Below are 45,565 nucleotides of genomic sequence, written 5' to 3'. Positions count from 1 at the left end.
TCAATAACTTGCCACTGGGTGTCTGTAAGCTCATTAAATTGAGTAACCATACCTTCATTGTGTTGCAACATAAAGGTAGGCAGACACCCACTTTTTTCAGCTAGTTATAAAATCCCCAACAACTTCTAAGTCCACTTGCAGAAGCAATCTTGCTCGAAAAGCTCGGATATAACCTTTCGTGCCTTAATTGACGGCCAATTTTGTCTGTAATAGCGCAACGATAATCTTATACCCACCATTCATGGTAACCACGAATGCCCGTTTATCCGCACGGGCGGCAAGTAGTTTATAGCGTACTAAAGGCAGTAAGGCCACAAGTAGTGGAGATTTTGACCAGTTTTCGACGTTATGTACACCCTTGAAATAGCCTGACCCGAATGCGGTCAACTAGTTGAGGAAGATCCTCATTTTTGAACCGGCATGTCGACCCAAAATAACCACTTTGTTTACCTTAACAATGAGTAAAGTGAGAAAGCTATAGCTTCATGACCCGATCATTTTCTAACGCAGGCCAAGAGCATTTTACAGATTAATATGTCCGTTCAAAAATGAATTGAAGTACAGATTTCTGTAAGGCTATTTTAGGGTAATTCAGTCAGTGAATTACTGAAAAGACCTAACTTCTTACTGGTACCAGATTATCATTCGTCCTATTTCTAACCAGAGTCGTTGAGAAAAATTGCTTTCCTGTTGGAGAATTCAATTGGATAGAGCTCATAAAAACGATGGTAGACGGCAGGGTTTAGCCCATCCACCATCGTTTGTTTGCATTATAGGTACTTGGCCAGATTCAGCTCAACATCACCATGGGTCTGTAAACCTTTCTCCAGTAAGGCCTTGATCCTTGTTCTGGCTTCGGGTTCGGTAAGAGAGACAAAGAAAGCCGTTTGAGTTTCCATGAGGTGCTCATTTTTAGGAATGGCCACCCGAGCATTGATCGTTGCCTTTATTTTTTTTATGATTTTCAGATCAAACGAAGCAATGCGGTGGGCCAGAGTTTCGACAAAGGCATCCAGCTCATTATCAGCAAAAGCGCGGTTGATCCAACCATACGCAGCGGCTGTTTCGGCATCGTAATCAGACCCGCTCAAAATAATTTCCAACGCTCTTGCTTTGCCCGTCAGCAGAGGTAATCTTTCCAGTCCGCCACCGCCCGGAAATGAACCGATACCAATTTCAGGCTGCGCAAAAATCGCTTTTTCTTTACTGGCAAACCGCATATCGAATACTTGAACAAACTCGCTGCCTAAGCCTCTGGCCCGCCCCCGAATGGAAGCAATGCTGACAAAAGGTGCTTGTTCCAGCCGTTTGGCAATATCCGGCCAGGACTTGGAAAGGCCGGTTTTCCCCTCTCCTTTGGGGTAGTCGGAACTATTCACCAGTTCGGCATGGGCAATATAAAAGTCAGGATTGGCGCTCTCAAAAACCACTACTTTCAGGTTTTCGTTGGCTTCCAATTCGTCCATCAAGGTTCGCAGCTGGACCGAAAATTCGGGGTCAAATATATTTACAGGCGGATGATTAATACTTATCTTCCAGTAGGCTTCGTTTACTTTGTTCGTTGTGAAAATCATGGCGAGTGTCGGTTAAAAATCAGAAAAATTCGTATCCATTAAACGTGCTACGTTCTAAGAGCACAAAATTGAATGACGTCTTCTTCTGACCACTAACACAAAGCCCGGAAAGGCTTATACATTTCCCTGATTCCTGATTTTGCTGGGCGAGATTCCTTTCCTTTTTTTGAACAGCTTTGAAAAATACGGAACGTTATCAAAGCCTAGCTGGTAAGCTACATCACTCACATTCAGATCAGTTTGCAGCAGCAGGATTTCCGCTTGTTCGGTTATGTAGTCATGAATTAGATGGATGGTACTTTCCCCGGTTTCGTCGCGCACCAGATCGGTAAGATAATTTGGCGATAAATGCAGTTCCTGAGCAATTGAGGTAACCGTTGGCAGGCTTTGCACGGGCTTTGATAGATCATGATAATGACGCTGTAACGCCATTTTCACTTTTGAGGAGACCGAAACCGAAGGCTTTTCGGTCTCGCTGAACTGCCGCTTATAATACAGGTCAGCATACGTGAGAATGACGTTTAATAACGACAGAATAATATCTACGTTCGCCTTGTCTCTGTTGTCGACTAGTTCGTAATGAATTTTTGTGAACAGCCAGGTAATGGTCTGTTCTTCGTCGGGGGTCATGAACAGCGCGTCGTTGATTTCATAGCTGAAATAGGGATACTGGGTGATTTTGCTGGCTACCGGATGTTTTTTAATCAGATCCGGATGAAAAACAAAGGCGTACCCGTCCCAGAAGGTAAGCGCATCCCAGGATACGACCTGCCCCGGTTCACTTAACAACATCAACCCATTGTCGGTATTGTAGTTGGTCTTCCCGTATTTAATGGCGCCGGGAAAATTCTTCTTTAATGAGACTTTGTACAGATTGACCTGTATCTCGTTGCTGGATTTGGGGAAGTTCGGAATAGCCTGTTTGCAAACCCGGCTGTCCATCAGCGGATGAAGCGGGGCAGCAAGGTTCAGGTATGTATTATACTCGGTCAATTCGTTAAATACTCTCATGGGTCAGATTAGCAGGCAGTTGATGAAATGCTGAACTTGTAGCCATCAAATAAATATCAGTTCATCACAATGGCGTAAGCTACGATTTAGAGTTGACAATTATTAAAAATCCTTCAATAGTAGCGCTATCCCTGCCCTGCTCGAAGCCGTTTATGAAAAACTGCGATTCCAATCGTGAACGCGCCTTACAAAAGGAGAATAGCTGTCCACTATAATCAGTAAGTATACTCCTGCATTTTCGTGCAATAAGAGCGGAATTAATCGTACTTATTAGCTATCTAATTTGCCATCGGTGAGACTGCTCGCTGAACTGTGTCACAGGTGAATAGAAGGAAGAAAACCTCTAACTTTCACCGCTATGACCAACGAGTTCGATTTTGAGGCCTTCAAACAGGCCGCCATCAAAGGCCTTTACGAAGGCAAACCACTAACCGGCGAAAATGGCCTATTCGCGCCCTTGCTCAAACACTTTTTAGAGTCTGCTCTAGAGGGTGAAATGGATGGGCATCTAAACCAAACCCGGCTCACCGAGCAGAACCGTCGAAACGGCAAAACCACCAAGCAAGTCAAGAGCAGCGCAGGCCCCTTAGAGTTACAGACGCCCCGTGATCGTACGGGCAGCTATCAGCCTCAGATCGTGCCCAAGCGACAAGTTGTACTGACACCCCAACTTGAACAGAAGGTGCTTTCCCTTTACAGCGTAGGCAACAGCTACGCTGACATTAGCCAGCATCTGTTAGAGATGTATGGTTATTCGCTGTCTGACAGTGAGTTAACGGCAATCACAGACAAGGTTATTCCGGCTATGCGGGAGTGGCAGAACCGGCCGTTGGAAAGTCTGTACACGCTGGTTTGGTTGGATGGTATCTACTACAAAGTGCGTCATGATGGCAAAGTAGTTACTCGTGTACTCTACAGCGTGATCGGGCTAAGCCTTGCAGGCAAAAAGCAAGTACTTGGCATCTACACGGCTGAAAGTGAATCCGCTAAGTTTTGGCTATCAGTTCTAACAGATCTGAAACAACGGGGAGTAGAAGACTTGCTAATCACTTGTGTGGATGGTCTGAAAGGCTTTGATACAGCCATTGCCAGCGTTTTTCCGGCCACCACCGTCCAGCTCTGTATTGTTCACCAACTTCGTAGTTCATTCCGTTTCGTGCCCGACAAGTTATTGAAAGAATTAGCCAACGATTTAAAGACCGTTTATCAGGCTCCCAACCGGGAACAAGGCTTAGAAAATCTGTTGGTCGTCCAGGAAAAGTGGGGGGCAGCTTATCCCAAAGCCGTCCAGCCCTGGGTAGAAAAATGGGAGTTGTTATCGCCGTTTTTCGACTACCCGCCTGCTATCCGCAAGTTGATGTATACTACCAACACAGTCGAAGGCTATCACCGCCAGTTACGCAAAGTGACGAAGACGAAAGGAGCCTTTTCGTCGGATATAGCTTTACAGAAGTTGGTCTACCTGACGATCCAGAATTTGCAGATCAAATGGGAAACGACAACTTACAATTGGAAAGAAGTAATTAATCAGTTCAGTATTATCTTTGAGGAGCGCATTAAATCACATCGCTTCGACTAAAATCCTGCTGACACAGTTCAGCGAGCACTCCCCCATCGGTGAATAATTTGTGATCGCTGCAAGCACAAACGAAAATCGTTCAGGAAACCCTCCGGTTCCTCTGAGGTAAAGTAAGATGTGCATGGGTTATAAACTGATTTTCAAGACAACTGTACCGAAACAATCACTTTGTCCGAAAGCCGCACCAGTCAAACCTGTAGGCCGCTTTTAAGTTTCAATTATTGTACCGAAGAAATTACTACTATTACGAGCGATTTTCGAGACACTATGTTTTTAATTTCTCTCTTCCTCAGTCGCATACAGTTGCCGAAATAATCGTATCCATATTCGTCGTAGCTGACCTACATCTAGTCCTTCAACGTATTAATGGTCCAACCGCTAAATGGTTTCACCGTGGCATAAGCCGGGCGTCCGTCTTTTGACGACCCCGGCACTTGTGTTTCCAGCACTAATTCCGAAGAGGTGATGACTTTTTCAATTGTTTCCCAGCTAATTCCTAGAAGCGGTACTTTCAATCGCCCTCCCCAGATCGATTCCGCCTGCCCGGCGTAGGTACCGATATCAATATAAATAAATTTTTCTGGCGCAGAACCTTGGACAAAAGGTCCGAAAAAAACCGGTTTTGCATCATTCTGCCTGTCGCCTTTGACGGTGACGGGGAATTCAAAAAGGAGATCCTGGACAGAGGCCTGCTGAACCTGTAGTGTTTCATAGTGATGGCCACTGCCCTTCTGGAGCCCGAAAGCTACCCCAACCGGCGGCTTTAGCAGGATAATCCGAAGGATAACCTCTTGCTTCATACAAATTAAGGTATCGGGTTAAGTAGGGTTAGAAGTACGAAACGAATAGCATTTACTTACCTGCTGGCTAAGTCAACTCCTCCCAGGTATATTTATTTGTTTACCCTAGTTTAAGGCGGTCTCTAAGCGTGTCGTACTGTTAGATGGAACAGCGTTGAGAAAGTTGTTCTGTTCGTGGCTTTTATAAAATGCCAAATGGATGAACCTTGAAATCTCTATTGTCTCATGGGGAGGGGTTATTTAGACGGCCAACTGACAACTTCTAATCGGTTTCCCTTGCCATGGACGTTCAAGGATGGTACTTTTACAAAGTATGCGTTTAACGGCTTGTATATAGTTACTATCCACGTTACTTGGCTAAACTATTGATTCCATTTTATTGAGAGAAGACCGGTGAAGCTTAAACCGTGGACTAACCCTACCATCGCAGCAGGTCGTCGTCATAGTGTAGGGCTTAAATGTGACGGAACGACGGTAGCGGTGGGCGATAATAACTATGGCCAATGTTCGCTAAGCGGTTGGCGGGATATGGTGGCCGTTGCGGCTGGGAATGTTCATATGGCAACCAATACGGGGAATGCGCATACGGTCGGTCTTCAAGCGGATGGCACGGTGAAGGCGGTGGGTATGTTCCATACAGAATACGGTGTTCTTTGGATGCCAATGCGGTAATTTTTCTAGGTGTTGAAGGGCTATTTTAACGCCGTCAACCGTATTCGAAGTCTGAGTCCGCAGCTGAATACCTGATAGCGTTTATACCGCCCAGTCGAGAGTCGATTTGGCGATATCAATACCGATGTAATAGCGAATGTCCATAAAAGGATTTAGTTTAGTGATCAGTCAACCGACTTGCTACTGCTCAAACCGCCACGGGGCGCCCCGCTTGCTAATGGTGGGACCGCCATGCGGCCGCGAACCCTACTTTCTATCGCTACGGCGCACCGTTCGAGCCTGGCAAGTCGAACAGAGTGGGCTCCTAAATCGGAGCATAGCCGGGCCGCCGTTGCGGTCTGACTCCTCGGCGACCCGTTAGGTTGGCCCCACTCTGGTTGACTGATGGCAAGCTACCGCAACGGCGGCCCGGCAATTCTTGGTTTCTTACCATGCTCAAACCTAAAGGGCGGCCCGGCGGCTTGGTTTTACTGCCGTTGCGACGGTTGGGTCGGTTCTGCTCCACATGCGCTTGCCTTTCTCCGGACAGGGCGGCATCCAGTAAGGTTTTCAGTAATGGAGCCAGAAGGCCATCTTTACCGGTCAGTTCTTTGTCACCGGCCAGCATCCGTTGAATAGCCTGCTGACGAAAGACTGTGTAATCGAAGTTCTCTTCCCCTTTTGTATTTTCCATTTGCTTGTCAAGTTAGTTCAATTCAACTTGACACACTTTCATGAACACTCTCTATTCTTTATTTTTCAACCCTTTTAAATTGCTAACCTTCCCATTTAATTTCCGCTGTGCGGATACAATTAAGAAGGTATAAAAAGAGGATTTATTCCTAATGTCTGGGGTCATTTGTTTCTTTTGATTGCCTTTTAAGCCATTTTTAACACGCATTAATCTTTGCTTAATTATGTTATTTAATCCATAAGTTTGAACAATGGTTCTCTATCTTTATATCACTTTATATAGTAAAATTTAGCCTATCTACCGCTTGCTTTACAAAAGCCGTCGGTTTTAACCTCTTTTTAACCGACAACCTAATGCTGCTGCTTTTTTCCGTACGACAAACAGATGGCGATATCCGCTCTTTAGTATTTTATTCCCAGAATTTTGAAGATGGATGGGATGTGCTGAACCGCTTAATGAAGTCGGGTTATACCGTTTTGTCAGCGGTGATTCGGGAACCCGGTGGTAAGCAAACGAGCTTACCAGTGGAATTGCTGGATGGGGAACCGATAGCGAAATACCTACGCTTACTCCAGTACGAGTGGGAACAAATCCTGGAAAACTGATGAATTGCTTACCGAATTCGTCGCGTCATACTGATCAGTGGGACAATGACATGGCAACGTGGGGACTGGCTGGTTTAAAACCCAAGCCGGGTTAAACTCTTTTTGCCTAAACTATAGAAGTGGGCAGGATAAATCAGGTATCCTGCCCCTGTCCATTAATTTACCTTCGCAAGTGTTGAACATAACCCGTCGATTAAAGCGAATCAGGAGTAATTTAGCCAGACTTAACTCCAACTTGTTGGGCAAACAGTCCCCAAGGCAGCCTCCCATTACTGGCCAGTTTCAACCTTTACATCCCGGAACATATACAAATTATCGCTGACTCTCAGCGCCTTTCCACTGGCAGTCGTTATATTTCTGAGCGAGACCTCTTTCGTGATCACATACGGGAATTTCTCCCGGTAGGAAGTATCCTTCATTTCCGGATTAAAATTGGCGAAAATAGCCGGCCCCTGGTAATTTTCCGGATGCCGGGAGTCGTCGATACGGAGGTTTTCAATGGTAATCCGTTCCGGCATGTAGCATACGTAACCAAAATCGTGCATACCTGAATACGATCCACTGAGCAGGGCGGCACTAATTGGTTTGCCGTCTGCCGGTACAAAAACGCAATTGCGAATCACGAGCTCTCCCTGCCAGGTACTACCGTAGTCGGATCGTAAGTTGACAATGCTCCGGCCGCGGATGGTCGAATTCTCTATTAATAAAAGCCCGCTGCCAATGGCGTTGATCCCCATGTGTCCCAGAGTCGAGTTACGGATGGTGGCATTGGCCACCCCCTGGTGGGCATCAAACCTAGAGAGGGTACAACGCTCATAAAGAAGGTTTTTGCAGAAGTTAGACCCTAGAATCCCCCAGTAAGTATTGTCATTGATGTCATTGGTTTGGCTGCAATTGATGAAAGAAACGTTAAGCGCACGGTTGACAGAAAGGTCGTAAGTACCCATGGATACGGGCTTACCGGCTGCGCCAATGGTACTATAAGTCCGGTGCCCGGTCAATACGGCGTTTTTTACCGTGACGTTGGCACAATCCCCGATGTTCAGAAAACCGCCATAGGGTGCACCGTGCTCTTCTTCGCCCCTGATGCGATGTTCTAGGCCTTCCACCAACACATTCGACCGCCGGATGGCGATGTTTCGGTTATAGTAGGTATACTTCGATTCGGCTTGATTGGCCAGGGTGGTAAAACGTCCCCCCGTAATCTTCAACGGTTTTTCATCGATGGGAAGGACGTTGAGGTCGGTTATCTGGTCGAAAGTCCAGATGATTGGGGCCTTCATATCGACATTACCCTCTTTGTCAACAAGAAAGATATCGGTCTGCGAAGATCCATTATTCTGGTTGAGCCCAAACCGGATGTACTGCTTTACGTTTGAATTCGTGACCGTGATCAGACAAGGGGCTGGCAGAGACACCTCAATTTTTTTCTGGTTTCTCTGCAGGGAATGAATCGTTTCCAGCTCAAACGGTTTGAGACTTGAACTAACCGTAAAAACAGCCGCATTGCGATTCTGCACGTTCGTGTCATCAATTAGGAAGGCTGCCGTGCCAAAATCCGTGTCGGTCCGGATATGGGCTATGCGCTCCTTGCCGCCGATATAATAGGTCACACCCTCATCGGCTTTCACCAAAAGACCATGCAGGTTGGCAACGGCATGGGTCGCAGCGATCGCGTCGATATCATCCGCTTTGCCATCACCTTTTGCCCCGAAATCACGGTAGCGAACCAGGCCAGCAGCCTTAAAGGTAGCGAGATCTTTTGGGTTGACATTTACCCGCAACTCACCCTTTTCGTTGGTGTCTACCTGGGTTTTCTTTTTTTGGGATGTAATCACCACCTGTTCTGATGAGCTCATGGTCTGTCCCAGCGTTACGAATGCACAGCTGGCAAAAAGAAACATCAGGAGCACATACTTCATCCTACGAGTTAGCTTGCTGGTCATTCGCTTCCGAAAAGTTCGTGAAATTACGTTGTCTTTACCCCTCCCCTCCCAGCTAGCACCAGGCTAGCTGGAGGATCGGTCGGTCATTCCTTGATTACTGGAAATTAAACTTCTGATAAAGTGATTATTGGCAACTATTTACTCACGGCAGTGGATGTCACCCAACCGTTTACAGCTTACCCCAAGCCGAGCGATAAAAGCAGTTTAACGCAGTGGATAACCACCGGTTTCAGTTGAACTAGAGAACGGGTATACCTTCAGTTGCCTGATGGTCAAAATCACGTTCAATCTTCTACTTTGCCCCTTACCTTCTACGGTACGATTTCTATCCGGTCCGTCTACCGGCTGCACAAAAAGGGCACACATCTTCTTCCTTCTTTCAATGAATACGGCCATTCACCATTATTTTACCCAATATTGGTCGGCCATTAGTCCAGTTGGGCGCTAAAACCGTACTCTGTTAAATAAAGTCTTGAACCCTTGCCTCCTAACGCATGTATTTTCAATCCAAAAGCCTAACCCTACCCTTGATCGGTACGCTATTGGCCTTCGCCGTCCAGGCCCAACCCAAGGTAACTGACCAACCAACAACCGCATCAACGGTTCCGCATCCGGTAACCAACCCGAGTGCATCATTGATGCTGGCCGGCGACTGGGTGCCCGATAATCCGCACCGGATCAATTTTGAAAATCTTCCGAAAGTGCCCAGCCAGCACGTCGTCATCAGCGATGTTCGCGCTGAAAAAGGCGTCAACCAGCATAATTACCTGATTCATCATAACGGGAAATTCTGGATCATGTGGAGCGACGGTCCCGGCATTGAGGATCGCGTCGGACAGCGGGTCAAATACGCCACCAGTCTGGACGGTCTTACCTGGACCAAACCGATGTTTCTGACACCCGAGCCACCGAATTCGGGAAAAGACTCCCCCCTATTCGGCACCCGGACGGATAAAGGATTCCGGCACATTGCCCGGGGTTTCTGGCAGCGGAATGGTGAATTGCTGGCGCTGTATTCGTTGGACGAGGCCGGTGATTTTTTTGGACCAAGCCTTGAGCTCCGTGCCTTTCGGTTAAATAAAAAGAAGGAAATCTGGGAAGATGCCGGTATAATCTTCGACAATGCCATTAACAACTTCCCGCCGAAGAAGCTACCGACGGGGGAATGGATGATGACCCGGCGTACCCATGATTACGCCAAAACGGGGGTTCATTTTTTAATTGGTGGCCACCCTAAAATCGATCAATGGCAATCCGTTCCCGTTACAGGCTCCAACGACGGTTTGACCGCCGAAGAACCGAACTGGTGGGTTTTACCGGATAATAACCTGATGGCTTTGTTCCGTGATAACCGCAGAAGTGGCTATTTATTCCGTTCGTTTTCCACCGACAACGGCCGAACCTGGAGCAAGCCCGTTCGTACGAATTATCCGGATGCCCAATCTAAATTCAGCGGGGTCCGGCTCAAAGATGGCCGGTATGTGCTGGTGTCTAACCCCAAGCCCAACAAGCGGGACCCGCTGGCCATTTCCATTAGTGAGGATGGCCAGATATTTACCAAAATGTTTTATTTGGTGGGTGGCCGGCACGTCGATTACCCCCATGTCATCGAACATGATGGGCACCTGCTCATTGCCTTCGCCGGCCACAAGCAAACCGTTGAAGTACTCAAAGTGCGTTTGGCGGATTTAAACGCCATGAAACCCGTTTCGCAGCGCGATTGAGGAATACACAGGCAACTTTTTAGCACGATAGCCGACAGACATCCATCGTTTTCTTTTTATTTACGCTTCTTTTGAAGAACCGGGTTGGGTTTTTACCACCCTTAAAGCACGCTTGTATTCATGAAACCGATGGGCAAAGAGAGGACTGGAATGCCGGAGTCGATCTACCAGTGGGCGCTCACACTGTGGAACTATCACCACCTTAACCACGAACTGGTCAAATCGGACGCCATTCTGGTCCTTTGCAGCCATGACCTCCGCGTGGCCCAACGAGGGGCCGCGCTTTTTTTGGAGGGATGGGCCCCGTTGCTCATCTTCTCCGGCGGGCTGGGTGTTATTACAAAACACATGTGGTCAGAACCAGAAGCGGACCAGTTTGCCCGCATTGCGCTCGATATGGGCGTGCCAGCTCAGCAAATCCTCATTGAAAATCAATCCAGCAATACGGGCGAAAATGTATTATTTACCCGGCAACTGCTCGAACAGCGCAAACTGGAGCTAGAGCGGTTCATTGTGGTCCAGAAACCCTACATGGAACGTCGTAGCTTTGCTACCTTCAAAAAGGTATGGCCGCAGAAAGAAGTAATCGTCACCTCCCCCCAGGATACCTTTGAGGAGTATCTAAGTCAGTACAACCGCCCTGACCTGACCCCAGATGACATGATCAGCATTATGGTAGGCGACCTGCAACGCATTCAGTTGTATCCCCAAAAGGGTTTTCAAATCCCCCAGGCCATCCCCACAGAGGTTTGGGCGGCTTATGAAGCCCTGGTCCAGGCAGGCTACGACCGTCATTTAGCCTCCAGCTAGGGAAGCTTTAACCGGAAAACCTACCTAAGCTAACCGTCGTTCTCAACCAGCTCAGGTTCAGCACGTACTTCTATCGGGGTACCATCTATGCGCTCAAAAAATTAGTTAGGCAAGCCTCCTATTTTCTTAAACCACTCTTCCAATCCTACTTCCAAGAGCAGCTGGCGCTCAAAAGGGTCATTCTTGAGCAGTGAAAATTGCTTGGAAAAAGGCGTCAGAGGTTTATTGTTCAGCCAATGTCTCAGGGTCTTTAAAAAAAGTTGCTCAACCCGGAACCAGGTTTTCTGTCTTTTTAACTTTACCTCAATGGATTTAACCTCGTAATAGATATAATCCCGGTTATCTAACCCGACATGAATCATCAGGTTCATCAGCCGGCAGCTCACGTACAACATTCGGCTCAGCGACCGGGTAGGTTGATTCAGAATTTGATTGATAATCCGCAGCGCTTCGCGGTAATTCCCCAAATGATAATAAACGCGGGCCATGCTTAATTTTAGTTGCACTTGAATATGCAAAGGCAGCTTACTAGCCTCTTTTTCAATAAAGTCAGCATTGTCACGAATGAGTTGACTCGCCTGCTGGTAATTCCCCGTGCTAATGGCCACGTGCAACCGGTTGTCAATCACCTGAAAACCGGCGGTAAGCTTTAGAATTTCTGAAGACGTCGACAGGGATAGTAATTGCCCCAAAAAATACTCCATCTTCTCGTATTGCTGGGTGACACGCATGGTCTGGAGGGCATTGTTGATCACGTGCAGGTAATACACGGGTTTATCCGCCCACAAATGGCTGTGCCGTTGGAACAAGGTGTCCAATTCATACAGCATCTGTAAGCTATCCTGGGGATTATCCGTCATCAGGAAATAGGCCGATTGAAACTGGAGATGGAGTTGCTTGGCTTCAAACGACTCAATCGTTTGGGAACTCAACACCTGGTGTTCTTCCAACAGTAAGTCATTTAGGTGCAGGGTTTCCTGCCGGCTTCGGACGATGCCGGTTTTCCAGTACCGCATGGACAAAATCTCATACAGGGATGCGTGGTGCTGGATCGCTAGTTCATGGCGCAATAGTTCGGCGATTTTCTCCTGTTTTTCCACCAGCTTTGCTTCATCCCAGCCAACAAATTGCTGGGACACGATGTAGTGGATCTCCTGCCGGGCAGCGACGATGTAATAGATGAATTTTTCATACTTTAATGCGATTGTCTTCGCCTTGTCAAGTTGTTCAAGGCTGGCGTCGATCAGGCCACGGTCGAACAAGATCCGGCTGTCGCCAATCAAGGCCATGAGCTGCTCTTCAATCACCTGCTCCGCGCTAAACTGGCGAAGGCTCTTCATCAGACTTTTGTATAAATACTTACGCGAGGTTTCTAAGGAAGCGGGGGTAAAATTCGCATTCAGTTCCCGGCTTACGTCTTCGGTAAATTGGCTATTTCGTTCAAGGCAATCGAACAATTTCAGGTAGCTTTTTTCACCTCCCTGAATGGTGGTGCTAAGCCTGAAATACCGTTTCTCTGATTTGGTCAGGGAATGAATGAGGACGTGAAGCGTGGGAATGGAAAGCATAGGATTACCTAAAATGACCTAAAGAAAATAGCATTATTTGGACATATTTCTGGGATATAAGCATAATTTCTGGCATTCTTACTGATTTCCTACCGCATAGCTTTCGCTGTATCATGAAAAAAGGAAGCAAGGACTATGAATTATTCCAGATATTTTTGACCAATTAATTCATCGCTTTCTATGCATCATTCTCCTTTAATTTGTGTTGTTGGCAGTTCCAACACCGACATGGTCGTTAAAGCCGACAAATTGCCGACACCGGGCGAAACGGTAATCGGGGGCCAGTTTTTAATGACTCCGGGCGGAAAGGGAGCCAACCAGGCGGTGGCTGCGGCCCGGCTCGGCGGTCAAGTGGCTCTGGCGGTAAAAGTGGGTAATGATATTTTTGGGAAACAGGCTATTCAACAGTTTCAGCGCGAAAAGATCAACCTTAAATATACCTCCACCGATCCGGAGCACCCGTCGGGTGTTGCGCTGATCAATGTCGACGCGAAAGGGGAAAACTGTATTACTGTGGCGCCAGGTGCCAATAGTTATTTGATGCCCAAAGATGTTGAAGCGGTTATTGACGATTTGCACGCACACGATATCGTACTGCTTCAATTGGAGATTCCGTTGCAAACCGTCAGTTATGTCATTCGTCGCTGTGCCGAAAAAAAGATTCTCGTTATCTTAAATCCCGCCCCAGCCCAGCTGCTGCCCGACGATCTGTTTGCGTGCCTGGACTGGATCACCCCCAATGAAACCGAAGTAGAGCTGTTGACGGGCATTCGGGTGACCAACTTACCATCCGCCCAGAAAGCGGCCCAGGCCTTGCGAAATAAAGGCGTATCCAATGTCATCATTACGTTAGGCCACAAAGGCGCGTACCTGCAAACGGAACAGATCGGAAAATTAATTCCTGCGCCCCCCGTTACCGCGATCGATACGACTGCTGCGGGCGATTGTTTTAATGGCGCGCTCGCAGTAGCCCTGGCCTCGAAACAGCCACTGGAGCAGGCGGTTGCTTTTGCCTGTAAGGTTGCATCCATCTGTGTAACCCGAATGGGGGCTCAGGCTTCCCTCCCCTACTGGCGCGAAGTCAATAGTTTACCTTTGCTGATTGATACGTCAGAATTACCGTAACCTTCTCCCTTCCCGTCTATGTTTATCATTCCGAACTACGCAATCGCGGTTGTCTTTTGCTTCATTACCATGCTGTGCTGGGGTTCCTGGGCAAATACGCAAAAACTAGCTGCTGGTCAGTGGCGTTTTGAGCTATTCTATTGGGACTATGTGCTCGGTATTGTTCTTTTTTCGTTGCTTTCAGCGATGACGTTAGGAAGTATGGGAACGGGCGGTCGCCCGTTTCTGGCCGACCTGGCGCAGGCTGATTCTGACAATCTGTTTTCGGCCTTGCTGGGGGGCGTCATCTTCAATGCATCCAATATTCTGCTCTCCGCGGCCATTTCCATCTCCGGGATGGCGGTTGCTTTTCCGGTTGGCGTTGGCCTGGCCCTGGTGATCGGCGTCATCATCAATTACCTGGACGCGCCGGTTGGCAACGCGGGCATCCTGTTGGGAGGTGTCCTTTTGATTGTTGTAGCCATTCTCCTCAACGCGCGGGCCTACCGATCAAACCCTGATTCATCCGTAAGCACTTCAAAGAAAGGACTCTGGTTGGCCATTATTAGTGGTGGCTTAATGGGCCTTTTTTACAAGTACGTCGCGCAATCGATGTTCCCTGATTTTCAGCAACCACTACCTGGAAAACTCAGCCCGTATTCTGCCGTTGTGTTTTTCGCTGTTGGGGTGTTAGCCAGTAATTTTTTATTCAATACGCTGCTGATGTGGAAACCCTTTGTGGGTAAACCTCTTCGCTATGCGGACTATTTTCGGGGGGGAAGTCGGAACCACGTCATGGGCGTGCTGGGCGGTATCATCTGGTGTATCGGCTTGTTGTTCAGCATCATCGCATCGGACAAGGCCGGGCCGGCCATCTCCTATGGCCTTGGCCAGGGGGCAACCGTCATTGCCGCCCTCTGGGGCATTTATGTATGGCGAGAATTCCGCCAGGCTCCCCCCGCCACCCACCGGCTCCTGAATATTATGTTGCTTTGTTACGTAGCGGGCCTGAGTTTACTCATCATTGCCCGCGAGGCTTAACCCAATTCATTGTCACGGCCTTTTGAACGGAACGGTAACACTACTTGAACCGATCATCGCCACGCCCGAAAGGCACGAATCCTACTATTTAAGCGTACCCTAACCCCAAGCGGTAACCCTTTAACTACAAATCCAGCATGAAAAAAATAGCTTCCTGGTCAATGCTTCTACTTGCTTTCGTTGGCTTCATACCTCCCAAACCACCGCCAACCTCCGTAAGCATGTCTAAAACAGCCCTACACGATAAAATCAAAGGCGGCTGGGCGGGCCAGGTGATTGGCTGCACCTTCGGAGGCCCAACGGAATTTCAATTCAACGGTACGATGATTAATGACTATCAAAAAATACCGTGGTATGATGGGTACATTAAACACATGATGATGATCAGTCCAAGTCTGTACGATGATTTGTACATGGATCTCACCTTTGTCGACGTTTTTGAAAAACAGGGATTAGATGCCCCCGTCGAAGCCCATGCGAAAGCCTACGCCAATTCTGAATACCGGCTCTGGCACGCCAATCAGGTAGGCCGTTACAACATTCTCAACGGACTGAAAGCGCCGGAATCAGGGCATTGGCTTAACAATCCCCACGCGGACGATATTGATTTTCAGATTGAGGCTGACTTTTCCGGCTTAATGGCACCCGGTATGCCCAATACGGCGGCAAAAATTGGCGACGGCATTGGTCACATCATGAACTATGCCGATGGATGGTACGGGGGGGTCTATGTGGGTGCCATGTATTCCCTGGCTTTTGTCTCGAAAGACATCAACTATGTTGTCAAGGAGGCTCTGAAAACAATCCCTGCGCAGAGTACCTTTTATCAGTGTATCAACGATGTGATTGGCTGGCATGCGAAATACCCCAATGACTGGAAAAAGACCTGGTTTGAAGTGCAACGAAAATGGGCAGACGAAGCAGGCTGCCCCATGGGGGTCTTCTCCGCCTACGACATCGATGCCAAGATCAATGCGGCTTACATTGTCATTGGCCTTTTGTACGGAAAGGGGGATTTTACCAAAACCATGGAAATAAGTACCCGGTGCGGTCAGGATTCGGATTGCAACCCTTCGTCAGCCGGCGGTATCCTGGGAACGATGGTCGGGTATGATCAAATTCCGGCTTACTGGAAATTGGGCTTAAATGAAGCCGAAGATGTTGATTTCCGGTATACAACTATGTCGTTGAATGATGTCTATGCGATTGGTCTGAAGCATGCGTTGCAGGTCATTGAGCGAAACGGCGGTAAAGTAACGGATAATGAAGTCACGCTGGCCGTTCAAAAACCCCAGGCCGTTCGCCTGGAGCAAGGCTTTACCGGGCATTATCCCGTTAGCGTGAAACCGATTCAAAAGGAGCTTTCCACGGAATATTCGTTTGACATCGAAGGCATTGGTTTTGTACTTCGGGGAACTGCCGAACCCGTAAAAGTAGACATTGCCAATGACAAAGCGAATGTGCACGTATTTGAGGCCGAGTTATACATTGATGGCAAATTTGTTGAGAAGGCTAAGCTGCCAACCAGTTTCCGGCTACGCCGGCATGAACTCTTCTGGAAATACCAACTTCCCAAAGGCAAACATTCTCTTCGCGTCAAATTACTAAATCCGGACCCAGCGTATGTGGTGCGGATGACGAGCCTGCTCACGTACGACGACAAACCGCACGCTCACCCTCAATAGGCGGAATGAAATTTCTTCATTGAAGGACATAACCAAAACGTATATTACTCATCGTCAAAAAGTAAAATCACCGGACAGCCGGGACCGTCCCCGGCTGTCCGGCGCTTTGAGTCGGTCCGGTGGGGCTTTCGGTCACCCCAAGGAGCCGGCGTACAGCGATTGCGTATGCTTTTCGTCACCCTAAGGACGGTCAGCGGTACGATGCTGGAACCGATCTGGGACAGGTGATGGGCATGAATTGTCCCGGCGGTGTTGCGTTGAAACCGCTGATTTCACCGACGTTCAGGTTCATCAACCCGATCAGAAAATGCCCAACAACAAGTCCCTGAACGGATAAAACGCTTGTCCTACGCGTCTTCGTAGGCCTTCGTGGTTAACCGATCTTTAAAAGCGTTTATTGCCCGATCCACGTAACGAAATGGGTCCGTTCCCCATTTCGTGGAGAACTCCCTTTACCCTTCGCCCAAAACCACTAAACGTATGCCCAATTCATGTATTCATCCAGGCTGGAAATTGACTCGATTTGCGGTTTTCCAGCTCTGCCTTTTAAGCCTTCCTGCGGGTTTATCCCTCGCCAAGGCTAGCAGCGGGACTGATTGTACCCATCGCCCGATGCGTCTGATCGCTACCGCCCCCCCGGCCGGATCGGTCCTTCGGGTTCCTGAAAAAGGCCCCGCTCCGGTTTCATCCGTTCATCAGCAGGCTGTGCTCCATTTATCCCCTCCCCCATCAAGCGAGCTGAACGGTATCGGAACGGAAGCAGCGGATCGAACGGTAACGGGCTCCGTGACGGACGACAAAGGCGAATCGTTACCGGGTGTTAGCATTGTGATCAAAGGGACTCAACGCGGCACCACCACGGATAGTCAGGGCCAATTCAGTCTGGTTCTACCCGATGGCCCAGCCACCCTGGTGTTCAGTTTTGTCGGCTATGCCGCCAAAGAGGTCAGCGTCGAAAACCAGAGTCGGCTAACGGTTTCACTGCTCGTGGATGATAAAACCTTGAATGAAGTGGTGGTGGTTGGCTACGGTACCCAGTCGCGTCGGAATGTGACGGGCTCGGTGTCCAAAGTGGATCTAAAGCAGACCGAGAATGTGCCAAACACCAACATTGGGCAGGCATTACGGGGCCGGGTGGCCGGTGTACAATTTACCGATAACGGGCGGCCGGGCCAGGGCGGTACAATCCTGGTGCGGGGGCAACGATCCATTTCTGCCAGTAACAACCCGTTGATCATTCTGGATGGAATCTTTTTTGAAGGAAATCTGAGTGACATCAATCCGGGCGATGTCGAATCCATGGAGGTATTGAAAGATGCATCGGCTACCGCTATTTACGGAGCACGGGCCGCCAACGGTGTCATTCTCGTTACGTCGAAAAAAGGGACTTCTGAAACGCCTACCATCCGCCTGAATACCTATTACGGTAGTTCGAGCTGGAGCCACACGCCGACCCTGCTGACGCCGGAACGCTACATCGAAAAAACCTTGGATTGGCGTAAACAAAGTGGCCTGGATGCCGACCCCGCAAAAATTGACGGTTACTTAACCGCTACGGAAGCGAGAAATTATGCCGCAGGGAATCGGATTGACCCCTTCAAAATAGCCTCCCAACAGGCCGGAATCTACAATTTGGATTTGAGTGTAGCCGGCCGATCCGCCCGAACGAACTACTACGTGTCGGGTAACTATAACAACGAAAAAGGGCTTGTTTACAACGACAACGCCCGTCGGACCAGCGTTCGTGTCAATCTGGATAATCAAATAACGGACTGGCTAAAAGTTGGGATCAATGCCCAGTATACGGAACGGGATTTATCGGGCAACTCGGCGGATATGGGCGTCGCCTTCTGGACATCGCCCTTTAACGATGTATGGGTCGACGGCAACCAGCATGATCCTAAACCGCTGGGCAATGAAGATGGTCTGGTCGGCAGCATTCTTTACAACGCCCTGATTTATAAAAACCAGGAACTTCAGCGCAACCTGTTCGCCAACTTTTACGGTATTCTGAACATTCCAGGAATCGAAGGCTTGTCGTACCGGATCAATTATTCGCCCAACTACCGTTGGTTCAATTTGAATGATTTTCAGCCAATCTATCAACGCAATGGGATCAATAATACGGGGTTTGCCAGTCGCCGAACCGATTTCAACAAAAATTGGGTGCTGGAAAATATTTTAACCTACAGCCGCCAGATTGGTGACAACCACGGTTTCGACCTGACCCTGCTGTACGGTCGAAACCAAGCCTATGCCGAGTCCATCATTGCTTCCGGAACCGATTTTACCGGTTCCAGTGATGCAAACAACTGGAATAACATTACGCTGGCCAGAATTCAAACGGTGACCTATCCGGGGGGGACACTGGGGGCGTCACAGGTCGATGCCATTTCCTCCATGGCACGGCTCAATTACCGCTTCCGGGACCGCTACTTATTCACGTTCACCACCCGTCGGGATGGGAACTCGGTCTTTGGCTCCAACTACAAATTTGGCTTGTTTCCGTCCGCTGCCCTGGCCTGGATCGCTTCGGATGAACCCTTTATGAAATCCCTGCCGGCGGTTAACCTGCTGAAACTGCGGGCTTCTTATGGCTCCGTCGGCAATCAGGCCATCTCCGCCTACCAATCGCTGACCAAACTGGGGCAGGTTCAATACGTATACGGCGATGGTGGCACGACCTCGACGGGCTTATTTCCCCTGAACATTGCCAGTCCTGATTTGCGGTGGGAAACGACGACCACCACCAACATTGCCGCTGATTTTGAGCTATTCAAAGGGCGCCTGGGGGGAACCGTTGAGTATTACAACATGGCCACGAAAGACCTGTTGCTGACGCGTCAATTACCCGGCCCTACCGGCTTTACATCCATTCTGACAAATATCGGGGCTACCAACAACAGTGGGGTCGAAGTCACCCTGAATTCCGTCAATCTAAAGCCAGGTCCGCTGGAATGGACCAGCACGCTCGTCTTTTCCGCCAACAAAAACCGTATTGTCCACATTTACCAAAGTGACGCCAATGGCGATGGGGTCGAAGACAATGACATTAACAACCGGTGGTTCGTTGGACAGCCCATTTCCGTGGCCTATGATTACCGCCTGGACGGGGTCTATCAGGAAGGGGATCAGCTTCCAACTGGACAAAAAGCTGGGTTTTTCCGGATGCAGGATGCCAATGGCGATGGAAAAATCACCCCTGATGATCGGCAGGTGCTGGGCACGCTCCAACCCAAATACCGCTGGAACCTCGTCAATACCGTTCGGTACCGAAACTTCGGTCTGATGGTCAACATCAACGCCTTACAAGGCTGGTTAGGAGTTAACAACCTGTTGGCCCTGGATCCGTCAGCGGGTGGATTCGGGAACGGAAACAACCCCGGCCGAGCGGCCAATTTCCTGGATGCGGGTTGGTGGACACCCGAGAACAAATCCAATACCCGCTCCTCGCTGGTTTATACCAATCCGTACGGTCATCAATATTTCCAGAGCCGGGACTTTACCCGCATCCAGGAAGTAGCCTTATCGTACGATGTACCGAAGGATGTAGCCAGTCGTTTACGGATGACGAGTCTACGGCTCTTCCTCAGTGGCCGAAATCTGCACACGTTCACCAAATGGCAGGGTATGGATCCTGAAACGGGGGATGGCGCTCGGAATGCCTTCCCCGTCCCCCGCACGGTTTCGGCCGGTGCATCGATCAGTTTTTAACCACTTTTTAGCCTCCTATCATGCATACTAAATTGCTTTCTCATTTAAAAACAGGATTGGTGGCCCTCCTGCTGCTGGCTGGTCAATCCTGCAAAGAGTCCGTTCTGGACGAAAAACCAATCAGTTTCCTGGGGTCCGACAATGTACTGGTCAATAACGCAGGGTTCCAAAGCGCCATCACCTCGCTTCACCAGGGGCTGCGGGAGATGATTAATCTGAATAGTGCGGATGGCTGGTGGGCGTTGTCCCTGGGAACGGATATCGGTTCCATTGGCGTACGCGACGTTTTATTACGGGATTACCAGGCTCAGCTCACCCCTACGTACGGGGTCGTAAATTATTTCTGGGATTGGGCGTATACCACAGAGCTACCCCGCGCCAACCTCATCATCGAATATGCTCAGCGGCCCACGGCAGTCTGGAGCAGCGAGGCCCAGAAAAATGCCGTCATCGCTGAAGCCCGTTTTTTTCGGGCCTACACGTTGAATCTACTCACCAACCTGTATGGAGATGTGGTCATTGCGGACAAATTGGCGACGGAGCCCCGGGTTGATTACCAACGGAGCTCCCGTAAAGATGTGCTGGAATTTGCCAAAGCAGACCTGGAATTTGCCGCCCAGTGGCTTCCGGTCACCGAACCCCAGTCCGGTCGGATCACGAAAGATGCCGCCGATCATTTGCTCTCGGAGGTCAACATCAGTCTGGGCAATTATGAGGCAGCCATCACGGCCGCGTCATCGGTCATTGGCTCGGGCCGAAACAAGCTGATGACGGAGCGTTATGGAACCCAGAAAGCGCAACCCGGGGATGTTTTTTCGGATCTCTGGAAGGACGGCAACCAAAACCGAAGCAGTGGCAACCAGGAAAATTTATGGGTGGTTCAATTTGAATTTCAGACGGCAGGTGGGACCTCGGGTGGGGCCAGTGCCAATGGAAAAACCTGGTTACGGGCCTGGGGAGCGCGTTATTTTGACGCGAAAGATCCCAACAATAGCTCGGGGATGCTGCTGACCGATAGCTTAGGACGGGGCGTCAGTTGGATTCGTCCCAGTAATCACGTCCTGTACGGGATTTGGAATGATCCGGCTGATATCCGCAATTCAGGGTACAACATTCGCCGAAAGTGGTACTACAACAATCCAGCGTCAAAGTATTACGGTCAGGAAGTGAAGTACCATTCGTACCTGGATACGCTGTACCATCTTTATCCTGCCTTTCGGAAAATTGAAGGCTTATCCCTGGCCGGAGCCGCAAAAGGGACCACTTTTAATGACTGGCCCATGATGCGGTTGGCCGAAACGTACCTACTCCGGGCCGAGGCCTATCTGCGGAAAGGAGACCGGCAAAAAGCGGCTGATGATATCAACGTAGTCCGTAGCCGGGCGAAGGCCAAACCCGTATTGGCCGCTCAGGTCGATTTGGACTATATTCTGGATGAGCGGTTGCGCGAATTGGTCGTAGAAGAACCGCGTCGATTAACCCTTTGTCGAATGGGCAAACTGGTTGAGCGGGTTAAAAAATACAATGGTTTCCCAACAACCGTCAATACGATTCAGGATAAAAACGGCCTTTTCCCGATTCCTCAAAAGTTCATTGATGCAAACTTCGGCCAAAAAATTACCCAGAATCCTGGTTATTAGCATTCACGGCCTCGGTGGTAAGGCGTCCAAAGCCATAAACAGGTAGGTGCCCCCCCCTACAGCCTGGACAAGTTGACTGGCAACTGTCTCAGGCATACAAGTGCGGGGTGTTTTCCGAGGTTTGGATCAAGTTCGTTTACTTGATCCAAACCTCGGAAAACACCCCGTTTAAGGAGAACCATTCTCTGGCAATTATCCCATAGCGCATCGCACACCGCTGGCGCTAAAAACCGTCTCATTTCTCTCCAATTGCGACGGGTTCAGCCGTTGCTTCGCTTTTCAGGGCCGTTTTCCAAAAGTTTTTCATCACATTTTTACCTTAGTTGGTTACCTCCATAGTTCAGTTTATAATGTATAAACTGGTCAGCCGGATAAGTGGTAGCGATACCCAATAGAATCGGAGGTACTTTTGATCAATGTGTGTCAGGACGAGAGGACTATAAATAATGATTCATTCCCTACGAACGGCTAAGCTACTTCCGCTTAACTTCCATAACAAACTCGAGGCATTTCTATTCTTTGTCTTACGGATTTTCATAGTAACGGGCTGGCTATTGCTGGTTTTAATTCCCTTAGTACCCTTTGCATTGGGCAGTCTTTTGGCACCCAACCACAAGATCAAACGGTAGCATTGGGTTGTTTTGTGGCTGTTACAAGCTTACTCCGGCTGCCGTAAGCGTCGGATAGCATTCTGAGGCCCGGAAGACATGCTCTGCTTCCAACGAGATTCTACCGGCCCAACTTCGACCCGTCCGCTTCGCTCGTACCTTTGCTACGGTATTGGCCGATGAAGGCAGAAATTCAGGTGTCAACAGCCTACGTTTCTGCATCCTCTAATCTCATTAAAACGACATGCAAATGTAGCTACTCATAGCTGAGGTTGTTATCCGTGGGTTAAGAGCGTTAAATGCTGTTCTGGCAAAGCATCATTGACTTACTCTGTCGGTGACCTTGCCCATCTAATTGGACTAAAGTGCCTCCCATTACGGGTCGAACATGGCATTCCCAAGGAATGCCATCAAAGCCCAAACATTGTCGGCCTGGCTGTTTTTTGGCCCTGATGATATGAAGAGTTCATTTAAATCCATTGAAAACGTAACCGGTCGAGAACTCCTCACTCAACGTATAGGGCCGTTCGATCACTGGGTGATCTTCGATGAAGCTTTAAAGTCCAATCTTTTGTTGTATACATTTCCGCTAAACGTCTTTCCTCATGCTACTTCACATTACATTTGATGATCTAAAGACATTTAGTTATCAAACACCCGACCTAGAAAAGCATTTTGACTTTCTAAGCGGACTTATTGCCAACGGTCTGACTGTAAAGTCTGCCTTACTGATTAGTTCTAACGGCAGCCGGGTTGAATTGCCGTTGGAAGCTTTCGATGGGAAGCCAATCGGCAATCCAATCAAGGCATTACAGCTGGAGTATAAGAAGATTTTACACCTTGCGGGTATCAAACATGAATCCAGGCGAGTGAATGAAGTCCAGAAAGACGTCGAATACGCTATTGAAAAAATAGGACACCTCAAAAAAAGCAGGTCGGAATTACGCCAAAAAGCTTTTGCTCTCTTCGAGCGGCTCGATGATATCGCTGGTCGAATTCAGGCCTTAAAGTGATTCCCCGGCAAGGCGAGTCGGTTAGCTAACCCTTTTACCAAACTCGCTTTAGAACTCACCGACCTGGTTGGGATGTATTGTCAATTTCTTTCTGATTTTCTCTTGCATCCAATGCTTTTACGGTTCTTCCTGGATAGTATCGCCAATTAAATTGTAGTACCATTCTTCGGACTGGATCACTGCTGAATATAGCTATCCTCCTCGTTTCCCCCGAATAAAATGCAAGGGACGATGACCGCAAATTTCCAGGAAATTATTGCTAAACGTAGCCAGACTCTCATACCCCACATCCAGGGCTAACTGCGACACGTTTTCGCTCCCCATTTCAATGAGTTCTATGGCTTTCATGATTCGGGCTATCTTGCAATAATTCATAAAGGAAATCCCCAAGTGCTGCGTAAAAAGCCGGGAAAGCGTGCGCCCGGATAGGCCAAACTCGCGGGCGATCCATTGAAAATTTAGCGGCTCGGACAGATGACTTTGGATATAAATAAGAATTGGCACTAGTCTTGGATAGGTAGTCGAAGGGAAATAAACCGGGATCGCTTTCTCGACCTCGCCCGGCAGCAAATCGTGGATCGCTCGCAAAAATGTTGTAGCCTGTGCATTATCCTGGTCACTCTGACTCCATTTTTCAGTATACCGGATCATTTCACGGAGCAAAACCGTTACAGGAAACACGGCTATCGACGGGGTCACCGGCGCACTGCTAGGCGTTAAGGGGAAGCATAGAGACCGCATGTGCAACTGCGGACTGTCCGACCAGATTTCGTGTTCCGTATTCGCTGGAATCCAAACCCCAAACCCCCTGGGGATAAGAATGACTTTCCCCTGACCATTTAAATGGATACAGCCTTGCTCAGCATAGATCAGTTGCTCCCATTCGTGCTGGTGCCAATCGGAATGAAAACAACCTAAGTGTTGATGATAAAGAATGAACGAGGTAGTGGTCTGATCAATGAGGGAGGCACAGTTTACGTGTCGTTTATCCATGGCCGATACGAACAAAAATTAGTCCTTTGTGCATAATTTTCCCAAGATAGTGTCCCGTAGCTTTGTCGCTCTGTTTAGCACACTACTTTATTTCCCATGAGCACTCATCCCAATTTGGAACTGGTTCACCGTTTTTTTCAAGCGTATGCGGCAAACGATCAATCGGCCATTGAAACGCTTCTTTCTCCCACGATTCAATGGCATATTCCTGGCGATCATCCCTTAAGCGGGGTAAAAACCGGAATACCTGAAGTGATGACGTATTTCACGCAATTAGGAAAGGCCGCTTTTCAAGCCAGCCCAATTGTCATGGGTGTCAATGAACACTACGTGATTGACTGTCATCATAACTGGAGCTCACTGGATGGTGTTGTGAATCTGAATACCATGTCCTGTCTCCTTTGGAAAATTGAGGATGGTAAAATTACGGCCGTTTACAACTTCCCAGAAGATCAGCAAAAGGTGGATGCATTTTTTCGAGTCGTTTATGGAGCGGAAAGCCAGAGTTAAACTAAAAATAGCTTTGTGTTCAATACCACGACCATGTCCCCTATTAAAGCTTGTACACCAAAACCGTTTTCTATAATTAATCTTTTTGATCGTTGCCTGCTTATTTTCTAGGACAGTTTGCTCAAATTTCATCGATTAAAGGAGCAATTAAATAGACTGAGGGTTATGCCCTTCAAAAGACTCACAAGTTATTCTAAAATTCCCCTATTGAAAAAGTGGATACATCGGATTGCATACCAATCAGGATGGCCACCTGCTGCGGAGGGCCGCTCGGCAGGCTACTCAAAACACAGCAAATGACGAGTAGGATAGCCCGAAGGAGAACCCAACAAAGAATGTTGGTTCTCCTACCCCCTATTATGGGTTGTACATAGTTGGGTTAGACCTACACCCGTCAAGACCACAAGGAGGGCGATCCATTGCTGTTCAGCAATGGATCGCCAGCCATGAGCCAGCCAATGAGCACAGAGACAACGGGGTTGACGTAGGTATGAGTACTGACCAGCGCGGGCGGCTGGACGGTAACCAGCCAAGCAAAGGCAAGATAAGCAATCAGGGAACCAAATAGAATTAGAAAAGCTAAGCCACCCCAAGCGGGCCAGATCACGGCTAGCGGAGCGAAACCTTTCCACTCACCATTGACCAAGGCGATCAAGCCAGCAAAAAAGCCGGCCGCCATTAACTGAATGGTAGGATGCCAAAGCGTATAGCTCCCCGGCTTTATTCTCCGCGCCGTAAATAAAGTTCCAATTACCCACAGGATGGTCCCGACCAGGATAATGGCTGTCCCCAAAAGCAAGTTTGTTGATGGAATGTTATCCAGGGTGCGCACCGGTGCAAAGTGAATGAACAGAACGATACCCAAAAAGCCAAGGAGTAAACCAGCAAGTACTTTTTTATCGCTAAAATACAGTTTCCAACGGGAGGAATCCAGCAAAACAAACCAAAGAGGTTCAGTCGCGACAATCACCGCAGCAGCGCCCGACGTGATATACTGCTCGGCTACCACAACCAATCCTGACCCGCCGACCAGCATCAGGATACCACTGATGGCCAAGTCACGAACCATGCCTCCACGCGGAAACACCTGCCTTTTACCAGCAGCAAGGGTAGCTAGTAACAAGCCGGCTACCAAATAGCGAAGGGAGGATATGATAAAGGGGGGGATGGCTTTTAACGCATACAGATTAGCCAGGTAGGTAGTCCCCCACACAAAGTAGATGGCGACGTACGCTAACACAAGCCACACCCTTGAGACCATTACTGCGCCCATTTTATTACCTTTAAAATGACTTTTAACAGTATGAATATAGGGATGCAACAATAAACCGTCTAACTTTGTTTTACCCGTAAAATTTTAGTTACGCAAAGGCAATGCCGAAAGTCAGTACAATCGCCGAAATGGATCTAGCCGGAGGGGCTGTTTGTTTGGATTTTGTCAACACAGCCCTGGACCTCGATGAGTCCGTGGAACGCTTGCACCGGTACGCGGATCTGCTGATCCTGGCCCGTCGTTTATCGCTGCTGGATGCTGATACCCTAGCGGCTTTAGAGCAACTAGCCGACGATAATCCCGAGCACGCTGAGCGTGTCTTGCTCAAAGCCCGGCAGGTTAGGCAATCTATGCTGACCGTATTCAGTGCATTGGTAAACGGGGGATTGGGGAAGGTTACGGCTTCAGAAATGAAAGCTTTTAACAAGCTCATCAACGAGGCCATGGCCGAACGAGGGTTTCATCGGCAAGTAAGCAAACTGGCTGTAAGCTGGCTACATCCCCAAACAGACCTTCAGCAGGTAATTTGGATCTTTAGCTTATCGGCCTATGAATTACTGACTACGCAAGACCAAAACCTGGTTAAACAGTGCGGAGGCTGCGCCTGGTTTTTTCTGGATACCACCAAGAACCATCGCCGGAAATGGTGCACCATGGAAGCCTGCGGCACCCACCAAAAAGCCCGTCGCTATTACCAACGTAAGAAGCAGGTATAATTTGCCCGTACAACCTATACTGGTGACATAGCATCAGGTTAAAGCGGTTCAACCAAGTCTTTGGGTGCGTTTTAGTAACCATTTATCCCTATGGAAAGGCTATGCTCGGAAAAAGAAGCCATCTCCCTATTCAGCCAACGTTTTCATTAACGCCGGCCACCACCAAAATCCACGCCGATTTTTAAGGTGATGTATTTGTTCTTTTGCTCAATCGTTGTCTGGCTTAACGAGGCTTTGGAGTTAGGGATGCCATTATACTCAACAGCTGCTGTAAAATGTCCAACCTTTAAACCGGCTCGCAGCATTGTGCCAAACTTAGCTTCGCTACCTACTTCGCCCCTGGTTGGCGTTTGATTTTGATCACTGGGTATCGTGATAGTGGTTCCGTAGATTCCGTAAATACCAGCGCCAAGGCCGATAAAAGGACGGATAGACCCAAGCGTTACTAGATAGGTCGCCGAAACAACACCTGAATTCAGTGCTTTTGCATCTGCTTTTTGGGAATAAACATCATTAATGTAGATTGAAGTCCCAATTGCTGCTGATTCGAGTCGTAATCCAAGATCCAAGTGATCACTTACTCCGTATTTAGGCTCAAGGGAAAACACAGCCCCGGCGGAAGGGTTTTTCGATATTGTGCTGGCAAACCCAAGTGAAAGATTGACTTTAAAGGGCTTGAAGGTCTGCGCATGCGTGGATACAGCGAGCAATAAGCAGAGAAGAATAAGTAGCTTTTTCATTAACGTATCGTGTCGTTTGTTGAAGTGACCGGTCTGGGTTCTGAGGACCCATTTGCTATTGGACCAAGAGAGCATCGGATAGTCACACTGGCTTGGGTGATTTAAAGATTAATGACGTCTGTGCACGCCCACCGTGGCCTACAACCAAAAAAACGATACATCAATGCAACGCCTTGCCTGTCTTCAATCCAAGGGCTTTGAGAACTGAGGGACTCTACAGGAAAACCGTATCTATATGTTAGTACAAAGAAGGAGTTCCTGTAAACGATGAGATCAGAAGAAAACTTCGTTTAAAACCGCTAAGAAATTAAGGATGTTGCCTTGGCCCCTTAAAAGTGCACCTATGAAAAGTAGACGGGGCCGCCCGGTGGTAAAACATAATTTTCACGGCTTACTTCTAAGGGTTAAAGACACTCGCCCCTCCATACCGGTGGGTTCTCCCTTTTAAATCAATTAGGGTAATGGTTTTTGCTGAACGCGACTTAATTGGCCTGATTTTATCCACATCAATTGTATCCATCCGTTGACAATAGGTGGCCTGGCTGGGCAGGTACAGATTCGTTAGCTGAGCCTCTTGAATCGAATAGGGGCAATGCGTTTGTTCTACTTCATCCCGAAAACCGCAACCAGATCGAAGGATACAAAACGGTATCGCCTGGTTTATAGCACCGTAAGATCCGTGTATTTCGGGTCACGGTCTGCGTAGGTTTATCCCAGCAGCCGGGCCATAAAATAGCGCTGTAGGATAGAAACAAACCCAACGTTTTTACCCCCATCGAACGTTAGCAATGGAACGCAAACCAACAAAGGTGATTTCTTACTTTTTGATCATCGAGCACGAGCGCACGAACAGCCTCTGGAAGTTGGTCCCGCTGCCATTGGCATTCTGCCCACCCCGCTTTTTCCTGCTCATTTTCGGCCACCGACGCCCGAATGGCCTGGATGGCGTAGGCCGCGGCCCCGAGTTCATGGGCCGCAACATGAGCCACTGCCACCGCTTGCCCAGCGGCCAGGGCAGCCAACCTAGCCGCCTCAGGCATTCCTTTTGCCGCGGCATTGGCCGCAAACGCCGCCTGATGCGCCTGTTTCATCGGAATCTCTCCCCTAACCCAGGCCCGCGTTAATTCGATGGCTTGTCGGGGCCGTTTGTCGTCCGAATTGGCCTGCTCAATCAAGTGCAGGACGTGTTCAGCACACGCAGCCGCCCACAAGGCCAACAACCGATGATCACAATCAGTTAGCGTTCCACCCCGTCTTAGCGTTATGAATCGAGGGTCTCTTTGTTTCGGTAATATCATCGTTTATCTCGTTTCGAATTAGCTAAATCCTACAACCCACCTAGGTCCGTACGTAGCGTACAACCCGCAAAAAGCGTTTCGAACGGAAATGCGCCTACCCCGCTTTTAGCCCGGTGAATCCACCAGGTGGCCGATTAAACCAGGATATAACCGACGGATTCGGGTTCAGTTAAGTTGATAAGACCTCATCGAAGGACTTTATTTTTTTGATTAACGCCAAATTAGGGCCGAAAATTGATGGAAAAAGGGTGTCACCTTAGCGGTAATACACCCAGCAGACCACCGCGGCGCTTCTGATGCCTGGATTCAGCGGCTTTTCGGCTTTACACACCGACAACAAACCAACGTACGGTGTTTCTCTCCCCGCGTTGCCGCACTTACCTGGATAGAGAGCGCTGGTTCTCCTGTTCCTGCTTCCCTTCAGCCTTGGTTTCCTGCAAACTAGTGCTTTCAGTCTTAACGCCCCTCCGGTTGGTGGCGTCGGTCACCGCGTTATTCATGGCCGTTTGCAACTCTTTCCCGTTGCTCCCTTCCCGCTGCAATTCGTCCTGGTCAAAACGCTGCTCTTTCTGAACGGTGGAAAGCCCTCCCTGCTTTGCTTCTACCCGAAATTCGGTTTTAGCTACGGTATTTCCATCCGAATCCATCACTTTTACATCACCCGCCCTTGCCTGAGTGGTGGCGAGTGCTGCCCGCTGCTGACGAGCCTGCTGTTCAACCCGTTTTTCAAATTCCGGTTGCCCAACCACCTTTGCCTGGTCCCGATCGTACCTGGCTAGCTCAATTTTTTTGACTTCGGTCCCGTCTTTCCACTCGGTATAAATGGCGAACGGAGCAGTTTGTGCCTTCTCCTTCGCTATTGCAGAGAGAGCGTGGTAAGCTTCCAGCTCTTTTCCGTAACGGCCGACCGGATAATCCCGCTCCTTCTCCCGGTGAGCGATTATAAAGGGAGTGGCAAGCTTTAAATCCTCGTTGTAATCCTTCTGGGACGGACGTTTCACCTCCAACTGATTTTCCAAGCCGCGTTCCTGAATGAGGATTTTTTCGACCCGGATCAGGTTCTCCCGAATAGCCGGAAAAGAAATTTCGACGGCGGAGGTTCGATGGCCCTGATGAACGACGACGGCATGGGCTTCTGTTCCGGCTCCTTCCGGAATGTTTTTATTGATGGCATTCGTGAATCGGTCCATCACCGCTTTCATTCGCTGCTCCCCCTCTGAATGGTCTTGATGATGGATTGTAACCACCAGCCTGGCATCGGTGCGGTCATAGACTCCTAAGCGGGCCTGCAGGGTTTCGCTTTGCTCCGACAGATTCACTGTCCCAGCCAGATTGATCGATTGCTGGATTCCGCTGCGATCGTTCGTTAGAGCGACTACTACTTTGGGGGCCTGACTATCCTTGATGAGCTTATCCACGAGTACCGGCTGTTCGGCCGTAAAGGGACCCGCCGTTGCAATATATAGCCGCTTTTCCCCGTCTATTGGGGGATTAAGCTGATGGTAGGCAAGCGCCTGCAATGGACTTTGGTGAATGACCACCTGCTGAATGGGCCGCTCGTCAAAATCGGTTTTCGACGTCCAAACGGCATTCGCTTTAGGCTGATCGGTGGGAGGGCCATTCTCGTTGTAGTTGGCAACCGCCACGACAGCTGCTTCGTTGCGCAAAGGAAAGGCGGTATTCACCCGAATGCGATCCGTAGCGCCTTCCGGCACCGGATCCCCTTTTGTGCTGCGCAGGGTTTCCAGAAAATTCGCGGGCAGTTCCTGGGTATCCCTGTAATGCATTTGGATTGTTTTCAATTGATCCCAAAACGGTTTAGCGTAGTATTTCCCGGCCCCCATGTCCCGAATTGCTTTTTGATCTTCCCCGGAGAGGGGCATCTGTTGACTCAACTGTCGAACTTCATTCTCCAGGTGCTGTTTATAGCTAAAAGTCTGGTTAAAGATCCGCTCCTGAAATTCTTTGCTGAAAATTGTGGCTTTGCGCAGGCCCTGCTGTTCCAGGTATTCGGTATTAGTTAATTCCTGAAATTTGAAGGTAACCTGAAAAGCCTCGTTGGGGCTGAAATAAGCGTTGGAATTAGGTACTGAGCGCTCGGTTTGCAGATTAGCAACATAGCGCGCTAGTTTTTCAGGGATTTCTTTCCAGTCCGCCCCGTTTTTCAACCGTTCAAAATGGATCACATCGCCTTTTTCACTGGGGAAACCCGGCGTATAAAAATAATCGTGTTCCGGCCCCTTGTAAACGACAATCGTATCCTGCGTAACGTCCTGAGCTTTTTTGTCTAAGACGGTGGCTGTCTGGGTGGACTTGCTGTTGTCAATCTGCCATCCCTGACGCTGTGCGTATTCGGTCAGGTCTATTTGTAGTCTGAATTTTTCAAAAGGAGTCATAGCGTCATATGGCTAAGTGAAACACGAGAATCTGTGGTGCGAAAAGTGAAATATTTTTGCTTGTACACATAGTTTTTAGGGCAGAATATTGAACATTTTTTAAGTAGTTTTCGGTTGAATTTTCAAACATTTTTTTGTTCAATTTTTTGTCTATTATTAATTCTGTTTTTCGAATAAAAAAACTACTTAAGCGATGCTCGTTTAATCGAAAATTAGTTCGCCAATACCGTTGCAAGTCTAGGAATACTTTTACTAATATTGCCCTACCAAACGTAGAAAATGTAGCATTAACAGTCCTATTGACGCTATTAGTTATGAAACATACCCAACGATTAACCCAATGGGGACCTTTGTTTGCGACAAGTTGCAGTATGCTTATTTCTCAAACAAGTGAGTACTATTTTTTAGACAATCTTGTATTATTTTTTCATGGAAATAAATACAATTTTTTTGGCGTAATCCTATTTGCTTTTTTCTTTCTTAGTTTTGTCTGGGGCCTTTCCGTAGAGTACCAGGGAGGGATCCTTTTGAACCAAGAAGGGAATCCCGGAAAAGGCAAAGGACTCGTTCACATTACCCGCTTACGGAATCAGTTGATTAGCCACCAATCGGCTCAGCAAGACAATACAAGAAGCAGGCAGGTCATCGACCAATTTACCCCAAACCCCGGGGGGCGACTCGACAAAAAGGGACATTCCCTCTTCCAATCACCCCTCCATCAGCTACCATCCCCCCCCAACCCACTGACCAGTATTTCAGGAACCTTTGTGCCGCAAACTACTCAGCCCGTTCAACCAGCGGCCAAGGAACAGAAGCCGAGCACATCTGCCCCAAAAGAAGTTTATCCATCATCCCTGGCAGGCAGATCAGTCCCTCCACTAACGGAACTGAATACCGCCTTAAAAGGCATCAGCCTAATAAATACCGAAGTAGAAAGTAAAGTACGAGACCGGATGAAAAAGCTGAAAGATAAACGGTTTGCCAAACCGGCGGAGGCCAATGCGGTTCCCTAACCATTCTTTGACAACCGATTGAAGGGGTAAACGCCCCGGGGTTACCGACGCTGCTTTAATCCCGTTAAAAAACAAAACACGCCGACATTCTACCTGGATTGGAGAAGCAGTCGTACGGCGGTAACCCGCTATTGCCCAACCCATAACCCTCACCCTAATACCTATTGATTTCATCCCTTCATTCACGTTTCATTTTAACCCCAAGTAGTATGTTGATCACGTCAAAAAACGCACATCACAACGTAACCAGGACCGTCGGTTTTATCCTGGTCACCACGGCTATGACGCTGCTAGCTCCGGACGTAATGGCCCAGGGCGGCATTACAGGAACCCTTAAGAATCTTGGTAAGATTTTTCAGACAGGGGGCAATGCCATCTTTATTATTCTGATGGTGGTCGGGTTAATCCGAACTGTCGCCGGTTTTATTTCTAATTCACCCAACGCCAGCCGAAACCTCTTGATGCTGGTAATCGGAGCCATCTTGTGGTACGGATTTAACACAATCGTTGAGGACATTACGTCATCCGTGGGAGGCAGTTCAGAAGGTGGTTTTACAATCGGCAACTAACCGGATGGAGGTACGAAAATCATTGGAACAAAAAACCCTGATTCTGGGCATAGAGATCCGCGATTTGGGATTCGTGCTGGGCTTGTTCTTCGGAATGATGCTTCTGATTGGCCTACTCCGCATGGTCATTCCGGTTAGTTCCTGGTGGAACCTGGCAGCCCTCCTCGGAATCTCGTTCTACATCGGCCTGGTTCAGTACGGTTTAAAGCACAAGCACCCATCCTTTCTCATTAGTGTAATCTCCTATTACTTTTTTCAGCCGAAAAAGGTCCACATGAAGAAGCTCGATTTTATTGTCAAACAAAAGCAAGTACATGGTCACGGCAAAAACAAAACGAACCATTGATACCGTGGTGCCGGTATTCTCGGTCGAATCGGATCAATTGATTCTGCAGGATGGTCGGGTAGCCGTTGGTTTTGCCGTCGGCGGCATCGAAACGGAAAAGCTCACGGCGCACCAGTATGACTCTCTCAATACGTTGCTTTACAATGCGCTGAAAACCTTGCCCGAAGGTACCGTTGTTCAAAAAATTGATGCCTTTTATTACAAAGCGTATCAGGCAAGCAAAAAGGATAAAACCTATTTCCATAACCGCACAACGGAACATTTTGAAGAGCGCCCCATCCTGCTGCACCGGGCGTACCTATTTCTGTCGGTGGGGCCACTCGGTGAGCGGGAACGTAATGCAGCCAACACCTTTTTTGCAATGGGAAAAAGCGTCCTCAACAACCCCTTCGATCAGCTGGAGCAACGGCAGTCGGCGATTGAATACCTAGCCCAGGATTTCATCAGCACCCTGGCGTCCTTTGAAGGCATTTCGCTAAATCGGCTGACGAATGACGAGTTGCAGAACTTGTATTTGCAATATATTAACCTGGAGTTTGACCCCGATCACCAGCCCACGGATGCCGTGCGGACGTTTGCACCGGCAACGACCCACGCAGCCCTCGGCGAAAAGCGGATCAACATCGTGACCCTGAGTGGCCAGGGAAGCCCGATGGAACCGTTTGCGCCCAACAAACAAACCATCATGTCACCCTGGGTGTACCCGCTGCTGCATCCTCTGTACTTCCCCCACTTGCTCAGTGTATCCCTCAAAATCCTGAACCGGGAAAAAGTACTTTCCGGCATGGATACGACCGCCAAGGTGATTAAAAACCTGGATTTTATGATGACACAGGACAACATGATCAAGCGGGAGGAACTGCTGGATTTCACCCGGGAGGTACGGGCAGAGAACAAAAACATTGTCAGCGCGAATGTCAGTCTGATTCTGCATTCGGCCCATGAAACGGAGGTGGATTACCAGCTCCAGAAGGCGGTTTCGGCCTTCCGGGACATGGGCTCAGCGGAATGTTTCATCGAAAGTCTGGATACAGCCAACCTCTTTATAGCCAATGCGCCCGGCAATTCCAATCAAAACTACCGGTGGTTGGTCATGTCGGGTGACAACGGTGCGATGTACTTGAATTTTGTCACCCAATACCGCTCAGCCCTGCGGGGTGATTTGCTATGTGACCGAAACGGCGTTCCGGTCTTACTCAACCTATTTAACACCGACCTACAGAATCAAAACGCCCTCGTTATTGGTCCGACGGGCAGCGGCAAGTCCTTTACCATGGCGTGGTTTCTGCTGCAGCGGTTTGAGCGGGGTGAACCCCAAATCATCATTGACGTAGGGGGCACCTACCTAAGCCTCTCGACGGCACTGGGCGGACGGTATTTTGAATATGATCCGGATCGGCCCTTGAGATTCAATCCCTTTCTGGTCCCGCGTCAGTCGGACGGCACCTATTCGATGCAGAACGACAAACTCAATTTTTTAACCAACCTGTTGCTGGTCATCTGGAAGGGAACAGAGGGGACGGTCCGCCAGTCGGAACGCTCCGTTCTTACAGAATTAATTGTCACCTATTACCAGCAGTATAACCAGGCCGTAAACCCAGCCAGCCTCCCTCCTACCCTCTTGGGTTTTTATGAATTTTTGCTGGATTACATCGAAGGAACGGCCCCCGAAAATGAATTCAAAAAACAGGTGGGTAGCTTCAACTTCAGCGACTTCCTGCTCTGTTTGAAACCGTTTGCCACGGGTCAATACAAGGACATTTTGAACGCTCCCGAGCACGAAGATTTAGCAGGGCATCCCTTGATCGTTTTCGACATGAAACGGATCAAAAGTAACCCCATGCTGTACCCAATAATCGGCATGCTGATCACGGAACTGGCGGCCGATCAATTGGCCCGGTATCCCGACATCAGTAAATGGATTTACATGGATGAAGCCTGGTCGATGCTCTCCGAAACGATGACGGACTTCATTGAATTGATGTACCGCACCATTCGGAAAAACAAAGGGAGCATGACCATCATTACGCAGGGTATTCACGAAATTCAGCGTTCCCCGATTGGCAAAGCCATTCTGGTCAATGCCGATACCAAATACATCCTGCGTCACAATGATGCCCAGGAGGTTGAAACGGTCGGCAAAGCGCTGGCCTTCACCCAGCACGAAAAACAGAAGATTTTATCACTCGCCCTGAAGGAAACGTACCGGGAAATTTTTATCAAACAGGGTGAATATGGCAAAGTCTTCCGGCTAGAAGTTCCGTTTGCGGTACAGGCTGTTTTGACCTCCAAACCCGACGAACGCAACACCCTACGCGGGCTCACGGAAGCGTATGATGGGGACATTTATGCGGCAATCCGACAGTTTGTTGAACTTAAAAAATCCGGTGAATTATGACTGTATTCCCTTTGGTATTGACGCAGGCCAGCGCGGCTTCCCTGAGTGAAACTTTTATTACGTCGGCGGGGAAATTGATTGATACCTCGGTTCCCAAGCTGCTCACGTTTATTCCCCTCATGCTGTTTTTGCATTTACTTATTGCGTTGACTAAAACGTACTTCGGCGATATGCGCTTTGATCCGTCCGGCATGATTAAAGTGATCTTTATCTGGCTGGGTCTGGCGGCTTATGGCTCGGTAGTAGGCGCGGTTTATGAGGCAACTCTCTGGCTGGCGAACCTGGTTTCCGGCGACGGAACGGATATTTTAAAAACCCTCAATACCCTGTCGGAAAGTACCTATTTCAAACAGCACTCGGAATCCCTGCCCTTTTCGGATGTCAAAATTCCGTTTGATGATATGACGTCTTTTTTCGCCTGGATTGTGCTGGCCATTGAAAATGGCCTGGCCATGATTATTCGCATTTTCATTGAACGCATTCGGGCAATGCTGATGGGATTTATCCTCGCCTGTGGACCCATCGCTTTTACCATTGCCACCATCCCCGGCTTTGGAGGTGCTCTCGGTCATTGGGCTCGAATTTTTATTTCCACTTCCCTCTGGACCTTGACCTTAGGCATCCTCGATGCGCTGATGATTGGCTTTATTACTCACTTTTCAATTCCCTCCAACCTGGGTCCCATCACCAGCCTGCAAGAAGCCGCGGGGGTGCTGGATCTGCTGGTGGTGAATGGGGTGGTTATCCTCATGTACCTCAGCGTGCCATTGCTTACGTCCTTTTACATCGGGGGACACGCCAGTGCGTCGTTTCTGCGGGCCGCCCAGGGCTATGTGGCCGCCGGAACCTCCGCCGGCGTAGTGGCCTACCAGAATTATAACCGGCAGCGGAATCAACCGAAAAAAGAGCCGGAAGTACCCCAACATCAAGTTGTTGAATCCACCTAATCAATCCAGCATTCCTTATGGCTATGGAAAACAAACTGGGAACGGCAGTCGGTTTCAGCAAAGCCTTTACGGCGCTGAAATGGATTACCCTGGTTGCCGTCCTCCTTTTATTTATCTCGAATGCGTGGTGGTCGTGGACGTATTCCACGGCCCTGGCCCAAGCACGGCAAACCGTCTACGTCGTATCCGATCAAGGAACGGCCGCGGCCGTTGAGTCACCCACCGCCACCCCATCCGTCTACGAAGCCCGAAACCACATTAAGAATTTCATGCGCCTGATGTTTTCGCACGATGCTGAAACGTACAAAGATCGCATTGACCTGGCTTTTAAGCTCATCAACCGGCAGGATGGCCTGGCCATCTACCAAACCTTTCGGGAAGGAAAAGTACTCGAAAACTATAACCGTTACAACATCCGCACCGAGTTGCAGATTGACAGCATTACGGTGAATGTTTCAACAGAACCTTATACGGGTACAGTTTATACGCAACAAAAAGTGATTTACCCCGACGAGGTGCAACGGGTTCCAATTGCCGCCCGGTTTCAACTGCGGCAAACGTACCGGTCGGAGGATAATCCCTTTGGCCTTCAGATCAAAGAGTTCAACTTCATGGATTACACGCCCCAGGTGAAAGAATTATGAAAAGATTTGTGTTGCTGATCCTGACCCTGCTATCCCGCTGCATGCAGGCCCAAGAAATTGATACCATCCGCGTTCCCCTCGACGGAACAAGCTATCTCATTTTTGATGAACCCATCAGCCTGGTGAACCTGGGTACCAAAGCCTACCTGGGAAAAGTCGAAGACCGGCTGCTTTTTGTAAAAGCCCTAACTGACCGGGCCGAACCGACCACCCTGCTGGTGCAGGCGGGTGGAACACTTTTCACCGGCTACCTCCAATTCGCCCGAAAACCAAAAAAGAATTTCTATGATTACCGCCAAACGGGACGTCTTTCCGCCGCCCCCCCTTCCACTCCGTCCAAAACGGCCCCCGCGACCCTGACCTCATCCGATCTACCTTTTGAAGCCATGAAAACGTTGCGAATGAATACCTCGGTAAAACAGTCGTCGGGTGGGATGGTAATGGAATGTGTCCAGCTCTTCAACGACGAGCAACATACTTACATCCGCTTTACGGTCCGGAATACCACGACAATCGGGTACCGGGTCGATCTCGTTTCATTTACCTATAAAGAGAAGCTCGCGCGCCGGCTGCACAACAAAGTAGCCCCCCAATACGAGGAGATGGCGCCGGTAGACCGCCGGGAACCCGCCCATATTGAAGCCGGGCGATCGGAAGACTTCTACTACGCGCTGCCGCTGTATTCCACCACCGACAAAGGATTTCTCGAAGTCATTTTTCGGGAACAGGTCGGCGCACGGATCGTTACGGTCGAAATTCCCTCAACAAAAATCAAGGATGCACCCCTGCTTACCCCCTCACGGCCATGAAAAACAACCTACTGGCCCTACTGGGGCTACACAAACCACCGCACAAAGGCCCGGCAAGCCCGCCACCGGATGAAAAGGAAGACTCCTCTCCCATTCTCCCTGTACCTTCGACCCAAAACAAATTGCCCCAGATCATGGGAATTTCCCTGCTGGTGATTTTTGGCTTGTTATACGGGCTGCGTCATATAACTTCCAGCTTACGGAAAAACCGGATAACACCCGGCGACCCGAACCTGACCAAGACGGTTAAAACTAACGCGGGCAAATCCAGCCTGATAGCGTCCATCGAGGAAGAAATCAACGAAAAAAACCTCAATGGGGAATCCGTCACCGACGATGTTCACCTCATTGCCAAACGCTTTCAGTACAAACCCCTGGGTCAAAGCCGGCGCCAACCATTGGTTGCAGAACCACCAAAAGACCCGGTATTGCTCCCCCCTTCGGGTGCCAGCCCAATAACCCCAGCACCCGTCCGTGCTGGGGCCGCTTTCACCAAGAAACGGGTTCGAAAAAAAGGATATTCCCCAACCCCCACCGAACAAATTAGCCCCCCGGAAGACCCGTTCAATACCCTTCGGGTGGTTAAAACCTCCATAACGGAGTCGGTAGCGGCTTCGCCGTCCGGCGATCACCGGTATATCCCGGCGGTAGCCTATGGCAAACAAGCGGTCCGCACCCGGGGCAAAGTTCGTTTTCGCACCACGGAGGCTGTCACCTTTGCGGGTGTGTACATTCCCCGAAATACCATTTTAACCGCCATTGCCTACCTGGGAAACGGGCGCATGCAATTTCAGGTTCCCTCCCGCCTGGTCGCAGGCCAGTTGCTACCGGTGGATCTCATGTGCGTCGACCGCGATTACCAGACCGGCGTTGCCTACCAGCATGACGAGATCGATGACAACATACGCCAGGTGGGTCGCACGACCGTCAACGAAGCCGTGGCGGATGCGTCTTCCCTACTTCAGTATAGCTCTGCGTTCGGCGTGGTAGGAGCGATCAGCGGTACCGCTGCGCGCGGAATCGCCCAGGCGGTTACCCAGGGGAAACGACAAAAACAGCTTTCCCAGGTAGACCTGCAGGATGGGTACCCCGTTTTTTTCAAATCAACTAAAAACTAAGTTATACATGAACTGGAAATTTGTTCTGATGGGCGTTTTGGGCGTGATAGGAATCCTAGCCCAGCCCGCCGACGTCCACGCCCAAATTGCGATTGATGTAACGGCCATTCAGCGGCTGATCGAACTGAAGAACATCGTCGATAAATCCAAAAAACAAATCGGGGAGTTGCAAAAAAGCAACACCATTAACAACGGTACCCGGGTCAACACCAACGCTTTATTGGAAACCCAGGTTGAAATTGAGAACCTGCTTCGTTCGGCGGACGATTTCATCAAAATTGCCGCCAAGCGTAATTTTTTCGCCGATATGCAAACGTTCGAGCAATACGCCGACCTGTGCCAAAGTCCCCTCTCCAACTATGTCCCGGTGCTCCAATGGAAACAAGGAGCCATCCACGAAGCCATTGAGAAGGCGCCCCTCAAGGCCTCTTCGGGCGGAGACCTTTACAACCACATTTTTGAAGGCCAGACCGCCGTCAACGGTGGGGATGTCCATCACCTGGGCGATTACGCGGAATCCAAGCGGGGCACCATCGAAAAAATCTACGGACTCCAAACCGCCATGCAGAAACGAAAAATTCAGCAGGCCCTGGTGTATTATCACATGGCAGACGACCTGGAAGAAAAAGCCCAGGCCATCAATGCATCCGTCAAGGGCGCCATTCTAGGCACGCCCCTGCGCATCCAAAACAAGGGCTTGTTTCAACTAGCCTCCCTGGTTAACGCTCGATCCTTCGACGACCCTTTCAATTTTCAGAATACCTACAATGACAATGCCATGGCGAATGTCAGTGCGCTGGCCGGGGGTGGTATCACCAAAGGGGTTGCCCAGAACCTGGCTCATTGGATTTACAATAACCTAGGCATTGGAAAGGGGCGAAAAGAAATTGAGGAGCAAGTGGATGAAATGCAAAACCGGGCGCTGGCCGATGCCTGGAAGGAAGCCATGGGGTCTTTCCAAAATGGGTCGGGCCTGGATTACGGCCTGTTTGCTGGGGGACAGCTACCGGGCGGAGGCGCCTTCGGAACCGAAGAAAAGGGACTGCGACTCACCACTGGAGAACGCATCGCCAATCAGAAAGCAGCCTATGACCTTTACGTTCAGGCCGCCGGGCTGCGCGAGAAGGGCGATCAATTGTTGCTGGAGGCCACCGTCCGCACCCCGGAGCAACACTACGTCGACGGTATCCGGGAACGCAACTTCCAACGAAACGCCCTATCGACTATCAAACTATGAAACGAATCGTGTTGGTGGGCAGTATGCTACCCCTGTTGCTGGGGTGTTCAACCAGGCCAAACGCCCCGGAGCACATCTGTGCGGTATATTTACAGTGCATCAATGCCAAACAATGGGATCTGGCCTCGCGGTATGTGGTTAATGCCAATCCCTCAATGCTCCAGCTCACGCCGTTATTGACTAAAAACTACCGCTTTCAACGGTTCAGATGGACCAAAACGGAGTACGCCCAGGATTCCAGCCGGGTACGCGTTCACAGTACGCTGACCTACGCCGATGACACGTATTTAGATTCGGTATTCCTACTAGAAAAAGACCCCTTAACCGGATGGAAAATTCGTTCGCTGTAATCCGTCAACAGGCCCGTCGGTGGCTGACCACTGTGGGCCTGGCCGGCCTGCTTTTCGCGCTTGGCCTGTGCTGGTTGAAAAAGCCTCTAGCCACCCTCAAGCCGCCCCTTTCGGAGCCACAAACCGTGCTCCGTGCCGTTTACCAGGACGCCAATGAGTATTTTACGGGAGATACCGTGGCCTTGGTCGCAAACCTGGACACCTACTGCTCGCAGCACCTGCTAAAAGCCTTTAAACAGGTTCCCGGCCTCATGGTTTACACCTTCGCTCGGGAAACCCGTAACGGCCGGTTACGCCAGCTATCTATTGTATCACAGCACTATTCGGGAGCCGATTCAGCCCAGGTCAAAGCGCAGGCTACTTATCTGGATGGCGCCGTTAAAACCTTTGAACAGCATTTTATTCGGGAAGGAAACCAATGGAAACTAGGCCTAAAGTACGGTCATGGTATCCCTTGAGTCGCGATCAATCATTCGTAAAGCCCTTAAAAGGCGTTCAAAACCCGTTGATTGGCCTGGTTGCGTTTCTGGGCTCGGCGACCATGGCCGGGAAGGTACCGCTTCGGGGCGGCTGGCCCGCGGGTTCGTCTTCTGTCAATTTTACCGCATCGTGTATGGTAACAAATCAACTGCGAATCGGCGTTTGGAGTGCCACTTTTTTGCTGCTAGGGCTTATCGGCCTGGAACTAACCGTGTACGCCGACCCGCTGCTGTTTATGCCTTTGGTGATCCGGCACGTATTTAAGCTGGGGGTTTTCATGCGTCTGCTGTTTTCGAGCGTCTGGGCTACTTGCTTTCTGTTGACCGACCCCTCATTGCAGGCCGAACTGGCCCGAAAAAAGCGAAAACAAAGCATTTGGAAAGTCACGCCACTACAATTACGCCTCATCGGCGGTTGGTACGCCTTGAGCGCATGCCTGTTGTTGAAACCCGAGCTCTTTCCAACGGGTCTGTACGGGCAGGCCGCCGGGCTTATGGGGGTGTTAATCACCACGCCCTTTTTAGCTTACGCGCTGAAAGGAGACCCGGTCCAATCCAATCTACCGACTGACAAAAAGAAAATTGATACGCCTAAATCATTCAATTTTCAGGGGGCCAACGGCACGTGGGTAAACATTCCCAATCCCGCGCGCGGGGTGCTGGTCATTGGATCAAACGGGTCGGGGAAGTCCGCCTCAGTTGCAGAACAAATCATTGCACAGGCAGCCTTCAAGAATTACACGGGCGTCCTGTTTGACTTTAAGTTTCCGGTCTTAACCCAGTATGCATACCAGCATTATAGCCGAAGCGAGTGCCAGGTCGATCTGGCCATTGTGAACTTTGTGGACCTGGGACGCAGCCACCGCATTAACCCGCTTAAACCGGAGTTGATCCATTACCAATTCTACGCCTATGAGTTTGCCTCAGCCTTTTATTGCACCCTGAATCGCAAAGCAATTCGGGAAAAGGATTTTTGGGACACCTCCGCCATCGCCATTTTGGCCGGGGTAATCTGGTACCTGAAAATTCATTACCCCGACTATTGCACCGTTCCGCACGTGCTCAATCTGATTTTAGGCCACCCGGTTCACCGCCTGATTGGGTTACTGGAAACGAATTACGAAACCAAAACGATTGTCGCTAGCGTCAGCACGGCGATTCGAACCAAAGCCGAGGCACAGTTAGCCGGACAGTACGGAACGCTCCAGAATGCCATTGGCCGGCTAAATACCAAGGAATTGGCCTGGGTTCTATCGGGGAATGATTTTGAAATTAATTTGAATGACCCGGTCCACCCCAAGTTGCTGTGCATCGGAACCAAACAGGATATTATTGAAGCCCTTTCTCCGATTGTTTCCCTGATCATTACCGCCTCCCTGAAACAGCTAAACAATCCGGGCAAGCAACGAAGCATGGTGCTGCTGGACGAAGGTCCTCAGTGTTACATTCCTAATCTGTCCGATCTGCCCGCCACCGCCCGTAGTAACGAGGTGGCCACGATTTACATGGCGCAGGATATTTCGCAGATGGTGAAAGCGTATGGGAAAGAAGAAGCCTATGCCATCATCAGTAACATGAACTATCAGTTGTTTGGCCGCAATCCGAACATTGAGACGGGTGAATACGTCAGCAAGCTTTTCGGCAAAGAAGAACGTTTGCAACGGAACGAAAGTAAGAACCGCAGCAATCCGGTGGGATTCGAGCCTAAAAGCGGAACCCAAAGCCAGGGGGTTTCGTATTCGCTTCAGGACAAACAGCTCATCAAACCGCACGAACTGAACCGGCTGGAACAAGGGGAATTTTTGGGTATTTTGGCCGAAACCGAAGAACCGGTTTTTCATACCCGTCTTAAACTTCCCCGTTACCGATTTCCTGACGATGGCAACCGCCCCTTGCCGACGTTTTATATTGATGTAGACCCCGATTTAAATTTTGAACGGATTCGGTTGGAATGCGACGCCATCATGCAAGGTCTTATTCCGGCCCAAAATGAGCAACTGATTATTCCCAGCGAATTGAGAGCGTCCTCTATAAAGTAATTTTACCGGAACCTATGCAGCGTATCGAAAAAGAGTTTGAAGCCTGGAGCTTGTACCAACAACTGAAGTTTCTTTTGCGGTTTAGGAAAGCAGTGGCCACCCGTCAATCCGCTAACGGAATGATCCGGCTGATCCACCCCCTTTTTATTAGCCGAAGCCCTTTATCAAGCCGATGATGAGACCATCTACCAAGTGAATCCTGGTGCGGGATGTCCAAAAGGTAGCGGAAGCTTATTCAGTGACTAGCGACTGCATTGGCTGGTCACGGGCAAAATTCGCTAACGACCTATCGTGTTCTAGTTGATTATTACTTTCAAGCCAAACGCGTGAAAAGAGTAGCTGTGTAAAACTTTTAATGGATTCATGCGTTAGTAGGAACCGTAGGTATTCTTCTGAGAGGCACCCTTAACACCCATTGGCAACGTTTGCTCTTTATAATCTTTTTACAATTGGTAAAACACTTATTTAAAAGTTGAGACAAGGTCTGGCGCTGGGATAAATTGATTGGTTAAACAATTAACAGGTTTATCTGTAGTTATCTGTCATGTTGCGATTTGTTGAATATTTACCGGATTTGAACTATGTACTTAATTCTAATTCGCCCAACGGGTACGTGTCATTTCCCGTTTCGATCTTGATCCTTGTTCCTCCTTCGGAGAAGCGAATTGCTTTTTATTATTTTAACAATTAGAAATTACCTACGTTAATAGGCTGTCAATTTTTATTCATTTCGTTCGTTGAAAACCGACCTGGGGAGTGTTGAAAGTGAACGCTACACGCTTTCGCAATGCCTTGCCGTTCAATCCGGAGTTCGCATAGGCTATTTTTCTGATCTAGTTGGGTATTTGAAGCAATAAGGATTAGATCGCCATTAAGTAACTATTCAATACAGGCAAAGAGTCCATCAGCGGGCGGAAATCGTCCTTGATGGGTGCAAATCCACTTTTAAAACGCCTAAATCCCTATTAATATTTAGTAGTGGAAGGTCATTTTGGATGAAGAATATGCAATGCCCTGTCACTACCTAATGCTTTTTTGGTAGTAAGTAGCCACGTTTCCATAAGCTGATATCTCCTCTTTCTACAGCATAGCGAAACCATATGTCGGAAAACTACCCTTTATTGAGTTGTGTAATCGACAATTTTTAGGGATTCATAACAGAACTTTTTTGACGTATCATAGTTACCGTTAAGAAATACTTTAACTTTGTAACCATAACCTATCCAAGTTGACACATCAATACTACCTTTTTGAGGCGATTAGTTACAAAATTAAAAACAGCTTACTTCCTATCGGATTTAAAGCGTGACAGAATTAGCTCTTCTGCCATTGGTGCTTTTTAATTTTAGACCTATTGCCGTGAACATACAATTAGTAACTACTCTGTAATACCTCATATAACTAGTATTGCTTATGCCTTTTCAAGTTCCCAGGTTTCCTGACCCAAACGATTGGTTAGCATACCGTCCTAAATTAATTCAACGCCTTGAAGAGTTGATTCAACTCCACGGGTTGGTTCAACTTCCCGTTCCATTCGTAAGTTCTCAACCAGATGCCCTGAGTCCAGCTGGCCTATTACACTTGATTTACGACTGGACGAAAGTATATGGCGTTAATCCTGAATGGTTATTTGGCATGAACGACGAACAGCCTGCTCTGATTTCGGAGCGTCCACTTATTCAGGATCAAATCATTGAATTCACCACCATTTGTAAGCGATTACTTCTGATGCTCCAAAATCTGACCCGACTGCGCTAATCCTATCTCGTGAGCCTTATGCGGTTGTTTTGTGGTTCTGTCTTAGCCCCTGATTAGTTGGACATATTTTCTAATAATGGTTGAGTCAGAGCTATTGTTATTTCCCACTTTTCCTGTGGGGTAATGAAGCCTAATGACCGGTGACGCCGATTATAGTTGTAATGA

At 49.1% G+C, this 45,565-nt stretch carries 37 protein-coding genes; 26 read left to right on the top strand and 11 right to left on the bottom strand.

Annotation, left to right across the window (positions count from 1 at the left end; all coding sequences use genetic code 11):
* Positions 1-770: 770 nt before the first annotated feature.
* Together ACYVH9_RS30710 and ACYVH9_RS30705 are read right to left on the bottom strand one after the other, a co-directional pair.
* Positions 771-1,574, bottom strand: a complete 804-nt coding sequence (locus ACYVH9_RS30710; protein ID WP_460640285.1) for an enoyl-CoA hydratase/isomerase family protein — start codon at positions 1,572-1,574, stop codon at positions 771-773.
* A gap of 114 nt (positions 1,575-1,688) precedes the next feature.
* A complete protein-coding gene (locus tag ACYVH9_RS30705) occupies positions 1,689-2,585 on the bottom strand; it encodes a helix-turn-helix domain-containing protein (protein WP_460640284.1) in 897 nt (298 codons plus the stop codon).
* 358 nt (positions 2,586-2,943) lie between these two features.
* Here ACYVH9_RS30705 and ACYVH9_RS30700 point away from each other — a divergent pair, with 358 nt between their 5' ends.
* Positions 2,944-4,164: an IS256 family transposase gene (locus ACYVH9_RS30700; protein ID WP_460640283.1), complete on the top strand. Its 1,221-nt coding sequence runs from the start codon at positions 2,944-2,946 to the stop codon at positions 4,162-4,164.
* A 347-nt stretch (positions 4,165-4,511) separates the two neighbouring features.
* Here the strand turns inward: ACYVH9_RS30700 and ACYVH9_RS30695 are convergent, their stop codons facing one another.
* Positions 4,512-4,964: a DUF5990 family protein gene (locus ACYVH9_RS30695; RefSeq protein WP_460640282.1), complete on the bottom strand. Its 453-nt coding sequence runs from the start codon at positions 4,962-4,964 to the stop codon at positions 4,512-4,514.
* A gap of 393 nt (positions 4,965-5,357) precedes the next feature.
* Here ACYVH9_RS30695 and ACYVH9_RS30690 point away from each other — a divergent pair, with 393 nt between their 5' ends.
* Entirely contained in the window at positions 5,358-5,636 is a 279-nt protein-coding gene (locus ACYVH9_RS30690) for a hypothetical protein (protein ID WP_460640281.1), read from the top strand.
* Positions 5,637-5,940: 304 nt separating this feature from the next.
* Here the strand turns inward: ACYVH9_RS30690 and ACYVH9_RS30685 are convergent, their stop codons facing one another.
* A complete protein-coding gene (locus ACYVH9_RS30685; protein ID WP_460640280.1) occupies positions 5,941-6,309 on the bottom strand; it encodes a hypothetical protein in 369 nt (122 codons plus the stop codon).
* A gap of 353 nt (positions 6,310-6,662) precedes the next feature.
* On the opposite strand from ACYVH9_RS30685, the gene ACYVH9_RS30680 reads away from it, so the two are divergent.
* A complete protein-coding gene (locus tag ACYVH9_RS30680; protein WP_460640279.1) occupies positions 6,663-6,914 on the top strand; it encodes a hypothetical protein in 252 nt (83 codons plus the stop codon).
* Between the two features lie 269 nt (positions 6,915-7,183).
* Here the strand turns inward: ACYVH9_RS30680 and ACYVH9_RS30675 are convergent, their stop codons facing one another.
* Positions 7,184-8,836, bottom strand: coding sequence for a hypothetical protein (locus ACYVH9_RS30675; protein ID WP_460640278.1), 1,653 nt, complete (start codon positions 8,834-8,836; stop codon positions 7,184-7,186).
* A gap of 518 nt (positions 8,837-9,354) precedes the next feature.
* On the opposite strand from ACYVH9_RS30675, the gene ACYVH9_RS30670 reads away from it, so the two are divergent.
* Both ACYVH9_RS30670 and ACYVH9_RS30665 read left to right on the top strand, forming a co-directional pair.
* Positions 9,355-10,584, top strand: coding sequence for an exo-alpha-sialidase (locus ACYVH9_RS30670; RefSeq protein ID WP_460640277.1), 1,230 nt, complete (start codon positions 9,355-9,357; stop codon positions 10,582-10,584).
* Positions 10,585-10,704: 120 nt separating this feature from the next.
* On the top strand, positions 10,705-11,394 hold the full coding sequence (locus tag ACYVH9_RS30665) for a YdcF family protein (protein WP_460640276.1): 690 nt from the start codon (positions 10,705-10,707) through the stop codon (positions 11,392-11,394).
* 101 nt (positions 11,395-11,495) lie between these two features.
* Here the strand turns inward: ACYVH9_RS30665 and ACYVH9_RS30660 are convergent, their stop codons facing one another.
* On the bottom strand, positions 11,496-12,962 hold the full coding sequence (locus ACYVH9_RS30660) for a hypothetical protein (protein WP_460640275.1): 1,467 nt from the start codon (positions 12,960-12,962) through the stop codon (positions 11,496-11,498).
* A 180-nt stretch (positions 12,963-13,142) separates the two neighbouring features.
* Between ACYVH9_RS30660 and rbsK the strand changes: the two genes are divergently transcribed.
* From rbsK to ACYVH9_RS30630, 6 genes are all read left to right on the top strand, one after another.
* Positions 13,143-14,087, top strand: a complete 945-nt coding sequence (rbsK, locus tag ACYVH9_RS30655; protein ID WP_460640274.1) for a ribokinase — start codon at positions 13,143-13,145, stop codon at positions 14,085-14,087.
* An 18-nt stretch (positions 14,088-14,105) separates the two neighbouring features.
* A complete protein-coding gene (locus tag ACYVH9_RS30650) occupies positions 14,106-15,107 on the top strand; it encodes a GRP family sugar transporter (RefSeq protein ID WP_460640273.1) in 1,002 nt (333 codons plus the stop codon).
* 161 nt (positions 15,108-15,268) lie between these two features.
* Positions 15,269-16,792, top strand: coding sequence for an ADP-ribosylglycohydrolase family protein (locus ACYVH9_RS30645; RefSeq protein ID WP_460640286.1), 1,524 nt, complete (start codon positions 15,269-15,271; stop codon positions 16,790-16,792).
* Between the two features lie 612 nt (positions 16,793-17,404).
* Positions 17,405-20,506, top strand: a complete 3,102-nt coding sequence (locus tag ACYVH9_RS30640; RefSeq protein WP_460640272.1) for a SusC/RagA family TonB-linked outer membrane protein — start codon at positions 17,405-17,407, stop codon at positions 20,504-20,506.
* 20 nt (positions 20,507-20,526) lie between these two features.
* Entirely contained in the window at positions 20,527-22,146 is a 1,620-nt protein-coding gene (locus ACYVH9_RS30635; RefSeq protein WP_460640271.1) for a RagB/SusD family nutrient uptake outer membrane protein, read from the top strand.
* A 1,213-nt stretch (positions 22,147-23,359) separates the two neighbouring features.
* Positions 23,360-23,767: a hypothetical protein gene (locus ACYVH9_RS30630; protein WP_460640270.1), complete on the top strand. Its 408-nt coding sequence runs from the start codon at positions 23,360-23,362 to the stop codon at positions 23,765-23,767.
* A gap of 192 nt (positions 23,768-23,959) precedes the next feature.
* On the opposite strand, the gene ACYVH9_RS30625 is transcribed toward ACYVH9_RS30630, so the two are convergent.
* A complete protein-coding gene (locus ACYVH9_RS30625) occupies positions 23,960-24,760 on the bottom strand; it encodes an AraC family transcriptional regulator (protein ID WP_460640269.1) in 801 nt (266 codons plus the stop codon).
* Between the two features lie 96 nt (positions 24,761-24,856).
* On the opposite strand from ACYVH9_RS30625, the gene ACYVH9_RS30620 reads away from it, so the two are divergent.
* On the top strand, positions 24,857-25,270 hold the full coding sequence (locus ACYVH9_RS30620) for a nuclear transport factor 2 family protein (protein WP_460640268.1): 414 nt from the start codon (positions 24,857-24,859) through the stop codon (positions 25,268-25,270).
* Between the two features lie 394 nt (positions 25,271-25,664).
* On the opposite strand, the gene ACYVH9_RS30615 is transcribed toward ACYVH9_RS30620, so the two are convergent.
* A complete protein-coding gene (locus ACYVH9_RS30615) occupies positions 25,665-26,591 on the bottom strand; it encodes an EamA family transporter (RefSeq protein WP_460640267.1) in 927 nt (308 codons plus the stop codon).
* Positions 26,592-26,644: 53 nt separating this feature from the next.
* Between ACYVH9_RS30615 and ACYVH9_RS30610 the strand changes: the two genes are divergently transcribed.
* A complete protein-coding gene (locus ACYVH9_RS30610) occupies positions 26,645-27,259 on the top strand; it encodes a CGNR zinc finger domain-containing protein (protein WP_460640266.1) in 615 nt (204 codons plus the stop codon).
* Between the two features lie 146 nt (positions 27,260-27,405).
* On the opposite strand, the gene ACYVH9_RS30605 is transcribed toward ACYVH9_RS30610, so the two are convergent.
* The 3 genes from ACYVH9_RS30605 to ACYVH9_RS30595 all read right to left on the bottom strand — a co-directional run bounded on the left by ACYVH9_RS30605 (position 27,406) and on the right by ACYVH9_RS30595 (position 31,693).
* Positions 27,406-27,999, bottom strand: a complete 594-nt coding sequence (locus ACYVH9_RS30605) for a hypothetical protein (RefSeq protein WP_460640265.1) — start codon at positions 27,997-27,999, stop codon at positions 27,406-27,408.
* Between the two features lie 782 nt (positions 28,000-28,781).
* On the bottom strand, positions 28,782-29,297 hold the full coding sequence (locus ACYVH9_RS30600; protein WP_460640264.1) for a putative immunity protein: 516 nt from the start codon (positions 29,295-29,297) through the stop codon (positions 28,782-28,784).
* A 377-nt stretch (positions 29,298-29,674) separates the two neighbouring features.
* Positions 29,675-31,693 (bottom strand): hypothetical protein, encoded by a 2,019-nt coding sequence (locus ACYVH9_RS30595; protein WP_460640263.1) that lies wholly within the window; start codon positions 31,691-31,693, stop codon positions 29,675-29,677.
* Between the two features lie 314 nt (positions 31,694-32,007).
* Here ACYVH9_RS30595 and ACYVH9_RS30590 point away from each other — a divergent pair, with 314 nt between their 5' ends.
* From ACYVH9_RS30590 to ACYVH9_RS30530, 13 genes are all read left to right on the top strand, one after another.
* Entirely contained in the window at positions 32,008-32,706 is a 699-nt protein-coding gene (locus tag ACYVH9_RS30590) for a hypothetical protein (protein WP_460640262.1), read from the top strand.
* A gap of 209 nt (positions 32,707-32,915) precedes the next feature.
* Positions 32,916-33,275 carry a hypothetical protein gene (locus tag ACYVH9_RS30585; protein ID WP_460640261.1) on the top strand — a complete coding sequence of 120 codons (360 nt, stop codon included), beginning with the start codon at positions 32,916-32,918 and terminating at the stop codon, positions 33,273-33,275.
* Positions 33,276-33,279: 4 nt separating this feature from the next.
* On the top strand, positions 33,280-33,621 hold the full coding sequence (locus ACYVH9_RS30580) for a hypothetical protein (protein ID WP_460640260.1): 342 nt from the start codon (positions 33,280-33,282) through the stop codon (positions 33,619-33,621).
* The gene (locus ACYVH9_RS30575) at positions 33,590-36,019 is read left to right on the top strand and encodes a VirB4 family type IV secretion system protein (protein WP_460640259.1); all 2,430 of its coding nucleotides are present in this window, start codon (positions 33,590-33,592) and stop codon (positions 36,017-36,019) included. The genes ACYVH9_RS30580 and ACYVH9_RS30575 overlap by 32 nt, the downstream gene beginning before the upstream one ends.
* Entirely contained in the window at positions 36,016-36,966 is a 951-nt protein-coding gene (locus ACYVH9_RS30570; protein WP_460640258.1) for a hypothetical protein, read from the top strand. Before ACYVH9_RS30575 ends, ACYVH9_RS30570 begins: the two co-directional genes overlap by 4 nt.
* Positions 36,967-36,989: 23 nt before the next feature.
* Positions 36,990-37,610, top strand: coding sequence for a VirB8 family type IV secretion system protein (locus ACYVH9_RS30565; protein WP_460640257.1), 621 nt, complete (start codon positions 36,990-36,992; stop codon positions 37,608-37,610).
* On the top strand, positions 37,607-38,419 hold the full coding sequence (locus ACYVH9_RS30560; protein ID WP_460640256.1) for a DUF4138 domain-containing protein: 813 nt from the start codon (positions 37,607-37,609) through the stop codon (positions 38,417-38,419). The genes ACYVH9_RS30565 and ACYVH9_RS30560 overlap by 4 nt, the downstream gene beginning before the upstream one ends.
* Positions 38,416-39,537, top strand: coding sequence for a conjugative transposon protein TraM (traM, locus tag ACYVH9_RS30555; RefSeq protein WP_460640255.1), 1,122 nt, complete (start codon positions 38,416-38,418; stop codon positions 39,535-39,537). Before ACYVH9_RS30560 ends, traM begins: the two co-directional genes overlap by 4 nt.
* Before the next feature lie 7 nt (positions 39,538-39,544).
* Positions 39,545-40,774, top strand: coding sequence for a hypothetical protein (locus ACYVH9_RS30550; RefSeq protein WP_460640254.1), 1,230 nt, complete (start codon positions 39,545-39,547; stop codon positions 40,772-40,774).
* Complete coding sequence (locus tag ACYVH9_RS30545; RefSeq protein WP_460640253.1) at positions 40,771-41,124, top strand: hypothetical protein; 354 nt, start codon at positions 40,771-40,773, stop codon at positions 41,122-41,124. Before ACYVH9_RS30550 ends, ACYVH9_RS30545 begins: the two co-directional genes overlap by 4 nt.
* Complete coding sequence (locus tag ACYVH9_RS30540) at positions 41,103-41,582, top strand: hypothetical protein (protein ID WP_460640252.1); 480 nt, start codon at positions 41,103-41,105, stop codon at positions 41,580-41,582. The genes ACYVH9_RS30545 and ACYVH9_RS30540 overlap by 22 nt, the downstream gene beginning before the upstream one ends.
* A complete protein-coding gene (locus ACYVH9_RS30535) occupies positions 41,543-43,642 on the top strand; it encodes a type IV secretory system conjugative DNA transfer family protein (RefSeq protein WP_460640251.1) in 2,100 nt (699 codons plus the stop codon). The genes ACYVH9_RS30540 and ACYVH9_RS30535 overlap by 40 nt, the downstream gene beginning before the upstream one ends.
* Before the next feature lie 1,413 nt (positions 43,643-45,055).
* Complete coding sequence (locus ACYVH9_RS30530) at positions 45,056-45,400, top strand: hypothetical protein (protein WP_460640250.1); 345 nt, start codon at positions 45,056-45,058, stop codon at positions 45,398-45,400.
* Positions 45,401-45,565 lie beyond the last annotated feature (165 nt).

This window comes from Larkinella harenae (assembly GCF_054780515.1).
The sequence above is the reverse complement of the archived record's forward strand: the minus strand, read 5'-3'. Positions and strand labels throughout refer to the sequence as shown.

Coding starts and splice junctions, on each gene's coding strand:
- ACYVH9_RS30710 (WP_460640285.1), bottom strand. CDS start 1,574: ATGATTTTCACAACGAACAAAGTAAACGAAGCCTACTGGAAGATAAGT.
- ACYVH9_RS30705 (WP_460640284.1), bottom strand. CDS start 2,585: ATGAGAGTATTTAACGAATTGACCGAGTATAATACATACCTGAACCTT.
- ACYVH9_RS30700 (WP_460640283.1), top strand. CDS start 2,944: ATGACCAACGAGTTCGATTTTGAGGCCTTCAAACAGGCCGCCATCAAA.
- ACYVH9_RS30695 (WP_460640282.1), bottom strand. CDS start 4,964: ATGAAGCAAGAGGTTATCCTTCGGATTATCCTGCTAAAGCCGCCGGTT.
- ACYVH9_RS30685 (WP_460640280.1), bottom strand. CDS start 6,309: ATGGAAAATACAAAAGGGGAAGAGAACTTCGATTACACAGTCTTTCGT.
- ACYVH9_RS30680 (WP_460640279.1), top strand. CDS start 6,663: ATGCTGCTGCTTTTTTCCGTACGACAAACAGATGGCGATATCCGCTCT.
- ACYVH9_RS30675 (WP_460640278.1), bottom strand. CDS start 8,836: ATGAAGTATGTGCTCCTGATGTTTCTTTTTGCCAGCTGTGCATTCGTA.
- ACYVH9_RS30670 (WP_460640277.1), top strand. CDS start 9,355: ATGTATTTTCAATCCAAAAGCCTAACCCTACCCTTGATCGGTACGCTA.
- ACYVH9_RS30665 (WP_460640276.1), top strand. CDS start 10,705: ATGAAACCGATGGGCAAAGAGAGGACTGGAATGCCGGAGTCGATCTAC.
- ACYVH9_RS30660 (WP_460640275.1), bottom strand. CDS start 12,962: ATGCTTTCCATTCCCACGCTTCACGTCCTCATTCATTCCCTGACCAAA.
- rbsK (WP_460640274.1), top strand. CDS start 13,143: ATGCATCATTCTCCTTTAATTTGTGTTGTTGGCAGTTCCAACACCGAC.
- ACYVH9_RS30650 (WP_460640273.1), top strand. CDS start 14,106: ATGTTTATCATTCCGAACTACGCAATCGCGGTTGTCTTTTGCTTCATT.
- ACYVH9_RS30645 (WP_460640286.1), top strand. CDS start 15,269: ATGCTTCTACTTGCTTTCGTTGGCTTCATACCTCCCAAACCACCGCCA.
- ACYVH9_RS30640 (WP_460640272.1), top strand. CDS start 17,405: ATGCGTCTGATCGCTACCGCCCCCCCGGCCGGATCGGTCCTTCGGGTT.
- ACYVH9_RS30635 (WP_460640271.1), top strand. CDS start 20,527: ATGCATACTAAATTGCTTTCTCATTTAAAAACAGGATTGGTGGCCCTC.
- ACYVH9_RS30630 (WP_460640270.1), top strand. CDS start 23,360: ATGCTACTTCACATTACATTTGATGATCTAAAGACATTTAGTTATCAA.
- ACYVH9_RS30625 (WP_460640269.1), bottom strand. CDS start 24,760: ATGGATAAACGACACGTAAACTGTGCCTCCCTCATTGATCAGACCACT.
- ACYVH9_RS30620 (WP_460640268.1), top strand. CDS start 24,857: ATGAGCACTCATCCCAATTTGGAACTGGTTCACCGTTTTTTTCAAGCG.
- ACYVH9_RS30610 (WP_460640266.1), top strand. CDS start 26,645: ATGCCGAAAGTCAGTACAATCGCCGAAATGGATCTAGCCGGAGGGGCT.
- ACYVH9_RS30605 (WP_460640265.1), bottom strand. CDS start 27,999: ATGAAAAAGCTACTTATTCTTCTCTGCTTATTGCTCGCTGTATCCACG.
- ACYVH9_RS30600 (WP_460640264.1), bottom strand. CDS start 29,297: ATGATATTACCGAAACAAAGAGACCCTCGATTCATAACGCTAAGACGG.
- ACYVH9_RS30595 (WP_460640263.1), bottom strand. CDS start 31,693: ATGACTCCTTTTGAAAAATTCAGACTACAAATAGACCTGACCGAATAC.
- ACYVH9_RS30590 (WP_460640262.1), top strand. CDS start 32,008: ATGAAACATACCCAACGATTAACCCAATGGGGACCTTTGTTTGCGACA.
- ACYVH9_RS30585 (WP_460640261.1), top strand. CDS start 32,916: ATGTTGATCACGTCAAAAAACGCACATCACAACGTAACCAGGACCGTC.
- ACYVH9_RS30580 (WP_460640260.1), top strand. CDS start 33,280: ATGGAGGTACGAAAATCATTGGAACAAAAAACCCTGATTCTGGGCATA.
- ACYVH9_RS30575 (WP_460640259.1), top strand. CDS start 33,590: ATGGTCACGGCAAAAACAAAACGAACCATTGATACCGTGGTGCCGGTA.
- ACYVH9_RS30570 (WP_460640258.1), top strand. CDS start 36,016: ATGACTGTATTCCCTTTGGTATTGACGCAGGCCAGCGCGGCTTCCCTG.
- ACYVH9_RS30565 (WP_460640257.1), top strand. CDS start 36,990: ATGGAAAACAAACTGGGAACGGCAGTCGGTTTCAGCAAAGCCTTTACG.
- ACYVH9_RS30560 (WP_460640256.1), top strand. CDS start 37,607: ATGAAAAGATTTGTGTTGCTGATCCTGACCCTGCTATCCCGCTGCATG.
- traM (WP_460640255.1), top strand. CDS start 38,416: ATGAAAAACAACCTACTGGCCCTACTGGGGCTACACAAACCACCGCAC.
- ACYVH9_RS30550 (WP_460640254.1), top strand. CDS start 39,545: ATGAACTGGAAATTTGTTCTGATGGGCGTTTTGGGCGTGATAGGAATC.
- ACYVH9_RS30545 (WP_460640253.1), top strand. CDS start 40,771: ATGAAACGAATCGTGTTGGTGGGCAGTATGCTACCCCTGTTGCTGGGG.
- ACYVH9_RS30540 (WP_460640252.1), top strand. CDS start 41,103: ATGGAAAATTCGTTCGCTGTAATCCGTCAACAGGCCCGTCGGTGGCTG.
- ACYVH9_RS30535 (WP_460640251.1), top strand. CDS start 41,543: ATGGAAACTAGGCCTAAAGTACGGTCATGGTATCCCTTGAGTCGCGAT.
- ACYVH9_RS30530 (WP_460640250.1), top strand. CDS start 45,056: ATGCCTTTTCAAGTTCCCAGGTTTCCTGACCCAAACGATTGGTTAGCA.